This is a genomic window from Gemella sp., assembly GCF_057272915.1.
The window spans coordinates 1-57,671 of record NZ_DBHIUF010000003.1 but is presented as its reverse complement, the minus strand read 5'-3'; the positions used below and the strand labels follow the sequence as shown (position 1 = coordinate 57,671).

Genomic DNA, 57,671 nt, shown 5'->3' with positions numbered 1-57,671 from the left:
TCGCTATGACCTTGAATTAATCTATTTTTATTATAGTTTGTTTCACCATGTCTGACTAATAAAATTTTCATATCACTTACCTATTCAAAAATGAAATCCTCATCTTCAATTGATTCAACATTCATACTAACTACATATCCATCACCTTTAACACTAAAGAAGTCATGGTTCTTAGTATTTGTATTCATCGCATTTTCAATAATTGGGTTAATTTCTTTATCTTCGAAGTATCCAGGATATCCTAAGTTAGCTAAAGCACGGTTAGCATTATATTCAACATAGTCTTTTACTTCTTCATATAAACCAATTTCGCTATATATGTCTTTAGTGTATACTAATTCATTTTCATATAAATCTAATAATAGTTTATACATTTCTTTTTCAGCACGTTCTTGCTCTTCTTGAGTAAGAGTTTTAAAGATTTCTTGAGCATCAAAACCAGTAAAACTTCCATGGATAGTTTCATCTAATAAGATTTTACGAATAATTTCTCCAGATGTAGTTACCTTCCCTTGTCCTGCTAAATATAGAGGATAGAAGAATCCACTGTAGAAAATATAACTTTCTAAGAATACAGACGCTACACGAGCCATATATAAGTCATATGTTGGTACTTCTGGCTTAAATAATCTCATATAATAATCTTCGATTAATTTCGCTTTAAATTGAAGCTCTGGATTACTTGGAACCCACTCATCTAGTAAGTAGTCTGTTTCTTGTGAAGGAATTAATGATGTAAAGATAGTAGAATAACTTTTCGCGTGAATTTGCTCCATCATTCCCATAAAACTATAAACAGCTTGTTTTCTCATATCTTCAGTATGTAAAGATACAAGTGGCATACCTTTATCTCCTTGTTGAGTATCAAGACCAGTTAAACCAGCTAATACTTTTTTATAAGCTTCACGCTCTTTATCGTTTAAATCTTCATTCCAACTTTTAATATCTTTTGACACTTTAAACTCAGTATCAACCCAAAATTGTGCAATATTTTGACGCCAATACATAAAAGTTAAGTCATCTTGTTTATTCCAGTTTACAGCTTTCATAATTAGTAATTTTTCCTCTCTTTTCTATATAGAACAAGAAGTACATTCTTCTACTGAAAGTAGTTTGTTTCTTGTGTAATATAGTGATTTCAATCCTTTGTGATGTGCGTAAATATAATATCTTGCAAGTTCTCTTGTTGTTATATCAGAATTTACGAATAAAATCACAGAAATACCTTGGTCTACGTGTTCTTGAATAACCGACATTAAGTCAATAAGTTTCATTTGGTCCATAGTAAATGCAGATTTATAGAACCATTGAGTTTTTGGACTTAAGTATGGCATTGGATAGAATGTTTCAGCATTCCCGTAACTTCTACGCTCAATTTTATCAACAATTGGTAATACACTTGATGTTGAGTTTTGAACATATGAAATACTTTGAGTTGGTGCAATAGCCATTCTATATGCATGATATAACCCATTTTCTTTTACTCTATTTTTCAGACTTCTCCAGTCTTCTTTTGTTGGAATATAAATTCCTTCGAACAATGCTTTTACTTTTTCAGTTACAGGTAAGTAATCATTTTCAATATATTTAGTAAAGTAACTTCCATTATAATAATCTGATTTTTCAAAGTCTTTAAATGTTTCATTACGATCTTTAGCAATTTGCATTGAACGTTCTAATGTATAGTAGTTCATCATCATGAAGAAGACATTAGCAAAATCTTTTGCTTCTTCACTCTCATAAGCAATCAAGTTCTTAGCTAAATATCCATTAAGGTTCATCGCCCCTAATCCAACAGAGTGGAATTCATCATTGGCTTTTACTACACCAGGTGCATTTTTAATCTTAGTAGAATTACTTACAAATGTTAATGCATCCATACCCGAGTAAATAGATTCTTTAATTTTTTTGCTTTTCATTACATTAACAATATTTAATGATGCTAAGTTACAAGAAATGTCACGTTTAATAATATCTTCTTCACCATAATCTTTAATTACTGAAGTCTCTTGTAATTGGAAAATCTCTGTACATAGATTACTCATCTTAACTTGTCCAATTTCACGAAGTGCGTGATTTTTGTTCGCATTATCTTTGAACATTAGGTATGGATATCCTGATTGTAATTGTGTTTGAGCTATTAAATTAAGCATATCACGAGCATCAAATTTACGCTTTATAATATTTTCATTCGCTACAAATTCATCATAGTATTTAGCAATATCGATATCATCTAATACTAAGCCATATTCTTCATAGATTGAATGAGGTCCAAACATGTAGAAATCTTTATTCTCACGAGCTAAATCAAAGAATAACGATGGTACGATAATTCCTGTAGAAATCGTTGGAAGACGTAATTCTTCATCGGCATTAACCTTCTTAGTATCTAAGAATTCTAATACGTCATAGTGAAAAATATTTAAGTATACAGCTCCAGCTCCTGGACGTTGTCCAAGTTGATCAGCATATGCAAAACCTTGTTCTAAAGATTTAGCAACAGGAATAACACCCTTAGCTACCCCTTTAATACCTTTAATACTTTCACCACGTGCACGTAGTTTTGATAAGTTAATCGCAACTCCCCCTCCAATTTTTGAAAGTTGCTTAGCTGTTGAATCGATGTAGTTAATAGAGTTAAGCGAATCACCTACTTCTAATAAGAAACAAGATACTAACTCACCACGACGGCTTCTTCCTGAATTTAGGAATGTAGGTGTCGCAGGTTGTAATCTTTGCTCAAGCATCGCAATCATAAGCTCTTTCGCTAAAGCAACATCACCATCAGCTAAGTACATAGCTACGATAAATACGTGTTGGTTAAAGTTTTCTAAATATTGTTTTTTATCATTTGTTTTTAATGCATAGTCCTTATAGAACTTACTTGCTGCCATATAACTTTTAAATTCAAACTTGAAGTTCGCAGCTAATTCTAAACATTCTAAAATTTCATCTTCAATGTACTTATCAAAAATATTATAGTAGAAATTCTCCTCTACTAAATATCTAAGTCTCTTAATTTCAGAACTAAATTTTTTTGTGCGAAAGTCTACTTCACGAAGAAATTCTTCAATAGCTTCCACGTCTTTTTCTAATTTGAAAAATCCATTATCGCCTCTTTTTGTTACTTCATTATTTAGTTCAATATGATTAAATTTCTCCATTCTCTACACTCTCCAAATATATTTTTTTAAAATCACTTATATCTTTTTTATTGCCATGTAATTCGATTTTCATTAGTAGCGGAATATTATACTCACTGCTAATAATTTCAGCAGCATTGGCAAATCTTTCACCCCAATTTTTATTCCCACTACCAACAACACCTTTTAAATACTTATAGTTCTCTTTTAAAAACTTAGAGACCGCAACTGGTACTTCTCCAAAACCAAATGTCGGTGTTATTAAGATATAATCAAAATTAACATCGTAATCAATATCCTGTAAGTAAATTACATCTTCTTCGGGAATTTCACACATGTCTACAAATCTTTTACAATTTCCAGTCAATGAATAAACAATAATCTTCATTATTTCCTCACACCCCCATAAAAATATTTCCGAGGATTATTTCCCGGAAATTTATCGCATATACATATTATACACTCTATTTTTTATTTTTTCAATGATTAATTTCACTTTGAAAATCCATGAAAATATTTTTCAAAATTTCTATACTTATTTAATATTTCATTAGTTAATTTATTAACTTTTAGACAAAATTATAGTGAAAAATATTATAGTAAAAAAAAATACTTAAGAATTTTTCACTTGAAATTTTACAAAAAAGAACTCTGAACAAATAATATTGTTCAAAGTTCTCTTCTATAGAATAAATTAATTTATTCTATTGCATTTTCTTCTAGCAAATTCTGAAAAATGAAATTTATCCACTCTGTGACGACTCTCTGTATAGTGCAAGAAATCTGTTCCTTCTGTGTATACATCACTTCGCAATACTGCAATATGTTTGTGACCATTTAAATCGATATATGTAGAATCTTCTTCACTAATTGGCTCGATTTTAAAATCTTTATTACCATATGAAATCTTTATACCTAAATCATTTTCCAAATACTCATATAGTGATTCTTCCACACGATCTGTAGGTAATTCTCCAATTGCACTTTTTCTTATATAATCTTTATCTAATATTACTGCTTCTCCATCTACAAATCTCTGACGAACCAAGTAAATTAGTTTTTCATCACGTTTCACAAGTCCAAGGCGTACTAAAAAATCAGGAGCATCAACTTCCTCATTTACTAATACCTTAGTCGTTGCATCAACATCTTGAAATTGCCTGCGTTCTTTAAAACTTAAAAGTCCCGTTACTGGTAATCTATATCTATGAACATCAAGAACAATAGATCCCTTACCTTGAATTTTATGGATATATCCATTTTCTAATAATAATAACAATGCCTTTCTTATAGTTTCCCTAGAAACATCATATTCTCTTGCGAGTTCATTTTCACTTGGCAAAAGCGAGTTGGACCTATATTGCCTATTTTCTATTTTTTCTCTTAACTCTAAATAGATCTTAAAAAACTTATTCATGATTTCCCCCAAAATAAATAAATAACTATATGTATATATTTTAACATAAATCATATAAATATTAAATATTTTTTACTCAAAAACTTTTATAATTCTTATTTTTTTGTTAATTTCTGTAAATATGTAAACCAAAGCCAAGAAAAATCCCTTAACTTCACCACTCTTCATGTGGTATAATATTACACGGAGGTACTTTTATGAACAAATATTTGCGACAAACACTAATCGTTATTCAAAATTTTTCACTATTTATTAGTGCAATACTCGGTATAATATTTTACAATTGTTTTAATCTAAATTTTTATAAAAATTTCTATCTAAGAGAAAATTTAGCCCCTAGTATTAATACAACAGACGATGAATTAATAAATAATACAACCAATCTACTAGAATATCTTACTAACAAAGCCGAACTAAATACAACTTGGTTTTCTGAAAAAGATATCCTTCATATGAAAGATGTTAGAGTATTATATAATGTAAGTTTCAATCTTATGATATTCTTTATTATTATATTTATTCTTTCTACTATTCTAATAGCACTAGTATATAAGAATTACGCTATGTTTTATATCACAAAAACATTTAATAAAACATTATTAGCTTTTATTCTTTTAGTCATAGTATTAGCTGGTATTATTTCATACAATTTCACATCGTTTTGGATTAAATTCCATCAATTATTATTCACTAATGATCTTTGGTTATTAAGTCCAGAAGAATCCAATTTAATAAAAATGGTTCCTGAACAATTCTTTATAAGTCTAATTACAACGATAATTTTACATATACTGATTTTATTTGTATCATTTCTTGTAGTAAATAACATATTCAAGAAGAAGTTTAAAATAATTTCCACTTAAGCTGTAGTTTTAAAATTTTATTTATAAAGATTATGTGATATAATAAATTTTAGTTTAAAATAAATAAAATACGAAAGGATAAATTATGGCTCAAAATGATAAAAATGTTGTTACTGAAGATAAAGTAACATTTAGATTATGCGATGATTGTCTTGGTGTTAATCTTAAAACTTTAATCCCAAAATTGAAAAAGAAAGCACCTAATGCTGAATTTATCATAGGATGTCAGTCTTATTGTGGACCTGGAAGAACTCAAACCTTTACCCTTGTTAATAGTAGAATTTGTATTGCCGATACTGAAGTCGAACTAATGCCTTTAGTTGATGAAAAACTTAGAGATCGCATGAGTGCAGAAGATGAAGAAAAATACAGAAAACGTCTTGAGCGTCGTCTTGAGCGTACTTTTTACTTTATTATTCCTGAGAATACTACTATTAAAGTAGGAGAAAAGGTAGATTTAGGTAAAGAAGGAATAATTGCTCGTAAAGCTGGGCAATCTTATCTTGATGATCTTATTATCGAAGGCGAAGTAGATAATACTAAGCCAGGAATTTATGAACTAGTATATAGAGTAACAATAGATGATAAAGAACACAAGAGAAAAAGGCTTATCACTGTGATTGATGAAAACGTATAATCAACATTCATAAAATTAAAAAAATTAAACCTATAGGAAAATACAGAGTTGTATAGTCTTGTAGGTTTTTCTTTACTTTATTTTTAAAAATTAATACTGTTTTTATGAAAATAGCGTTTACTTTTTTTGTAAATGTGATATAATATAAGTAAAGAAATAGAAATCGGAGGTTCTGATCATGGAAAACAAATATTCTAAAATTTTAGTCGCAGTAGACGGTTCTAAACAAGCTGAGTGGGCATTTACAAATGCTGTAGCTATAGCATTAAGAAATGAGGATGCGGAATTATACATCGCTTCTGTTATTGATGCGACAATCGCAACTTCTGGTCTATCAGATCCATATATTTTTAACTCATTCTATAAACGTACTAAAGAATTAGTTGATAGTTATGTGGATTCTGCTAAAGAAGCTGGCCTAACTAAAGTATTCGGTATCGTTGAACAAGGTATTCCTAAAATTGTTCTTAGCGAAGACATCGTTGACGAAAAAGGTATTGACCTTGTAGTTTGTGGATCTTCAGGATTAACTGGATTCAAACGTATGCTTATGGGATCAGTTTCTGAAGGTATCGTTAGATATGCTAAATCTGACGTAATCGTTATTAAACAAAGTTCTATCCCTCAAGATTTTGAAGCGAAAATTGCTAAAAAATTCCAAGAAGAACAAGAAAAATAAGAATAAGTATCTCTAATATATTTAGATTAATATTTATTAATTTAAATTCATTTAAAATTTTTCCTTTTTTTTAAAGAAGTGACTCATGTTTATCATGAATCACTTCTTTCTTTTAATTACTCCTGAAATTTACAAATATGAAATAGGGAGTGACTCTACAAAACTAATTTCTGAGTCACCTCCTTATTTTTAATATATCTTTTTTACTTTTAAACTATTATAATTCAAAGCTGCAAGTTGGACAGAATTCGGTCCAAAGTACTTAGTATAATCATGAAGTTGTTGTTTGTCATCATAAATATAAACTCTATCACCTATTTGTTCTTCTTCAGCTATTTCAACAACTAAATGACTCATCATAGTTGAGTAAATATTTCTTTCTTTACCATTAATTATACAAGTTTTTCCTTTTAATCTATCTCTAAGTATCCCATCACCATAGCCAATATTAACAATTCCTACTTTTTTATTAGCATCAGCTATATAAGAATTACAATACCCTATGCATTCACCTTTATTCAAGGTTACTATATTAATTATTTCACCGTAAACAGTAATTGGATTCTTAATAACTAAATTTTTTAAAGTAACTGGATTTTCCTTCACATCATAAGGCATAGCTCCATAAAGAATAATCCCTAGTCTCTGATGTGTTGTTTTGTCGAAAGCACCATCACGTAAAAATGAAGCACTATTTTGCAAATGAACTACTTCAAAATTATAAACTTTCTGCGCCTCAGCAAGAACTGCTAGCACCAATTCTTTTTCTTTTTCATAGAAACCATCAAACTCATCCGCAAATGAAAAATGAGACCAAAATCCTTTTAATTTTAGATGATTTTCTTTACAGAAACCTATGATTTCAAGTACTTCTTCCAGATTTTTCGCTCCAGCTCGTCTCATACTTCCAGCGAATTCCAACTGCAACGTTAAATCTTTCAGTCTTTCAATATTTTCTTTTAAATATTCAAGACTCGCTATATTTATCTCGATATTGTATTCTCTTGCTAATGCAAAGTCATAAGTTGGATTTAAAAGAAAGATATTAGCATCTTTTCCTAATGTTTCTCTTATTACTTTACACTCTTCCTCTTTTGTCGTAGCAAAATAATTAATTCCTACTTCTGAGTATAATTTTACACATTCTCTTAAATCTAAATTGTACGCATTATTTTTAACTACGGCTATAATATCCTGTGCTTGTTCTTTTAAATTTATTGCATTTTGTCGTATATTATTGTAATTTAACTCAATTGTTGCCATAAAGATCCTTTCTCAATTAAACGGGAGTGACTCAAAAATCGCGATTTTTAAATCACTCCCGTTTATCTCACTAAAAAATCAAAAAATTACTTATTATAATATTTCAATATTCCAAGGTAATATTGAACCCCTACTTTTAGTATTTTTTCATCAAAGTTGAAAGTTGGTGTATGTAATCCCGAAACATAGTTTTTCTCTTCGTTTCTTAAACCTAAAAAGCTATAGTTTATAGGAGAAAGTCTACTAAAGAATGAGAAATCTTCTCCATATAGATAAGCTTCTTCTAATTCAATATAGTCAATACTTTCTTTTTCTATGACTTCTTTAATTACTTGATATGGAACCTCATCGTTAATTACCGCTGGATATCCTTCAGCAAAATCAACACGAATACTTGCTCCAGTAAGATGCTCAAGTCCTACATGCGTATTTTCAATCGCAGCTTTGATTGTCGCCAAATCTTCCATACTGTATGTTCTAATCGTTCCTTCCAAATATGCATTCTCAGCAACGACATTCATCGCATCCCCACCGTACATTTTACCGATATGAATAATATTGGTATTGCGTGCTTTAGTATGTAATGCATTAAGCTTTAACATCTCTTGGAAGAACATTGTAGCCACGTTAAGAGCATCGATTCCAGTATTTTTTAAACCAACGTGAGCTGCACGCCCTTTGATATAAATTCTATATTCATTAGCACTAGCCATAATTTCTTTTGGTTTAGAAACTATATGCCCTTCAGGATAATCCGGATTCATATGCAGGGCATAACTTGCTAAAATGTTATATGGTGTAAAATCAAAATCATTGATTAATAAATTTCCACCTCCAAAAGTTTCTTCCGCAGGTTGAAATACAAAGATACTATTTACCTTAGTATCGTTACTCTTATAATAATCAGCCGCTTCTATAACACTTCCTAAAAGCATAGTCGTGTGTCCATCATGTCCGCAAGCATGCATTACTCCATCATTTTTTGATTTAAAATCAACATCATTTTCCTCTGAAATAGGAAGTGCGTCAATATCAGCTCTAAATAATATCGTATCCTTAGTTTCTAAGCTTGCTTTAAAAATCACTACTAACCCTGTCTCAAGAGTTTCTTGATATTCTATACCGTATTCTTTTAAGATACTAGCGATAAATTCTTTAGTTTTATGCTCTTCCAATGATAACTCTGGATTTTGGTGCAGATGTCTACGCCATGATGTTAAATTCTCTTCAGTAATTACTTTCATCTTCTCTTCCTACTTTATTATAAGTTTCTTAATTCTGCAATAATGTCTACTTTTTCTTCTGCAACTTCACTACGCGTTTTAATTACTCGTGCCGGTACTCCCGCTACAACATCACCACTAGCTACATCTTTTGTTACTACACTTCCAGCTGCAACAACGGCATTATCTCCGATTTGTACACCTTCTAATACTACCGCATTAGCACCGATAAGAACATTGTTCCCTACACGTACTGGTGTTGCGTTAGCTGGTTCAATAACACCTGATAATACAGATCCAGCACCAACATGAGAATTTTCTCCAACTTCAGCACGTCCACCTAAAATAGCATTCATATCGATCATAGTATTTTTACCAATTTTAGCCCCGATATTAATAACAGCACCCATCATAATAACCGCGTTATCACCGATACTAACGTGTTCACGAATTGAACAACCTGGTTCGATACGAGCGTTAAACTGAGTTAAATCGATCATAGGTACACCACTATTGCGACGATCATTTTCTACGCGGTGATTTACTACCACAGCTTTATTAGCTTCGTAAAATTCCACCCAATCAGCGAAGTCCGCAAAAATAACTCTTGAATTCCCTTCACCATAAACTTCTAAAGTTTCTGGAAATTTTACTTCAGCATTAAAATTAACGTAAACTTTAACCGGTGTTTTCTTTTTAGATGTTGCTATAAATTTAATAATCTCTTCTGTTGATTTCATTTCTTTCTCCTATTATCTATATGATTTTTTTCTATTTTATATTTAATTTTTACATATGTCAATCTAACTTTATTATAGTATTTTTAATTTAAGTGGTATACCGACCACTCCACTTATAAATATTTTTATAAGCTTCACAGGGGCGACACAATAAAACATCTTATAGTATTCCTTGAATCGCTTCTGACTTTATTATTCTATACCTAGTACATCCTTCATAGAATATAATCTAGGTTCTTCTACACTGTTAAGCCATTGTGCTGCTGTAACAGATCCTTTGGCGAACATTTTTTTACTTAGAGCTGTATGTTTAATCTCGATTACCTCATCTTCTCCAGCAAAAATCACTTCATGTTCTCCTACTATAGTTCCACCACGAACTGCATGAATTCCAATCTCTTTTTCTTGGCGTTTCATGTCTCCATGACGACCATAGACTCTATTATAATCTTCTACGTCTTTAACCGCATCCACTAACATTTTAGCAGTTCCACTAGGTGCATCTACTTTTTTATTATGGTGTTTTTCAATAACTTCGATATCATATCCTAGTAAAAGTTCACTAGCTTTTTTTACTAATTCTACTAAGACATTTACTCCTAAGCTATAATTTCCAGCATAAACTACACCTACTTGTTTAGCTAATTCATCGATTAATTCTAATTCTTCTGCAGTATGACCAGTTGTCGCTATTACAACCTTCGTTGCAGTACGTTTAGCATACTCCACTAGTTCAGCAGTTCCAGCGTGATGAGAAAAATCAATAATCACATCAGCCACCTTTTCTAAACTTTCATATGAAGTATAAGTCGGAAATTTTTCTTCTAGTAATTCACGACCTACACCTGCAACAATTTCTAAATCAGTACTGTCTTGAATATAGTTTTTTAGAACTTGTCCCATAGTTCCATTATAACCACTTAATAAAACTCTCATTTTTACTCTCCTTGTAATGAATTAAGTCTTGCAATCTCTTGCTCTAATCTTGTCGCTAACGTTGGTGCAACATGTGTCATCGGTAGACGGTAGTGACAAGCAGATTTTCCGATTAATTCTACACATTTTTTAACTGGCATTGGATTTGGCTCAGCGAATAACATGTGGATGAAGTTTAAATATTTAAACTGAAGAGCGAAAGCTTTATCTACTTGTCTTTCTAAAGCATATTTACACATTAAGTGTGTCGCTTTTGGATAAACGTTAGCCAAAACAGAAATTGTTCCTTTACCACCCGCTAAAATAATCGGTACGTTAATATCATCATTCCCAGAGTAAATATCGATGTTATCTCCTACTAAGTTTCTAACTGCTAAAGTATGAGCAATATCCCCTACGGCATCTTTATATGCCACAATATTTTTGTGCTGAGATAAGTGTAAAATAGTCTCAGGCGCCATAACTTGCCCAGTTCTTCCTGGTACATTATAAAGTACGATTGGTAAATCAACACTATTAGCAATTGCTTCGAAGTGCTCGATTAAACCTTGTTGGCTAGTTTTGATGTAGTAAGGAGTTACTACTAATAATGCATCCGGTCCTAGTTTTTCAATTTCTTGGCTTAATCTAATTGAGTGAGCTGTATCGTTAACCCCACTACCTGCGATAACCGGTACACGTCCTGCCACTCTATCAATCGCAAATTTAATAACCGCTACTTGTTCATCATCAGGCATTGTTGAGCTTTCCCCTGTAGTTCCAGCTACGATAATCGCATCTGTACCTTCACTAATTTGGAATTCAATTAACTCTCCAAATGTCTCGTAATCTACACTTCCATCCTCGAAAAATGGTGTTACTATTGCTACTCCGCTTCCTGTATAAATTGTCATAATCTTGTTCTCCTTGTGTCTCTTTTATTTTGTTATATTTTTAATTTTATTTTGTATTTTTTGAAATTATATATCTTGTCTAATTAAATCTTCTAAAGTCTCACCTTTTACTACTAGGCGACTAGTTCCATCTTTTACAAATACTACTGGTAATTTCGGTAATCTGTTGTAGTTACTACTCATACTATAGTTATACGCCCCTGTTGATGATACTAATAATAAATCACCTTGCTCAGCTTTAGGTAAATTTGCATCCATTACTAGCATGTCTCCAGACTCACAGCATTTACCAGCTACTGTATAAGTTGTATCTGCTTCTTCATTCATCTTGTTAACTAACATCGCCTCGTATTTTGCTTTATATAATGCATAACGAGGATTATCTGCCATACCTCCATCAACGAACACATATTCACGACCAGCAAAAGTCTTCTTAACTCCACCAACGCTATATAATGTACTACCAGCGTTACATGTTAAACTCCTACCAGGTTCAATGACTACCTTAGTTAAATCTAAGCCGAAATTATCACTTTCACGTTCAACCACTTCGATATACTCTCTTAAAAACTCAGCAAGTTCAAAAGGTCTATCTTCATCAGTATAATAAACTCCGAAACCTCCACCTAGGTTAAGAACACTTATAGTTAAACCTAATCTTTCTTGAACTTTTTTCGTAAATTCCATAACCACTTTTACAGCTTCGAAAAATGAAGTTTTTTCAAAAATTTGTGATCCGATGTGTGAGTGGAATCCTACGAAGTTAAGATTACTTTGATTATTAATATCTGCGATTAAATCATAAATTGTTTCATCATATACTGAATAACCGAATTTCGAATCATCTTTTGCAGTTTTGATGTATTCGTGAGTATGCGCATCGATACCTGTATTAATTCTTAGAAGTACATCTACAGTATTCCCACTCTCTCTTACGATTTCATTAATCATTTCATATTCATAGTCATTATCTATGACGATAGTTCCTACACCAACTTCTAATGCATATTGTAGTTCCTCACGAGTTTTATTATTTCCGTGGAAATAAGCTCGTCTCATATCATATCCAGCTTTATATGCTGTGTGAATTTCACCAAGTGAAACCACATCTACACCTAAACCTTCTCTACTCGCAATTCTTAATACCTCTAAACAGCTAAAAGCTTTCGATGCGTAAAGAACTTCTGTATTGAACTTTGAACTTCTAAAATTATTAATAAAAGTTCTACATTGGTTCACTAACATATTTTCATCATAAACATAAAGCGGTGTACCGTATTGAGCTTTTAATTCACTTACTCCAACACCCGAAATATTCAGTTCACCATTTTCTATCGTCATACCATCAAATAATCTCATTATCTTCTCCTTCAAATAAGTTATAAAAAATAGACTACAAGAACAAAAGGTCCTTGTAGTCTAGCTTATAATTCTATCCTATTCCTCTTGCCCTTATTATAAAAAGCTCACCATGAAGAAAATGGGCATTTTCTAATGACAGTGTTATGCCTATTCGACATAACCCCAGTGAATTTAATCACTTCGGCGATGCTACCTTTTAAATTAGTCATCGCGGCCTCTTTTTATAATACTTATCTATTTGCATTGTATAAATAATATCACGGTTTAAACTTATTGTCAATAGTTTTCAGAAAATTTTTATAATACCCTATTTTTGAACCATGTATATGCACAATTAATAATAGTTGTAATTAACTTTTAAAACAACTATAATATACACATATTAAAAAAACAGCAAACTTCACTGCTTCTTGCTAAAATAACAAAAGGAAGATAAAATATGATTGACTTCACAAAAAACGACGACTTAAATAAAATTATTAGTGACAATGACATAGCGATTATTCAATACGGAACAACCACATGTATGCCATGTCACTCAATAAAAAACAGAATTACTACGTGGCAAGAAGATCACAAAGATATTCTAGCATACTATATTTCACTAGAAGAAAATATGGAAATCGCTGCTCAACGAGGTATTCTCTCAGCACCAACTGTAGAAGTATATATCGAAGGAAGACTATCTATTCAAAAAAGTGGCTACTTCAGCCTAGATGAAATCCTAGAAAAAGTAAGTAATGTGAGTGAACAGATGAAATAAAAAAAGAAAGATAAAAAATCACCGAGCTCCTACGGAATGCGGGACTGCTTATCTGTTATCATTGTACTATGAGTCAAATAAAATAGTAACACAAAAAAGAGATGTCGACCCTCCTCCAAAAAATAACAACGGGGGAGGAGGATAGACATCTCTTATTACTTTCATTATATTATAAAAATCTATAATGTACAATATTATAAGATATAGTAAAATTATTACTGTTAATTCCCAAAGTAAATTCCAGTTCAAATAAAAAATAAAAAACTAGAATTTAACCTGAAACTAGTTTTTAAATGGAAGGGAGTGACTCAAAAATCGGGATTTCGGAGAAACAAGACTTTGTCGAGTCGCTTTCCGCAGTGATTTATTAGATATCTAAAAAGCTTTTATAAAACGAATTTAAGTATCAATAAGCCTCTGCATCTATGAACTCTAATATGAACTTTATTAAATTTTAAAATTTTGGCTTCCGTCTCATATTTATTATAGAGCATATTTATTTCAAAAAGGAATTACGAGTTTAAAACCCATAATTCCTTTTATTTCTCTCAAATCCAAGATTCCTTATATTCTTATATACTTATAAATCTTTAAAATTAAACTGATTTAATTTTTCAATTTCAGCTTGATTTTTCTGATTGTAAATATTAACAAATTCATGATAATGCTCGAAAAGACTATCGGCATATATACGTTTAGCACTGATGCCCCTACTTCTTGACCTTCTATTAATTTATAATATATCCCTATGAATAATACTCCTAATGCAAGTGCATTTATTAATAGTGGTGAAAGCCATAATCTCTTGAATGCTATATTTAAAATATGTGTGATAAACCACGATCCTAATATATACCATTTACTATAGGTATACCAATATGCCAATAAAACTATTATACTCATTATCTCAACTCACTTAAAAATCTTGTCGCAATTTCTTGCGGTCTAGTTATTGCTCCACCTACTACTATGCAATGCGCTCCCGCTTCAAACGCTTGTTTTGCTTGTTGTGGAGTATGGATTTTCCCTTCTGCAATAACTGGAACTTTTACATTTTCTACGATTTCTTTTACTAAACCTGGATTGAATTGTTTTGAATCTGCTGTGTACGGCGTATAACCATTCATAGTAGTTCCTACAAAATCAACTCCTGCTTTTTCAGCTTCAATCGCTTCTTCTAAATTAGAAATATCTGCCATCAATAATACATTTGGATATTTTTCTTTAATTTCTCTTACGAATTCGCTTGGAGTTTTACCGTCTCCACGTTCTCTATTCGTACAATCCAATGCTATTATATCAGATCCAGCTTTAACTAATTTATCAACTTCATCCATTGTTGCAGTTATATATGAAGCATATCCTTCATATGATTTTTTTATTATACCAATTACTGGTAAATTCGTTTGTTCTTTAATCTGTTTAATATCTAAAACACCTTGAGCTCTAATAGCCCTTACTCCTGCATTCTTAACGGCTTGGGCCATTAGACACATTACTCCACCTTCTTCTTTATATAAGGCTTCTCCTGGTAATGCTTGACAAGAAACTATCATTTCTCCTTTTAGATATTCTATTAATTGTTGTTTATCCATAAGATTATCCTTTCACCGCTCCTAAAGTAACACCTTGAGTAAAGTAATTTTGGAAACAAATGAACACGATTATCATCGGTAATGATGCTAATGATGCCCCTGCCATTAGTAATCCATAGTCATTAGAGAACTCCTGCCCTTGTGCCAACGCTGCTAACCCTAAAGGTAATGTAGACATGTCTGGTGTATTAGAGAAGATTAATTGTGAGAAATAATCGTTCCAACTTGCGATAAATGTAAAGATCGCTAATGCACCGATACCAGGTTTAATGATTGGTAACGCGATATTCATAAATGTTCTTACTTCACCACAACCATCAATTCTTGCTGATTCAAGTAATTCTGTTGGAATTGCTTGCGAGAACTGTCTCATTAAGAATACTCCAAACGGCCAACCTACTGCTGGTAGAATTAACGCATAGTATGTATTCATTAAGTTAAATTCAGTAATTAAGTTTAATAAAGGTATTAAAATTACTTGTTTTGGTAATGCCATTGCTGCCACAAACACCATAAATATTATCTTAACACCTGGGAAATTTTTCTTAGCTAATGCATACCCTGCTAATGCTGATGTTGCACAAACTAAAAATGTTGTCATTACCGAAATAAATACTGAGTTAAAGAACCATCTTAAAGTGTTCGATGTGAATAACTTCTCGTAGTTTTCCAATGTTGGAGTCGATGGCCACCACTCTGGTGGAATTGTTATCGCTACATCTTGTAATTTAAATGATCCTGATGCAATCCAATAAAATGGAAAAATAAAGAATATAGTTAACCCAAGTAATATTATCATTGATACTATTTTAAAAATACTTATATTTTTCATTCTAAATCCTCCTAATCATTATCTGTAGATAGGAACTTGAATTGTAAGATCGAAATTATTCCGATAATTACAGCAAGGATAATACCCATCGCACTAGCTACACCATGATTTCCGTTTTTAATTGCTGCTTCATAAACTAGATACATAATTGTACTTGTTCCGTAGTTCGGTCCCCCTGCAGTTAATAACTGGATTAGAGCAAAAATTTGGAACGAGTTGATTGTTGTCACAACTACAATATATAATGTTGTTGGTTTAATCAGCGGCCAAGTAATTTTTGTGAATACTTGCCATTTGGTTGCTCCATCTATCTCTGAAGCTTCTAATAATTCTTTTGGCACGTTACCTAAAGCAGCAACATAAAGAATTATCGGTTGACCTAATGAAGTAGTAATCAAAATCGTAATAATAGCATATAATGCTGTACTTGGATTTCCTAACCAGTCAACATTTTCACTAATTAAGTGCATTGACTTAAATACATAATTCAAAATTCCATATTCTGGATGATAAATCCAAGCCCAAACTACAGTAACAGACACTACAGAAGAAATCGCTGGAATGTAGAATACACCACGGAAGAATGATCTTACTACTGCACTCTTATTGTAAATCGTTACTGCAACAAATATAGATACTAATACTACTATAGGTACTGCAACCACTGTCACAATAATCGTATTAATAAGTGATTTCATGAATGGTTCGTGAATTGTTGCTCCACTTCCACTGAACATTAAATCAGAATAGTGTTTAAGCCCGACGAATACTGGATTCTTTTTAGCAAAACTATATAATGATAACTGCAGTCCACGTAACATTGGGACTAAAACAAATGTTATGAAAAATAAACTAACTGGCAAAATAAATAGATATGCACTAAAGTCTATTTTTCTTCTTTTCTTAGTAGTTTTCATAGAACCTCCTAAAAAGTTTATTTTTTATCTAAAAAAGGGAGTGACTCAAAAATCATGATTTCGGAGAAACAAGATTTTGTCGAGTCACCCCCGCACAGTTTATTAGATAACTAAAAAACTTTTATAAAGCGAATTTAGCTATCAATAAACCACTGCGTCTATGAGTTCTCATATGAACTTTGTTAAATTTCAGGACTTTTGGGTCAGCCCCTTCATACGTCAAATTACAATGCTTCTTTTATTGTTTTATTTGCATCTTCAACAAATTTATCTAATCCTTCTTTAGGTGTAGTTTTTCCATTTAATACACCTTGAACCATGTTGAACCATAGCGGTCTCATTTTTGCAAATCCTGGAATTGTGTTATAGTATGGAGCGTATTGTCCAGTTAATCCTTCAGCAAATTTAAGTTCTTCTGAATCATATAATCCTGTTTCACCTTTTTTAGCTGAGAAGTTACCAGATGCTAATAGAGTACGTTTACCCCAATCTTTATCATTAACCATAAAGTCAACGAATTTTTTAGCTGCTGCTGCTTTATCTGCATCACCATTATCAAAGATGGCTGGTCCTGCAACTAGATAATCGTATTTAGCTTTTCCTCCATTGTTAGGGAATGGTAAGAATTTGTAGTTAAATCCAGATGCGTGTGAAGCTGCGATACCAGGAGAGAATAAGATTGTAGTTGCTGCACGTCCTGATTTGAATGCTTCAAGAGCATCTTTAGCTTCTAAAGCTACACCTTGTCCTAATAAACCATCATCGTAAGCTTTTTTAACCCACTCTAATCCTTTAACACCATTTGCATCATTAATAGTGTATTTGCTGATTGCATCATCTGTAATCCAAGAATTGTATAAGTTTGCTACAAATGCTCTTGGTCCTTGGTCTCCTGCTTGTGATTTAGTGTAGAATAAAGCTGGAGTAATACTTGAGTCTTTTTGTTTAACTGCTTTTAAGAATTTTTCATATTCTTCAACAGTCCAGCTTCTATCTTGTTTATTAAGCGGTAGAAGGTCTGTTACACCTAATTTATCAGTTAAGTCTTTGTTAACTCCCATTAAGAATGGTGCTACCCCTTGTGGATACATATAAAGTTTATCTTTGTAACTAGACGCCTTAACTGCTGCATCAGTTAATTTTGATTTATCAACATCATCTAATGGAACCAATAAATCTTTAGCTGCCCAAGCAATTACACGTCCTGGTGCATCATAAATTACATCTGGAGCTGTTTTCGATTGAATAGCTGTTTCAATTTTAGCTGGTCCATCTGTAAATTCTATTTTTTGGTAGTTAACTTTGATATTTGGATTCTTTGCTTCAAACGCTTTGATTAACGCTGCATCAAAATCCTCAGTTTTTTTGAATTCTTTATCTTTTGTAAATTGTGGGAAATCCCAATAAGTAATTTCTACTTTTTTATTCGGGTCTGCTTGTTTTTGTTCTTTTTTACCACCCACACATCCTGTAAGCACAAGTGCTGTAGTTGCTGCTACAGCAAGCAGTTTATTTAATTTTCTCATAATATGAGCCTCCTTATTTTGTTATGTTTTTTAAAAATTTGACGTCTTATTTAAATTATTCCAAGATACTAAGTTCTGTATCTACATCGAAGAAATGAGCTCTATTCATATCTAAAGCAAATGTTAACTCATCTCCCATTTTAATATTTTGTCTTGAGTGTACAATAGCTTTGATATTTTCACCGTTTAAATCTGTGTGTACTATATACTCAGAACCTAATAACTCTGCAACAATTACTTTCGAAGTGATTTTAGCATGTGAATATGTCTCTAGTACAAGTGGATCATTAGATATATTCTCCGGTCTAATTCCTAGAACTACTTCTTTACCTTCATATCCTAGTTCTTTCAATTTATCATAGTAACCTACCGGAATTTCTATTTCTCCTCCATCTTTAGTTACAAAATTACCTTCGGCAACTCTACCTCTCATGAAGTTCATTGTAGGCGCTCCGATAAATCCTGCTACGAATAGATTTTCTGGATGATCATAAATCTCTTTAGGACTTCCAACTTGTTGAACAACACCTTTTTTCATTACTACAATTCTATCAGCCATTGTCATTGCCTCAGTTTGGTCATGCGTTACATAAATCGTAGTAGCTCCTAATGTATTATGAATTTTAATAATTTCCGCCCTCATGTTACTTCTTAACTTAGCGTCTAAATTAGATAACGGTTCATCCATAAGGAATACCTTAGGACTCCTTACGATAGCTCTTCCTAGCGCAACCCTCTGACGTTGTCCTCCAGAAAGTGCTTTTGGTTTTCGATCTAAAAGCTCTTCTAATCCAAGAATTTTCGCAGCTTCCTCTACTTTTGCTTTAATCTCTTCTTTAGGAACTTTTCTTAATTTTAGAGCAAATGCCATGTTATCAAAAACTGTCATATGTGGGTATAAAGCATAACTTTGGAATACCATAGCGATATCTCTATCTTTAGGTTCAACATCGTTAACTAATTTATCCCCAATATAAAACTCACCCTCTGTTATATCCTCTAAACCTGCAATCATCCTAAGAGTAGTAGATTTCCCGCATCCAGATGGTCCAACAAACACAACGAATTCCTTGTCGGCTACTTCTAAATTAAAATCTGTTACCGCACAAAAGCCATTATCATATTTTTTATAAATATTTTTTAATGATAAACTTGCCATATTAGCCTCCTATAAACTTAATATTTATCTTTTCATCAAAATAGTATCATATATGAAACCGTTTGTAAAGATATATATTTTATAATTTAATGTTGCAACTGTATCTGAATACCATTATTTTTATATTTAATTTAAACAATAACCAAACGTTTATGTATAATTTTCAGTCTATATATCAACAAAAAAAACATTTTATATATAAAATCGAACATTATTTTCTGTATAAATATATTTTATTTAATCCTTCATTCTCATAATAAATTCAACACATTAACTCTTTTATAATTTTTATTACCTATTTAAAGTATTTACATTTACCTATTTTCATACTAAAATTACCTTTTACTTTAATAATATGTAGTGTAATCGTTTTACATATTTAGAATTGAATATTGATTCTATGTTTAAATAACTCCGGCCCATTAATTCTAATGTTTAAAAACATTAATATTTTAATCAATTTTCTCTAGTATAAGTATAATTTTTCAAGACAAAAAAGAGGCAAGAGCCTTTGACTCTTACCTCTTTTATAAATATTCTAATTAGCGTTTGATGTTGTAGAATGCAAGTTCACCTGGATATACAGCTGTTGCATCTAATTCATCTTCAATACGTAATAATTGGTTGTATTTAGCAATACGGTCTGTACGGCTAAGAGAACCTGTTTTGATTTGTCCAGCGTTAGTAGCAACTGCGATGTCTGAGATTGTTGAATCTTCAGTTTCTCCAGAACGGTGAGAAATAACAGCTGTGTAACGAGCACGTTTAGCCATTTCAATAGCGTTTAGAGTTTCAGTTAAAGTACCGATTTGGTTAACTTTAATTAGGATTGAGTTACCTACACCTTGAGCGATACCTTGTGATAATTTCTTAGTATTTGTTACGAATAAATCGTCCCCTACTAATTGTACACGGTCACCGATACGGTCTGTAAGTAATTTCCATCCTTCCCAGTCGTTTTCATCCATACCATCTTCGATAGTGATGATTGGGTATTTGTTTACTAATTCTTCTAAGTAATCAACTTGTTGTTCTGAAGTACGAACTGCTCCACCTTCACCTTCGAATTTAGCGTAGTTGTACACTCCATTTTCGTAGAATTCAGATGATGCACAGTCGAATCCTAAGAATACATCTTTACCTGGCTCTAATCCAGCAGCTTTGATTGCAGCTAAGATAGTTTCAACTGCATCTTCAGTTCCTTCGAATGTTGGAGCGAATCCACCTTCGTCACCTACTGCAGTAGATAAACCACGGTTGTGTAATAATTTAGCTAAGTTGTGGAATACTTCAGCTCCCCAACGTAAAGCTTCTTTAAATGTAGGTGCTCCTACTGGTAGGATCATGAACTCTTGGAATGCGATTGGAGCATCTGAGTGAGATCCACCGTTTACGATGTTCATCATTGGAGTTGGTAATTCTTTAGAGTTTGTTCCTCCTAAGTATCTGTATAGAGGTACTCCTAAAGAATCAGCTGCAGCATGTGCTACTGCTAAAGATACACCTAAAATAGCGTTAGCTCCTAGACGTCCTTTGTTTTCAGTTCCATCTAATTCAATCATAGCGTAGTCAATTCCAACTTGATCAAATACGTCGAATTTACCTTCTAATAATGGTGCAATTTCTTCATTAACGTTAGTTACAGCTTTAGTTACACCTTTACCTAAGTAACGACCTTTGTCTCCATCACGTAATTCAACTGCTTCATATTGTCCAGTTGATGCTCCTGATGGTACTAGTGCGCGTCCAAACGCTCCTGATTCAGTTGTTACTTCAACTTCTACAGTTGGGTTACCACGTGAATCTAAAACTTCTCTTGCATATACTTCTGCGATAATATCAAATGTTTTTGCTAACATTAATTTTCTCCTTGTTGTTTAATTTATATTTCTATTATACTACAATTTTAAAAAAATTGCTAAATCTAATCTAATTTTCCGCCTTCTAAAAGAGCTAAGAATGATTCTGGTTGTAAAGCAGCTCCACCTACTAATGCTCCATCTACGTCTGGGCATGATAAGTATTCTTTTACGTTTTCAGGTTTAACTGAACCACCGTATTGAATACGAACTTTTTCAGCAACTTCTTTACCATATAGTCCTTCAACTACATCACGAACAGCTTTACACATTTTTTGTGCATCTTCTTTAGTAGCTGATTTCCCTGTTCCGATAGCCCAAATTGGTTCATAAGCGATAACTGATGATGCTACTTGTTCAGCTGTTAAATCAGCTAAAGCTCCTTTCACTTGAGCCCCTACGAACTCAGCAGCTTTTCCTGCTTCGTATGTTTCAAGTGTTTCACCACAGCAGATGATTGGTAATAATCCATTCGCAAAAATAGCTTTTGCTTTTTTGTTAATATCTTCATCTGTTTCGTGGAAATATTCACGGCGCTCTGAGTGACCGATTACTACATAATTAACTCCCATTTCAGCTAATACTTTTGGTGAAGTTTCACCAGTATAAGCTCCTGAATTTTCAAAGTAACAGTTTTGAGCTGCAACTTTTAATCCTGTTCCTTCAGCAGCGCTAAGTAATGCACTTAAGTCCACAGCTGGAGCTGCAATACCTGCTTCAACTTTATCTGCTGATGGTAATTTCCCAGCGATTGCTTCAACGAATGCTTTTGTTTCTTCTGGGTTTTTGTTCATTTTCCAGTTTCCTGCGATAAATGGTAATCTTGACATAATGTTACTCTCCTTGAGTTTTAAAATTATTTATTTGATAATGAATCAATTCCTGGTAATACTTTTCCTTCTAGGTATTCTAGAGAAGCTCCCCCACCTGTAGAGATGTGTGAGAATTTTTCTGCATATCCTAAAGAAATAGCTGCTGTCGCACTATCTCCACCACCGATAATAGTAGTAGCACCTTCTAAGTGAGCGATAGCTTCACATACACCAATTGTACCTTTTGCAAAGTTTGGCATTTCGAACACACCCATTGGCCCGTTCCAAATTACAGTTTTTGCTCCCTCAAGAGTATTTTTGAATAATTCAACAGTTTTAGGACCGATATCTAATCCTTCTTCATCAGGTTGAATATCACCTTCAGCAACACGGCTAGGTGCATCATTTGAGAACTCTTTAGCTACAACTGTATCAATTGGTAATACTAATTTATCACCAGCTTTTGCCATAAGTTCACGAGCGTATTCAACTTTATCATCTTCACAAAGTGAAATTCCGATTTCTTTACCTTGTGCTTTCATGAAAGTATAAGCCATACCTCCACCGATGATTACTTTATCAGCTTTATCTAATAAGTTTTCAATTACTGCAATTTTATCAGAAACTTTTGCTCCACCTAAGATTGCAACAAGTGGTCTTTCTGGGTTATCAACTGCTCCACCAATAAATTTAATTTCTTTATCTACTAGGAATCCAGAAGCAGAGTTTCCTTCACCAATGTTAGATGCAATACCTACGTTTGAAGCATGAGCACGGTGAGCTGTACCGAATGCATCGTTTACATATACATCACCTAAAGAAGCCCAATATTTAGCAAGTTCTGGATCATTTTTAGATTCTTTTTTACCATCTACATCTTCGAAACGAGTGTTTTCGAACATTAAGATTTCACCTTCATTTAATCCTTTAACCGCTGCTTCTAATTCAGCTCCGCGAGTTTCAGCTACGAATTTCACTTCTTTACCTAATAATTCTGATAATCTTTTAGCAACTGGTGCTAAACTTTTTGAAGCTTTATCAGCTTCTTCTTTAACACGTCCTAAGTGAGAGAACGCCACTACTTTAGCTCCTTGATTTAAAGCATACTCAATAGTTGGTAATGCTGCAGTAATACGATTATCGTTTGTAATTACACCATCTTTTAAAGGCACGTTGAAGTCAACACGCATTAAGACAGTTTTTCCTTGTAAGTTACCTAAGTCTTTAATAGATTTCTTCATGGAAAGCTCCTTTTAAATATTTTTGGAATATATGAGACAAGATATAAGTCAAAATCAACTTATATCTTATCTACTCTTATTTATTACCTAATTAGATTATTTGATTAATCCTGCAAAGTATTTTAATGTTCTTACTAATTGAGCAGTGTAAGACATTTCGTTGTCGTACCAAGATACAACTTTAACTAATTGTTTGTCACCAACTGTGATAACTTTTGTTTGAGTTGCATCGAATAATGATCCGTAAGAAATTCCTACGATATCAGAAGATACGATTGGGTCTACGTTGTAACCGAATGATTCGTTAGCAGCAGCTTCCATAGCAGCGTTAACTTCTTCAGCTGTAACAGTTTTTTCTACAACTGCTACTAATTCAGTTAATGATCCTGTTGGTACAGGTACACGTTGAGCAGCTCCATCTAATTTACCGCTTAATTCTGGAATTACTAATCCGATTGCTTTAGCAGCACCAGTTGTGTTAGGTACGATATTAGCAGCTGCAGCACGAGCACGACGTAAGTCTCCTTTAGGGTGTGGAGCGTCTAGTGTATTTTGGTCCCCAGTGTATCCGTGGATAGTTGTCATTAATCCTTCTACAACTGTGAATTTGTCGTTTAACACTTTAGCCATTGGAGCTAAACAGTTAGTAGTACATGAAGCACCAGAGATAACTGTTTCAGATCCATCTAAGATTTCGTGGTTTACGTTGTAAACTACAGTTTTAACGTCGTTTCCACCTGGAGCAGAAATTACAACTTTTTTAGCTCCTGCTTTAACGTGAGCTTCTGCTTTTTCTTTAGAAGTGAAGAAACCAGTACATTCTAATACTACATCTACTCCTAATTCTCCCCATGGTAATTCAGCTGGATTTGGATTAGCGAAAGCTTTGATTTCTTTACCGTTTACTACGATGCTTCCTTCTGCTGCTGATACTTCTCCGTCAAAACGACCTTGAGTTGTATCATATTTTAATAAGTGAACTAGTTGAGCAACTGGTGTTAAATCGTTAATTGCTACTACTTCAATCCCTTCTACGCTTTGGATTTTTCTTAATGCAAGACGTCCAATACGTCCAAATCCGTTAATTGCTACTTTTACTGTCATTTTTTAGTTCCTCCTAAAAATTTTTATTAACTTTTTTTATAATTTTTTTGCAAATAGCCTCGTCAATAATTAGTGTGGCATTAGCAGGTCTAGTATTTAAATAACTAAATACCGCATCAGCTTTTGCAGCACCACCAACTATCGTAAAGACATTATCAATGCCATTAACATCTTTAAAACTCATACCTATAGTAGAGGTTTTAAATATCTCGCTGCCGTTCTCATCAAAATAACTTCCGAATGATTCACTCACAGCATTCTTTTCTTCTAGTACTTCTAAAACTTCTTTAGACGATTTTCGTCTTTCTGCCATTTCAAAAGCATTTCCTATACTATGGATAATTATGGATGTTTTTTCTATAATATCAAGCGCATTTTTTACAACAGGCTCTTTCACAAGCTCTTCTAATGCCTTTTCCCCTATGTTATCCGGTGCATGTAACAATTGATATGCATGTCCTGAATTTTTAGCCATTTTAGAAGCTATATCATTCGCTTGATACTCCGTATCCACCACAGATAGACCACCTCTTATCGGTGTTATAGTAACATTTTTCCCATAACCAAATGTTGCATTAGCTTTGCCGGCTATGTAGTACATTGTACTTCCACCACTGACTCCAATTACGCAATCTTTAGTTATTTTAGCATTAACTTTATCCAAAAGTAGGCTTGTCATTTCTTCTCTAGTTGCTTCATTATTAATAAAGTCACCTGCCACTATATGAACTTGCTTTATAGAAAAATGATTCTTTATAAAACTTCTCTCTTTAGCAAAGACATCGTTTATAACCGCTTCTTTTATTTCTAAAAGAAGTATTTCTCCTTTTTCAGTAACGCTCATCCCTGTAGCATTTTTAGTAATCAATCCTAACTTGGATAAAACTTCACATTCCGTACGTAATTGCCTTTCTGTCATATTAATAAAATTCAACAATGTTTTTCGACCAACAGGTTGATTAACCTTTATTGTAACCAACAGTTCGTATCTATTGTTAAATTTCATAAACATTTCTGGAACGAGTCTACTTTGCATATGTAACAAATGTAAAATATCCATTTTAAGTTTCCTCTATAATATTGAAAATTTATTTATGGACATCTTTTGTCCGGTTAGGTCATTTACCGACCAACGTATTTTAAAAAAATAAACTTTCTGATTAAAATTATAGCAAAGACTTAACAAAAAATCAAGTCCTTTCAGAAAGATTTTAATCAAAAAATTCATTTTTATTTTAAAATTGTCAATAATTCTATTTGTATTATGAAATAGAACACAAAAATCATTTCATATTCTTTATAATCAATTGGTAGTTCAGAGATGTATTGACTAGGATAATTTACTTCAATATCTTTTTTAAACTCAGCAACATTAATATTATCAAAATTATATCTAGAAAGTAAATTCTCTAATTCACTATCGCTATAATAGAAGATTTTCTTAACCTTCGAAGAAAATAGACTGTCTGCAAATGTAATATTTTCTATTACAGATAAAACTGATTGTAAATCAAGTGCAGCTCTTTCCGAATTCTCCAAAATAATACTGTATAATTTTTTCAAAAGAAGTCTTGGAATTTTATATTTCAGTTCTAAAACCTCAAAATCTATATCCTCTATTTTTTTCTTACTATTTTTCTTTTTCTCTGTTTTTTCCTTTATAGGTTGTTCAGCATCTTTTTCGACAAAAATTACTAAATTATCCTCGATGTCTAAGATTTCATTTTTATCAAACTCAGTTTCTTCACCTAAATTTTTTAACGTTTTCTCTTGATCTAGTTTTTGATAAGGTCGTTTAAATTTATTTTCATCTAATAGATAAAAACCTCGGTACGACTTGTGATATTTAAATTTCAATTTTGCACCTCTATCCTAATTTTAATCTTTTAATATACTACCATAATTACAAAAAATATTCAACCTTCTTTGCACATTGATAACATTTCAAATAATTATTAAAACAATTCTCGTAACCTTTCAAATGGAATACCCGCCTCTAATAAAATCATTAATTTAATTCTAGCTTTTTGACCACTTAATCCTGTTGTAAAGATAACCCCATCTTGTTGAAATCTTTTCCCTCCACCTTCATAGTCATAAACATCCTGGGTAACTCCATTAAATGCACGTGAAACAAAGACTACAGGTATATTTTTTTCAATACAACTTTTAACAGCAGGCACAGTTTTTGGAGGTAAGTTACCTGCTCCTAATGCTTCTATAACTAATCCATCTGCTCCTAGTTCAACTACAGCATCAATCAACTTCCCATCCATACCAGCATAGGCTTTTAATAGATACACTCTCTTATCAGTAGTAGCCACATTATAATGTTCTTCTTTTATCAACTTTTGGAAATATATAACCTTATTTTTTGATACTAGCCCTATAGGTCCGAAGGTTGGTGTTTGAAATGTAGCTACATTAGTTGTGTGCGTTTTTGTAACATACGTTGCAGTATGGACTTCATCATTCATTACTACTAAAACACCTTTATCACTACTTTCATCATCAGTAGCAACTACTAACGAACTTCTTAGATTAGCTAATCCATCTGCACCTATTTCATTACTTGAACGCATAGCTCCAGTTACAACAACTGGAATATTTACATCTAAAGTTAACTCTAAATAATACGCCGTTTCTTCAAGAGTATCTGTCCCGTGAGTTACTACTACACCTTCATAACCTTCTTGAATAGCCTTTTCTATTCTATTTTTAATACCTAGCATTTCATTTTGCGTTATTTGGGGTGAGGCTAGATGATATAAGTCTTCAACATGTAAATCTCCAATATAAGAGAATATATTACCTCCGACACCTATAGGATTACTATCAGTAGGAGCAACTTTACCCGTTTTTTGATCTTCACTCATAGAAATAGTGCCACCTGTATTTAATATTAGTATTTTTTTCAACTTAGGCACCCCTTCCTATTCCTTAAATTATTATAGCCATTAACTACTAATTCTACTTTCCCATTTTCGGGATTAATAACTAACCCGTGAACAGGTACATCTTTTGGAATCAATGGATGTTTCGTTATCATATTTACGTCATGAGCTACACTTTCATTAACATCATCAAAACCATGTAACCACGAACTCAAATCAAGTCCTGAATACTGCAAAATATCTAAAGTTTCCTTACCTACACCCCTACTCTGCATTTTTTCCATAATTAAATTAGTATCAATATTTTGCATACCACAATCATGATGTCCCATGACGATAATCTCATCTGCTTTAAGCATATAAACAGCTATTATCAAACTTCTCATTATAGAACCAAATGGATGAGTTAAGATTGCTCCAGCATTTTTTACTACTTTCACATCTCCAGAAGACAAGTTTAGTGATTTTGTCGCTAATTCCACTAATCTTGTATCCATACACGTAAACATCACTACTCTCTTTGCAGGATATTTATCTTCGGTTTTATATTTTTGATATTCCTCAAACCTCACGAAATACTCATTATACTCTAACATTGAATCTAAAAGTCTCATTTCATTGCTCCTTTTCAAACTCTCTATTTTTATTCACCTTTTAATTATACTACACTTATCTTTTATCGTAAACTTTACAATTCTGACGCCCAAACTTTCAAATTATAAAAATTAAATGTATTGCATGATTTTACTCACACAATACATTTAATTATCTATTTAACCCAATTAACAAGTTCATCAGCTTCTTTAGGACCTTTTGAGCCTTGTTCATAAGTATATAATGGAGAACCTTGTTCTTCATACTTAGCTATTAATTCATTAACAAATGTCCATGAAGCTACAATTTGATTCCATTGCGAGAATAATGCTCTATCTTCTCTGAAACAAGCATCTAATAGTCTTTCATAAGCCTCCGGAGTATTTATTATATTTTCTAAAATACAACTTTGACAGAAGTCTAAAGAGATAGGTTGCAATTCTTGTTCAGTTCCTGGTTTTTTAGCATTAAATTGGAAATACACACCTTCTTCAGGTTGAATTTTTATTATTAATACATTACCTGGAGAAGATCCAACAGCTTTAAATTGAACTACTACTTGAGTTTCTCTTTTTTCTAGTTTTTTACCTGTTCTTATAAAGAATGGTACACCTTCCCAACGCTCATTATCTACAAATAATTTTAGTGCTGCATAAGTCTCTGTCTTAGAATCTGCTGGAATATTCTCCTCTTGAAGATACCCTTCATATTGTCCCATTACTAAACTTTCGTGAACATCCTCAATCGGTTTAAGTGAAGCAAGAAGGTTATATTGACTTTCATGAATACCACGGCTTCCTGGTTCTTTAGGTTCTTCCATCGCTACTAGCGACAACACTTGTAATAAATGGTTTTGAACCATATCTTTTAAAGCACCACTTTTATCGTAGTAACTAGCTCTTGTTCCAACACCAACTGTTTCTGCAGCTGTTATTTGAACATTTTCGATAAAATCTTTATTCCAAATACCTTTGAAGATTATATTTTCAAAACGTAAAGAAAGAATATTTTGAATCATCTCTTTACCTAAATAATGGTCGATATGATAAATTTCATTTTCATCGAAGAATTTTGCTAGCTCATCATTTAATAATCCAGCTTTTTCTAAATCTTCTCCGAATGGTTTCTCAATAATAACCTTCGCATTATTTTGAGAGCAATGTTTTTGAAGTCCATTTGTAATAGTTATGAAGAACGAAGGTGCTACTGCAAAGTAGTATACATGATTTTGAATATCTTGTTCAGCATAGAACTTTTGTAACATTTCATAATCATCTTCATTTGTCATATCCATTTTGAAATAAATAATTCTTTTAGCATATGCATCAAATTGCTCATCATCAAATTTTGTACGAGCATATTCTTTAACCCACGTACGAGCGATATCGATATAATCTGATTGCGTATATGCCCTACGCCCTATCACGACAACCTTAAAATCATCGGCTAATTTCCCTAATGAATTTAAATTATATAATGCAGGTAACAGTTTTCTATAAGTAAGATCCCCTGTCCCTCCAAATAAAGTTATTGCTGTTTTATTTTCCATTATTTCCAACCCAGTCATAGTGATAACTTCCTTCTTTATCAGTTCTCTCAAAAGTATGTGCTCCAAAATAGTCACGTTGTGCTTGAATTAAGTTAGCTCCACTATTAGCTGTAGTGTAGATATCTAAGTATGAAATTGCAGATGTCATAGCACTTAGTGGTAATCTGTTAGCAATTGCTAATGCAGCAACTTCACGTAAACTATCTTGTCTTGTTTCGATTACTTCTTTGAAGAATGGATCAAAAATTAAGTTTTCTAATTTTGGATTATTTTGATATGCTTCGATAATGTTTTGTAAAATTTTCGCTTGAATAATACATCCCCCACGGAAAATTTTAGCAATTTGTGAATAATCAAATGTCCACTCATATTCTTTTTCAGCAGCTTGTAGTAATTTAAATCCTTGTGCATAAGATACAATTTTCGAAATAAATAATGCATCTTTCACAATATTTTTTAATCTTTCTTTATCTTCTACAACCGCATAAGGTTTACGAGTGAATTCTTGTTCAGCACGAACACGTTCTTCTTTAAGATTAGACATATATCTTCCATTTAAGGCAGCTGTAATAACTGACACATCAATTCCTAAATCAATAGCTTGTTCGTTAGTCCATTTACCTGTACCTTTTTGTTGAGATTTATCTAAGATTTTATCCACTAAGTAACTTCCATCTTCTTCTTTAACTTTGAAGATATTTGCAGTAATTTCAATTAGATAAGATTCTAATTCACCTTTATTCCACTCTTCAAAAGTTTCTTGTAATTCTTCATTAGTAAATCCACCTAAGTGTTTAAGAACTTTGTAAGCTTCAGAAATTAATTGCATATCTCCATACTCAATACCATTGTGGACCATTTTCACATAGTGACCTGCTCCACCAGTTGAAGTGTAGCTACAGCAAGGAACATCGTTCACTTTAGCAGCAATAGCTTCTAAAATCGGACGAATTTCTTCATATGCTTTTTCATCTCCACCAGGCATTAAAGCAGGACCAAATCTTGCGCCTTCTTCTCCTCCTGATACACCAACACCGAAGTAGTTGATTCCTTTTTCTAATAATAAGTCGTATCTTCTTTGAGTATCTTTGAAGAATGAGTTTCCTCCATCGATAATAATATCACCTTTTTCTAGTAGAGGTGTTAATTGTTCTATTAAACTGTCAACAGCAAACCCAGCTTTAACCATTAAAACTACTTTTCTAGGTTTTTCTAGACCGTCAATTAGCTCTTGTAGAGAGTATCTTCCTACTACATTTTTGTGTGGGTGCTCCTCTAGCATTTTGTCAACAACTGTTGTTGTTCTATTAAATACCGCAACTTTAAATCCATTGTCCGCGATATTTAAAGCTAAGTTGCTTCCCATTACTGATAAACCAATAACTCCTATGTTCTGTTTCATTAATGAACCTCCTAATTATTTCTTATGCTAAGATTATACCACTAAACATGTTGAATATGGAAATAATTTTGCTCGGAAAAATTTTTTACTATTATTTACTTTAATTACTTAATGCATTAAATATACTATTTAATGCTAATCTGTAATAAATATAAAAACTTTTTCTACTGAGTTAATCATCAATAATCTTTAATGTATGCGTTTTATTTGCTATATTACAGAAACTTATAATTTCTTTATTTTTAAAAAGTTATCACAATTGTTACTTTATATTGAAATTATATATACATAACTTTTTTTACAAAACTAGATAATGTGATATTTAAATATACAAATATATATCAAAAACATAAACAAACTACTTGATTTACTTTTATTAATAATATATAATGATAAAAAAGTAATGATAGCGTTTACTTTAGAAAAACAGAAAAAGGAGTTTTACACTATGAGTGAAGTTAAAGTATTAAAAAATTTTATCAATGGAGAATTTGAAAATATTTCGAATTATGATTATCTTGACGTGCTAAATCCTTCAACAGAAGAGGTTCTTGCAAAAGTTCCTTCTTCAACTAGAGAAGATGTAGACCGTGCAATTGATATTGCAGAAGTAGCACAACGTGACTGGGAAAAATTACCAGCAGTTGAAAGAGGCGCATACCTAAGAAAAATTGCAGAACGCATTCGTGAACGTGAACCAGAAATTACACAAACAATCGTTAATGAAGGTGGTAAAACTTTCGATTTAGCAAAAGTTGAAGTATTATTCACAGCTGACTACTTAGATTATATGGCTGAATGGGCTAGAAGATACGAAGGAGAAATTATTCAAAGTGATAGAAAAGATGAACACATCTTCCTATTCAAACGCCCTCACGGAGTAACTACTGGTATCCTACCTTGGAACTTCCCATTCTTCTTAATCGCTAGAAAAGCTGCACCAGCTTTATTAACAGGTAATACAATCGTTATTAAACCTAGCCAATTAACACCAATTAACGCAGATATTTTCGCTGAAATTTGTGTAGAAGTAGGACTTCCTAAAGGCGTTCTTCACATTGTTCACGGTCGTGGATCTGTAGTTGGAAATAGATTAGCTTCTAACCCTAAAGTTGGATTAGTAAGCTTAACAGGTAGCTTAACAGCTGGACAAGAAGTTATGAAAGCTGCCGCTGAAAACATTACTAATGTTTCTCTAGAACTTGGAGGAAAAGCACCAGCTATCGTCTTCAAAGATGCAGACCTAAATCTTGCTGCTAAAGCAATCGTAGCTTCACGTGTAATTAACTCAGGGCAAGTATGTAACTGTGCAGAAAGAGTATATGTACACGAAGATGTTAAAGTTGAATTCGAAAAATTATTATTCGCTGAACTTGATAAAGTTAAATTCGGTGACCCTAATAAAGAAGGTGGCGTAGATTACGGACCACTTATCGAAAAACGCGCTGTAGACGCTGTTGCTGAAAAAGTTGCTTATGCAGTAAAACAAGGTGCAACTCTATCTTATGGTGGAACTCGCGATGAAAACCAAGTTGGATATTTCTATGGACCAACTGTATTAACTGACGTAACTAACGAAATGAACATCATGAAAGAAGAAACATTCGGACCTGTAATCCCAATCGCTACATTCAAAACTTTAGAAGAAGTATTAGAATACGCTAACGATTCAGAATATGGATTAACTTCATCAGTTTACACTACTAACCTAAACACTGCATTCAAAGCGGTTAATGGTCTAAAATTTGGTGAAACATACATCAACCGTGAAAACTTCGAAGCAATGCAAGGATTCCACGCTGGACGTCGTAAATCTGGTATCGGTGGAGCAGACGGTAAACATGGTTTAGAAGAATACTTAACAACTCAAGTTGTTTACATGCAATTAGATAACGAATAAAAAGAAAACCCAGATTCTAGAAATTCTAGAGTCTGGGTTTATACTTTTTATATTGAAAGAAAGATTCTAAATAATTAGAATCTTTCACATCTTATATATTAATTAAGATAATTCTGGAAAAAATCCTGGGGGTGGTGTAACTGGATCCGTATCACCACTTAGTTTACCATCACTTTTATTCCCAGATTTCCCTGGTGCTGGTTGTGGTGCTGGCGTTGGTTTCGGAGTTAAGTCTCCTGGTTTATCACTTGGAGCTGGTGTTGTATTTCCTGGTTCAGTTGGTTTATCAGCTGGTGTTCCTGGAGCTGGAGCCGGAGTTGGTTTCGGTTCTGGCGTTGGTTGTGGTGCTGGTGTTGCATTTCCTGGTTTTCCTGGTTCAGTTGGTTTACCATCTTCGTATTTGTAAGAAACTGTTGCTCTTACTAAGTGAGCGTTGATAGTTTTTGAGATTGTTACGTGCTCAGTTACTGCAGCAGTTTTTGGTAATGCTTTTGGAGCAAATCCATTTCCTACTTTAGCATCTACGTTGAAAGGTACTAATTTAGTTTCACCTTTTTTAAGATCTCCAACGTTTACTGTGTATTGACCTTTTCCATCAACAGAGATTGTAACTTTTGCAGCTTGTACATCTTGAGTTGCAGTAACTTGTACGAAGTTACCTTTCTCATTTTGTACGAATTTAGCTGAAACGTGTTTTGATTGAGCTTGCTCAGCAGCTTGTGCTACTGGTGCAGTTGTTTGAGCTGCTACTGGTGCTACTGCTAATCCAGCAACTACTGTAGCTGCTACTACTTTTTTAATATTTTTGTTCATTATTAAACTTCCTCCTATTTATTATATAAATACATTAATTTATGCATTAAATTCATATAGTTACAATACTAACATATATTAAAATTCAATGCAACACTTTACGTGAATTTTTAAAGATTTTATAGGATTTTTTTTAAAACTGTTTATAGCAGAAAATCAAATAACCGTCCCTTTCCCATTTATATTAGCCCTTCTGTAACTTTTTTAAACAAAATAATTAATCATATTAATTATTTAACTTATCCCCTATTCGATATTTTTTATCAATTAAAACAATTTTCATAAATTAGCATTAACTCAAACGCAGACTTTTTTTATTAAAATCGAAAATTTAATGTCTTTTCTATTTTTTCATAAAGATTACAAAAAAACAATTGACAAATTTTCAGATAAATGTTAAGATTTTAACAACAATTATAAAAAGGAGCTACTCAATAATGAAAAACACTATTTTAACTAGTAAAAGAGAATACTTTTTTGTGCCATTTTAGCAGCACTTATATCTCATAGCATTGTAGATATAAGTGCAACGATGTCTACAATGGCTAGTTAAGTTTGTTTTTCGGCCATTGGTAAAATACTAAATGGTCTTTGAGTATAATAATATATATTTCTAAAAAGCTATTTAGTATTTTCTAAATAGCTTTTACTTATTTTTAAAATCAAATTTAGGAGGAAAATTTTATGTCAGATAATTCAAAATGGAGTTCTAAAATAGGATTCATACTTGCTTCTGCTGGTTCTGCAATAGGACTAGGTGCAGTATGGAAGTTCCCGTATATGACTGCAGCTAATGGTGGAGGTGGATTCTTACTTGTTTTCCTTATATTCACATTATTAATTGGTTTACCACTTCTTCTAGCTGAATTTGTACTAGGTCGTGGCGCTGGTGTTTCAGCGATTAGAACTTTCGGTAAATTAGGAAAAAATAAAAAATACAATGTTATTGGTTATATCGGTGGATTCGCCCTATTCATCTTACTATCATTCTACAGTGTTATCGGCGGATGGATTTTAGTATATCTTGGTATTTCAATTGCAGATGCTATTGGAGTACACTCTACTACTGATCATGCGGCACTTTTCGTTAGTATTATTTCTAACACTTGGATCGCATTAGGAGCACAAGCATTATTCATCTTATTGAATATTTATATTGTATCTCGTGGTGTACAAAAAGGTATTGAAAAAGCATCAAAAATCATGATGCCTCTATTATTCATTATCTTCCTAGTAATTATCGCAAGATCACTAACATTACCTAACGCGATGAGCGGTGTTACTTATTTCTTAAAACCAGATTTCACTAAAATCACTAGTTCTGGAATTTTATTCGCACTAGGACAATCATTCTTCGCACTATCAATCGGGGTTACAGCTATGCTTACATATGCTTCTTACCTTGATAGAAGAACTAATCTTGTTCAATCTGGTATTTCAGTTGTGTTAATGAACATTGCAGTTTCTGTAATGGCTGGATTAGCAATCTTCCCTGCGATGAGTTCATTCGGTATGGAGTCTGAAGGTGGACCAAGTCTATTATTCATAGTATTACCACAGCTATTCAACAATATGGCATTCGGTAAAATTTTCTACATCTTATTCTTAATATTATTCTTATTCGCTACTATTACCTCATCAGTAGTTATGTTAGAAATTAATGTAGGAAACATTACTAATCAAAGAAACACTAACCGTACTAAATTTAGTGTAATTATCGGAATCTTAACTTTCATAGTTGGAATTCCTTCTGCCTTATCTTACGGATCGCTGTCTAATACATTAATATTTGGAAAAACAGTATTCGATTTAATGGATTTCTTAGTATCTAATATTCTAATGCCACTTGGTTGTCTTGCTTTATCAATATTCACAGGATATGTACTTGATAAAAAAGTAGCTCTAGAACAATTACACATAGATGAAAATAAAAAATCTAGCCTAGTATTATTTAAAGTATGGTTATTCTTACTAAGATATGTACTTCCAGTTATTATCCTTATCGTTTGTTTAGCACAATTCTTATAATAAATTAAACAAAACTATCACATTGTATATTTTATATTTTGTGATAGTTTTTATTTTTTATCATTGACAATCGTTTTCATTAGTGTTAATATTAATTCATGAATTAAATATTTCTTCGGGGTCGGGTGAAAGTCCCAACCGGCGGTGACTAGTTTACTAGAAGTCCGTGAGCGCAAGCTGATCTGGTGAGATTCCAGAACCGACAGTAAAGTCTGGATGGGAGAAGAAATTAGTAACATTAGGATAAAAACACCTAATGCTTTATTGAGAATATTTTTATAGCCTATAGTGTATCTAAGAGCACTAAGGTCTATTAACCGAATATAAAACTAACCATCAATCCCGATTAAATTTGAACTTCAAATGTAATTGGGATTTTTATTATTTAGAAAGGAGTTGATAATATGCATGAATATTTTATGAAACTTGCACTTCTTGAAGCTAAGCGTGGTGCTAAATACACACATACTAACCCTTTGGTAGGAGCAATTATTGTGAAAGATAATGAAATTATAGCACGGGGTTCGCATCTTCGCTATGGGTGTGAACACGCTGAAAAAAATGCAATTTCTACTTGCGAAACTCCTGAAAAATTATTTAATTCAACACTTTACGTCACTTTAGAACCTTGTAATCATAAAGGTAAACAACCACCTTGTACAGATGCTATCGTAGAAATGGGTATCTCTAAGGTAGTTGTTGCTCAATTAGATCCTAATCCTATTGTTAGCGGAAAAGGAATTAAATATTTGCAAGATAATGGTATAGAAGTAATAACCGGTATCCTTGAAAAAGAGGCTTACAATTTAAACTACGCTTATAATCTATTTCATAGTAAAAAAAGACCTTATATAGTTTTAAAACAAGCCACTAGTCTCGATGGAAAACTAGCCTTTACCAACGAAAGAACTCAAATTACCGGTAAAGAAGTCTATGATTTTGTCAGAAGTGAAAGAGATAATTATCAAGTAATTCTCGTAGGCGCAAAAACTGTGTTAATAGACAATCCTACATTACTTGGTGCTAATACATCCCTTTTCCCACCAAAAAGAATTGTACTAGATGCTGAGGGGTCTATCTTTGAAAAGAGTAATCTTAATTTATTTAATAATAGTTCATCTGAAGTTATAATTTTTACAAAAGTTAAACACGAAAACTTACCCTCACATGTGACTCTCATTAAACCTAAAGAATTCAGCATAAAAGAAATTTTATCAGAAATCGGAAAACTCGGTATTCAATCAGTTTATGTTGAAGGTGGACCGAGCATTCATGATCAATTTTTAGCTAGCGGTTATTGGGATGAAGTCATAACCTATGTCTCCCCTACTCTTTTGGGTGGAAATAACATTTCATCATTCACTAGCAATAGGATAACAAATGAAAAAATACAACTTCACGATACTAAGATTACTAAACTTGGTGAAGATATACGTATCTCAGGAAGGAGAGTTTCTCAATGTTTACAGGATTAATAAAAGAGCAAGGTAAAATAGTAAAAATTATTAAATCTAGTCATAGTATAAAACTGACTATTCAAGCAAGTAAGAATTTACTAGAAACATACAAAATTGGTGATAGTATGGCGGTAAACGGCGTATGTCTAACATGTGTTCAAAAAAGTTCATCGCAGTTCACTGTAGATATTATGCCAGAGACTTATAAAAGAACCACATTTAAAGATTTAAAAATAAATGATGCTGTGAACTTAGAACCTGCAATGGGACATTCAGACAGATTTGAAGGTCATATTGTTTCGGGACATAGTGATGGTTTAGCACAGTTAGCAGCAAGGCAAAAAGATGAAAATGCCATTCTACTTACTTTTTCTTATCCAGGTAAATTCCAAGGTGAAATTATAAACCAAGGTTCGATTACTATTAATGGGATAAGTTTAACAGTAGTAACTTGTGATAACAACAAATTTACAGTGTCGCTAATTCCACATACAGCTAAGCATACAAACTTAGAAAAATTAAAAATTGGTGATAGTGTAAATATAGAAACAGATATACTAGCGAAATATATTAAAGCTCAATTAAAACTATTTGGAGGAAAGTTTAATGATTAATAACGTAAGACAAGCAATAGAAGATTTAAAAGCTGGAAAATTAATCGTTCTTATTGATGATGATGACAGAGAAGCTGAAGGAGATTTAGTAGGAATAGCTGAACTAGTTACTGGTGAAACTGTTAACTTTATGGCAAAACATGCACGTGGTTTAATTTGCGCACCAGTTTCAACTGAGATTGCAAAAAGATTAAATCTACACTCTATGTTAGATAAAAATACAGATCCACACCAGACTGCGTTTACAGTTAGCGTTGACCATAAAACATCAACTACGGGAATATCAGCTTTTGAAAGAGCAACAACCATAAAAGAATTAGCAAATCCGAATTCTAAACCAGAGGATTTCAATAGACCTGGTCATATGTTCCCACTTATCGGTCGTGATGGTGGAATTAAAGTTCGTCGCGGACACACAGAAGCAAGTTTAGATTTAGCAAGATTAGCTAATAGTACAGAAGCTACATATATCTGTGAAATTATGAATGAAGATGGAACTATGGCTAGAAGAGATGACTTGTATGAATTCGCTAAAAAATGGAATTTAACAGTCGTGGATTTAGATGAGTTAACACGTTTTTTGTCATTTAACGACAGCGTGAAAGTAAAGTTACCAACAGAATTTGGAGATTTTGATTTACAGCTGTTCGAAGACGAATTTAATAAAGAACACCTAATTATTAGCAAAGGTGATTTAACTTCTGAAGAACCATTATTAATACGAGTTCACTCAGAGTGTTTAACTGGAGATGTCTTCACTTCTCATAGATGTGACTGCGGTGAACAACTACATGCAGCACTTCAAAAAATTTCCGACTTAGGTCGTGGGGCTGTTCTCTATCTACGACAAGAAGGACGTGGAATAGGATTAAGAAATAAACTTCTTGCCTATCAACTGCAAGAGCAAGGGGTTGATACTTACGAAGCTAATGTACAGCTAGGATTCGCTCCCGATGAAAGGGATTATACTATAGCCGTGGACATACTTGATTACTTAGGTATTAAATCGGTAAAACTTCTTACAAATAATCCTGATAAAGTAGAACAACTAAGTTCTTTAGGAATAAATGTAGTAGACCGTGTTCCAATAAATATAAAACCACAAAAAGAAAATAAATACTATTTACAAACAAAAAAAATTAAATTTAATCATTTATTAGATATATAAGGAGAATATTATTATGACAACATTTGAAGGAAAATTTATAGGAAAAGATATTAAAGTAGCGATTGTAGTAGCTCGCTTTAACGAATTTATTACTTCTAAATTATTAGGTGGAGCTAAAGACACACTTATTAGAAACGAAGTAAAAGAAGAAAATATCGATGTTTACTGGGTTCCAGGAGCTTTTGAAATTCCATTTATCACTAAAAAATTAGTAGCTACAAATAAATACGATGGCGTTATTACATTAGGAAGTGTTATTCGTGGAAGTACTAGTCACTATGACCTAGTTTGTAATGAAGTTGCAAAAGGTGTTGGTCACATTAGTCTTAATAGTGATATCCCTGTTATGTTCGGAGTAATAACTACTGAAGACATCGATCAAGCTATTGAAAGAGCGGGATCAAAAGCAGGAAACAAAGGTAGCGATTGCGCCCAAGGTCTTCTTGAGATGATAGATTTAACTAAACAGATTTAAGAGATTAAACTTAATTACTATACTGAAGTCAAATCAGAGAGCGTAAATAAAACTCTGTACATTCTTTATGTTAATCAAAATTTGATAATTTATATCTTTACGAAATTTGTTAATATAACAAACTCGAGGCATGAAAAAATTTTCTCCATACCTCGAGTTTTTATTTGTTTATAATAACATTAGTCATATCATTAGGCAAATCTACTCTAACATTTATCATCTCGTCAGTTATAGGATGGATAAATGCTAAGTTGCTACAATGAAGCGATTGACGGGGTATTAATCTCATATCTCCACCATACAATCCATCGCCAAGGAGTGAATAGCCTCTATATTTCATATGTACCCTTATCTGGTGCGTTCTACCTGTGTAAAGTTTTAGTTTGACAACACTGATATCTTTGTCTGAAATATACTCTTCTAACCAGTATTCAGTCTTAGCGAATTCTCCACCTTCACCTACTTCTCGTTCTATAATGCTAGAACTTACTCGTCGGATAGGCGCTTCAATAATTTCGTTATTTTTTACTTTTCCATTTACCAAGGCAGTATAATACTTATCTATCTCCATATTACTAAACAATGCATGAACATGTCTGTGTTTGGCAATTAATACCAATCCCGAAGTGTTTTTATCTAGACGTGTAACAATATGAGGAATTGTATTAATCTTTTTCTTTTTAAAATAATAATTTACTCTCTCAAGAAGTGACTCATCCTCAAGATTTCTAGATGGTATTGAGGGTAAATTAATCTCTTTATTTACAATTAAGAAGTAAGGATCCTCATAAACAATATCAATAGGCTTATCTATAAATCTAACAACTTCACTAAAATTTTCACTAGGTAAAGTAATCTCTATAATGTCATTTATCTTCAAAAGATATCTAACATTCTCTTCTCTACCATTTACCTTTATACTCCCATCACTATCAAACTTTATTCTTGTTAAAGTTTTTCTGGAAATATTATTCGCTAATAGAAACTCCCTTAAAACTTGTTCTTCTCGAATTGTATATTTTAAAATAATATTAGTCATTTTTTATAAATGATCTCTTCACTCGTTGCCAAAAGCTATCTTCATTATAACGAATAAAAGAAACCTTTTTATCCTTTGCTAAAGTTATTTTTATTTTGGCTACACTATCATAATTATAATGCATGTGATCTACTGTAATACGATGATTTTCCGGTCTCATAGGTTTAATCATAAGCTCATCATTTTGAGATAAGATTAATGGATTCCCTAGTGTTCTATAAACAAGATTATTTAAAGCTGCAATTTCTGTTACCTGATACAATGGTAATTGCGGATGAATTACAGCACCACCTAAGCTCTTATTATAAGCTGTAGAACCTGTCGGCGTACTTATACATAAACCATCCCCTCTAAAACTTTCAAAGTGAACACCATTAATATAAACTTTCGCCGCATAAGTTACTCCTGTATGATTGTTTACAGTCACTTCATTTAAAGAATAATAATCAGAAACCAAATCTCCATTAGAGCAATATGCTTTTACTCTTAACAATGGATATTCTTCAATCTTTGGAGTTAACGCTAACATATCAAAGAATATTTTTTCATAGTTTTGTGCAGAATAATCTGTATAAAACCCTAAATGCCCTGTATGAATTGATAAAAATTTTACCGTATCTAACTTATCCATATATTTATTAAAAGTACGAAGTACAGTCCCATCTCCACCAATCGCAAAAACATAATCAGGATTTTCCTTATCTTCTATCATTTTACTCGATAATAGAAAGTCCTTCAGTTGTAATCCTATTTTTTCTGAAATCTCGTCATGTCTTACTTCTACACTAAATTTTCCTTGTAACATTTTGATCTTCACCCATTATTTTTTCATAATTTTCTAACCACACATCTGCAAAATCTGGTGCAAGCGCTCCTTGATTTTTATCAATCCATTCTTGAAGTTTATTCACGTTATATTTCAAAATTTTATCTATTTTTTCTCCATATTTATAGCGAACTTTATTCTGATTATATTCGTCTTCATCAAGTAAGAAATACTTTCCATCAGGATATTTCTTTATATCTAAATCATAATCTATGTATTTCACTCCATCTACATCATATGCAAATGGACTACTTAAATTAGAATAATAATGTACCCCATCTTCCCTAAACATACAAATTATGTTAAACCAGCATTCATTATGAAAATATACTAAAGCTACTTCTTTAGTGACCCAGGTTCTTCCATCATTTTCTGTGACAAGTGTTCTATTGTTAGCTAAAATTAGAACTTGTTCATCCGCTTCTAGCACAACATTTTTATGCCAAATTCTATGTATTGAACCATCATGTTTATATGCTATTATTTTTACTACATCGCCCTTTTTAGGTCTTTCTCCTCTGTACATAGTTCCTCCTTTCATACTCTTTTTTAATGTCTTTTTAATTATAACATATTTAATATATTTCATTCTACTCTAATAACAATTTTTTTATAAATTTCTCTATCCATTTTCTATAAATAATATTAAAAAAGCAACTTCAAAATTTTTCTTAGATTCAATTTTGAAATTGCTTTTTATATTTATATTCTATTCGTAATCTATTACTCCAAGAGCAATCTTAGCATAACGTGACATTCTATCTTTTGTCCAAGCCGGTTCCCATACTATGTTGACGTCTACTGATTCTATCTCATCAACACCTAACATCGCTGTCTCAACTTGTTCGATGATAATCGGTGCTAGAGGGCATCCCATTGATGTTAGCGTCATATCAACGATTGCATGCTTATTATCGTCACTCATCTTAACATCATACACTAATCCTAAATTCATAATATCGATACCAAGCTCAGGGTCTATTACATTTTCTAATGCTTCTATCACTCTATCTTTTAATGTTTCCATTTCTTACACCTCTTCCTTATTCTTAAAAATCATATTCTACTTCTTTTCCGTATTTCTCTTTTAATGTTTTTCCTAATTCAGTAATATCTGCTATTGCACCATTATAATGTGAACACATTCTTATTACTTCATTTGATTCAAAATATCTATGAATCATCGCTGTATAGCCAACAATTATATTTTTCGAATCTCTCACATCGCTAAAAGTAATCTTCGAAAATCCTGATAATAGTTCAAAATTAAAGACCCCATCATAGAATATTAATGCATCTTTATATATCAAAACTTTTAAATTTTTATTTATATATTTTGCTTCTCTCAATAAAATATCTATATCATACTCTGTCTCTAGATATTCAATAAATAACTCTTCATATTCAATTCTAGACTTTCTAATACCTTTTATTATAGATCTAATTAAAAATAATGTAGCCAAAACTACAACTACAGTCAAGCCATAAATGCTTAAATAATATAAATTACCAGGTACTTTTATATAAACATTAAAAATAAAAGGTTTTTCTTGTAATCTACTTTTAAAATTAGCTGTTGCTCTGTTTGTTTCAAATTCTTTAACTACATCTGATATTCTATCGTTAATCAAAGAACTATGTTTTTCAACAGCCTGAAATTTGTATAACAATTCAGAAGAAATATTAGTTCTTCCTTTACTTCCTTTTTCTCCTATTACATCAATACGAGAATAAATATTTTTATCTTTCAGATTTATTATTTTACCCTCTGGAACATCACTACTTTGAATTAATTTCTTAATATCTTCTTGTGTAGCCTTTAATATTACAAAACCATGTTCGTGTTGAACCATATAAAATTTTTCATCGTTAGCTAGTTTTTCGTCTACTATATCCAGTTCTTCAAGAGCCTCTAATTTAATATAAGTAAATCCAGAATAATTCCCTGTGAATTGATCACCTTCAGTATATAACGTTTCAGCAGATTTTGTGTAGCTATTATACGAAGCTCTAATGGCGATTAAACTAACAAAAACCAAGATTATAGCCAAGAATATTTTTAACCTTGTCCCTCTTAAATAACTCTTCCTCATAACTTTCCTTCACACCCTTAATTATTTGGATTTTCTATAATTACAGCTCCCTGTTCTGTTCCTTTAATACATAGTTTGCACATGTTTAAAAATAAACCATGCTCTACTACTCCAACTATACTTTCTAGTTTTTCTTTTACAGCTTTAATATCAAATCCGTAACCTAAGTGTAAATCTACAATATAATTATTGTTGTCAGTTATAAGAGTAGCTCCATCTTTTAATCTTAACACTGGTTTTAGTCCCACTTCTTCCATTTTTCTTATAGTATGACTATAACCAAATGGCAATATCTCTACAGGTAGGTTGAAGTTACCAAGTTTTTCTACATCTTTACTCTCATCATAAATCCAGATTACTTCACGAGCAATATCGGCAACTATTTTTTCTCTAAATAACGCTGCTCCTCCACCTTTTATCGCATTGAAGTTCTTATCGATTTCATCTACACCATCAACAGCAAGGTCAATATGATCAATTTCTTCTAGTTCTTTGATTGTAAGACCAAGACTTTTAGCTAATTCCACAGTTTGAATAGAAGTTGATACCATTTCAACATTCAAACCTTCTTTTACTTTATCAGCTAGCGCATGAACAAAATAGAATACAGTCGAACCTGTCCCTAAACCAACGATCGTACCATCTTTTACATATTCTACAGCCTTTTTACCAACAACTTCTTTTAGATTCATTTCGGTTCCCCTCTTTATGTATATGTTACTTTTAAATTATTTATATTCTACTAATAGATATTTCTTCTTACCACGTCTAAGTACTGTAAATCCATCTTCTAATCTGTCTTTAGTATCTACAACATAGTCTAAATCTGTAATTTTATCCCCGTTCACATAAACAGCTCCATTATTTACATCTTCACGAGCTTGACGTTTTGATTGAACTAAATTACTTTCAACTAGGAAATCTACGATATTGTATTCTTTTTTCTCTAATTCAGATTTCGGCATTCCTTTAACAGCTGCTTTTAATTCATCGTGAGTTAGTTCTTTAATGTTTCCTGAGAATAATGCTTTTGTAATGTTTAATGCACTTTCTAATGCTTTTTCACCATGAACAATTTTCACCATTTCTTCAGCTAATGCTTTTTGAGCAAGACGTAAGTGTGGTTCTTTTTCTGAGCTTTCTTTTAACGCTTCAATTTGATCTTTTTCTAAGAATGTGAATTTCTTAAGAGCTGGTACTACTTCTGTATCCGCAGTGTTGAACCAGAATTGGTAGAATTCATAAGGTGTCGTTTGTTCTGGGTCTAACCATACTGCTCCACCTGTAGATTTACCAAATTTAGTTCCATCAGATTTAAGCATCAATGGAATAGTAAATCCGTATGCTTCAACATCCCCACGAAGTTTTCTCATGATTTCTAGACCAGTAGTAATGTTACCCCATTGGTCTGAACCACCAATTTGTAATTTAACATTGTGGTATTCATTTAAGTATGCATAGTCAATACCTTGTAGTATAGTATAACTAAATTCTGTAAATGATAATCCGTTATCTAGACGGCTTGAAATTGAATCCTTCGCTAGTAAATAGTTGATGTTTACTAATTTTCCATAGTCACGTAAAAATTCGATCATAGAAAGTTTTCCTAACCAGTCACGGTTATTTACGAATTCGATATTGTCATCTCCACGGAAAATATTACGAAGTTGTGCTTCAAGACGACGAGCATTATCTTCAATTACTTCAAGGCTTTGTAATTGACGCTCTTCGCTTCTTCCTGATGGGTCTCCGATAATACCAGTTCCTCCACCTACTAAAATAACAGGTTTATGCCCATGCTGTTGAAATCTTTTTAATGTTAAAAATGGTAGTAAGTGCCCTATGTGTAATGAATTACCAGTTGGATCTGTGCCACAGTAGATTGATACACTTTCTTTTTCTAATAATTCTTTAATTCCTTCTTCATCTGTTTGTTGATAAACTAAATCTCTATATTTTAAATCTTCTAATAATTTACTCATTAAAATACCTCCATAACAATTTTAATACACTTATCTCAATTATATCATATTTTTATTTTTTGTTTTATATTTTTCTTATATTTTAAAAACAAACTAATAAATTCTTAGGGAAATTTCTATAGAAAAAACTAGAATCTATCATTAAAAACAAACAACTCCCCTAACCTAACTTCTAATTAAAAATATGGGAATGACTCAAAAATCGAAATTTTGGATAAATCGATTTGTCGAGTCACCTTCCGCAGTGATTTATTATATATATAAGGAGCTTTTATGAAGCGAATTTAGATATCAATAAGCCTCTGCGTCTATGAGTTCTTATACAAACTTTTTCTGAAATTTGGAATTTTTGGGCACGCTCCTTACTCTAAAAATTAACTATATATCCTCCACACCCCTAGCATATAATTTAGTTTTTCCTGTAAAATTATGATATAATAAAGGTTATAGTATGCAATCTAAGGAGATTTCAATGAAAAACAAGAAGATACTAACTTCTATAACGCAATCCCTCCTTCTTTCAACTGGACTTCTACTTAGTCTAAGTGCGGGGCTTGCTATTGGTTATGTGGGTGGCTTAGTTAAAGATCAACCTGTCTTAACTCAAAAAGAAATGAAAGATCAAATTAATAATATTAGTAAAAACAGTGAGGTTTACTTCGGAAGTGGAGAGAAATTAGGTACTATTAATTCCGAACTAATTAGAAGAACTGTTTCTTATGATGAATTAGGTGATAATGTAAAAAATGCGATAATTGCAAGTGAAGATTCAAACTTTTATTCAAACAATGGGGTTGACATCTTCGCTATTATGCGTGCCTCTCTTAGTGAAGTAACAGGAGCAAAAACAACAGGTGGTAGTACTATAACTCAGCAATTAGTAAAAAACCAACTTCTTGATAATTCAAGATCTTATGAAAGAAAAGCAAAAGAAATATTACTGGCACTTCGTGTAGATAGTCATTTTTCTAAAAATGAAATCCTTGAAAATTACCTAAATGTTGCACCATTTGGAAAAAATAGTTTAGGGCAAAACATCAGTGGAATCGAAACTGCAGCACAGGGAGTTTTTGGTGTTCACTCTAAAGATTTAAACATAGCTCAAGCTGCATATCTTGTAGGTTTTGTCCAATCACCATACAAGTACACACCATTTGATTCAGCTGGAAATATTAGATCAAATGAAGAACTTCAAGCTGGATTTGAACGACAACAATATGTATTAGAGCGTATGCTTTCAAATAATTTTATAACTAAAGCGCAACTCGAAGAAGCAAAAAAATTCGATATTAAAGGTGCATTCACAAAACAAAAATATTCTGAATACACAGATTATCCTTTTATTCGTGACGAAGTTACTAGTTCAGTTGCAGAAATATTAGCCGAGCAAACCGCTGCTAAAAATCATAAAGAAGAAACATTCAAAAACAATGCAGAATATAGAAATGATTTAATTGAAAAAAGCAGAATTAAATTCATAACTGGTGGTTATAAAGTAAAAACTACACTTGATAAAAAACTTTACGATACTCTTCAAGAAACGAAAAAACAATTCGCTTCTTATCCAACGTACACTCAGGGTGGTGTTGTTTATCCATTAGAAATTGGAGCATCGGTCATTGAAAACAGTACTGGTAAAGTATTAGCGTTTATCGGTGGTATGGACTACAAAAAACAACAACTTAACCACGCTACAAGAACTCGTCGTTCACCAGGTTCTACAATCAAACCACTATTAGTTTATGGACCAGCTATCGATAAAGGTTACATTACTCCTAACTCAACAGTTTTAGATAAGAGATTTAACCACTATGGTTGGAAACCTGAGAACTATGACATGTCTGAGCGTGGATATCTACCTGCTAGAGAAGCTTTAGCTAGATCTCTTAACTTACCTACCGTAAGGCTATACTCTGCATTTTATAAAGAGGATCCTGTCACAAATTACCTAGAGAAAATGGGTGTTGAAGGCCTTACAGAAAGTGATAAAACTTACTTAGCTACTGCCATTGGTGGTATGACATATGGTCTATCTGTTACTGAGAATACTAGTGCCTTTTCTACTTTTGCAAATAAAGGTGAACATAAAAAAGCACATATTATCGAAGAAATAGAAAATAACGATGGAGAACTAGTTTATAAAGCTGATTTCTCTCCAGTTAAAGTATTTGAAGAATCTACAAGTTATCTAATCGTCAATATGCTTGGGGACGTAATCAATAAGAGCTACGGTTTATCTCATGATATGCCAAGTAAACTTAAATTCAATTCTAAAAACTTATTTGTAAAAACAGGGACTTCTGAGTATTATAATGACCTATGGGTTGTTGGTGGTTCTACAAAAATAACTGTTGGTCTATGGAATGGATACGATAGTCCAGCAAAAGTACCAAGTTATGACTATGCTCAAAGAAGCTGGGTTGCAGTTATGAATGCCATTTACGCACTTGATAAAAACTTAATCGCACCAGATACTGCCTTTAGCCGACCTAGCTCAGTTGTTGATGCAAGTATCAACGGTTATAACAATGCAAAAGGTGGTACAAAAGATATAGTTCCAAATGGCTTTAAAGAACTTTCTAAAGAAAAAACATTAGCGAAGTTTGGTTATAATATCGATAAGGGTATTTCATTTAGCGATCCTTCAAAAGTCGTTGTAACAAAACCTGTTCAAAAAGAAGAGAAGAAAGACGACAAAGACAAAAAGGATAAAAAAGAAGAGAAAGAAGAGAAAGAAGAGCGTACAGTAACAATTACTGAAACTCCTCCTCCAATCTTAAAACCAACTGTTATTACAGAGGAAGACGAAGAATAACAAAAAAAGAGGATTGAACATATAAAGTTCAATCCTCTTTTTTATTTATTTTTATTATTTAAGCGGGTCTTACTCTCCTAACGCATCGTATAAAGCTGGAAGATCGTGCGCTTTTGCTATTTTTCCCCAATTTCCTACATCATCTAAACCATTTGCATGAGTTACAGTATAAATAACTTTAGTTAATGTATAAAACTCCTGTAATGGTTTTAATAAATTCTTAAGATTTGATTTATTTACATCACTCATTAACTTCTCATAAAGAGTTGTAGCTTTTTTACTATCAGTACAATTTATTACATCATCAGGTATAATACCTGCATGCGCCAAGTACAATAAGTAATTATAAACAGCCTTAAATGTCCTATATGAATCTGTAATTCCTACTTCACTAGATGCTTTTATTCCTTTCTTATAAGAGAAATTACTGATTTGTTGTTGAATTGGATTTTTAATTTTTTCAATCAATAATCCTATAAATTCATCTGTTACCTGTTTTTGATTCTCTACAACATTATCGGGAGTAATATTTTTCTCCAATAATCTATTATAAAAATCACAGAAAATTTTATCTAATTCATACGTATCTTCTTCTGTCAGATACTCTTCAGGTGCTACAAAATTCTTAATTAGCGCGGGAAATTCTATAGTTTTTCCTACATGAAATGTCCCTACCGTCATATTTAATGATTGAATAAAATCATTTTTTCTTACAAAATTATATATATGATGAGCATTTTTTGCATAATAATTAGAAGTGAATTCTTGGAGTTTATTAGTCGCTTCTAAATCTTTTTCTAAAAAATACTCTTCTAATTTTTTATTATATTTTTTATCATATTTTCTTAATTGTTTCAACTGTGGTAATGCTGTATTGAATGTATAAACTCGCTGGTATATTTTCTTAAGTAGTTCTACGGTGATAGCTAAATGACCACCAAGAGAATGGCCAGCTGCAACTTTATAGCACACATCAAAGTCTAGAATCTTTCTTTTTAAAAATTTATTAAAGTGACAGGCTGAATCAATCTGGCTAGTGTTTTCACCAGAGACTATTCCTGTATAATTATAAAACCAATCGCTAATGTCTTCACTCTCACTACCTCTATAAATAACAAGAAGTTCTTTAAGTTCTGGTATATAGATTGCTGTCGCTTGAAATCCATTTTTCGTAATCTTTGGAATTGATATTCCACTATTATATACTTCAATATCTTCAAATGTTTTCCCAGTTATATCTTTTATAATTCTTTTTATTTTATATTCTACTGTACTCTGTTTCTTATTTCCTTTAATTAAATAATCATACTCCGCTAATTTCGCTATAAGCAGAGGATTATGGAAAAATCTTAACATCGTCAAATCACCTCTTTTATATAAAAATAATTATATCATATTTTATAGAGAATATAAAAATTCTATATCTTCCCATGTAATGAGAAAATATAGAATTTTATTAAATATTATACATTGAATCTGAATAACATGATGTCGCCGTCTTTTACTTCGTATTCTTTACCTTCAAGACGTACACGACCAGCTTCTTTAGCTTTTGGCATACTTCCGTATTCAACTAAGTCATCATAGCTTACAGTTTCAGCACGGATAAATCCTCGTTCGAAATCAGAGTGGATAATTCCGGCACATTCAGGAGCTAACATACCTTTTTTGAATGTCCATGCACGTACTTCTTGGACACCAGCTGTGAAGTATGTTGCTAATCCTAGAAGACTGTAACTTGCTTTGATTAATTTATCTAATCCACTTTCATCGATTCCTAACTCTTCAAGGAACATTGCTTTTTCTTCATCTTCTAACGAAGCCATTTCTTCTTCGATTTTTGCACAAACTACGATTACTTGGCTTCCTTCACTTGCAGCAAATTCACGCACGCTTGCTACGTGTTTGTTAGAATCAACGTCTAGTAAATCATCTTCACTTACGTTAGCAACATAAAGCATAGGTTTCATCGTTAATAAATGTAATCCTTTTGCGATTTTTTGCTCTTCTTTATCTAATTCTAAAAGTCTAGCTGGTTTTTCTTCTTTAAGAATATCACGTACTTTAGAAAGTACTGCAAATTCTGCAACAGCATCTTTATCTTTTTGTTTTGCTTGTTTTTCAACACGTCCGATACGTTTTTCAACGCTTTCTAAGTCTGCTAAGATTAACTCTAAGTTAATAACTTCGATATCGTATAATGGATCTACTCCACCAGCAACGTGGGTAATGTTTTCATCTTCAAAACATCTAACAACTTGACAAATTGCATCTACTTCACGAATGTGACTTAAGAATTTATTTCCTAGTCCTTCTCCTTTAGATGCACCTTTTACGATACCAGCAATGTCTGTAAATTCGAATGATGTTGGTACTGTTTTTTTAGGTTCTACTAATTCTGTTAATTTATTTAATCTGTGGTCTGGTACCTCTACAATTCCTACGTTTGGATCAATTGTTGCGAAAGGATAGTTCGCCGCTAATGCTCCTGCTTTTGTAATTGCGTTAAAAAGTGTACTTTTTCCTACGTTTGGTAATCCTACTATTCCGGCTGTTAATGCCATAGTATTAATCACTCCTTTTCTTCATTAATTTCTTATATTACTTAGGCCTTGCCTACTCAACTTAACTATTATAACATAAAACACGAAACTTATCATTTAATATTATGCTATTTGAAAATATTTTGTTAATAATCATTAATTTTATCTATTGGTATATAAAAAGATACTAACTATTAAAAAAGTACGTACTTTACAAAAAATATTTTGATATGTAAAATATATTACGAGGATTGACCTAAAAGTCCTAAATTTTAAAAAAGTGTATACGATAACTCATAGACGCAGTGATTTATTGATATCTAAATTTACTTTTTAAAAGCTTTTTAGGTATCTAATAAACTGTGCGGGGGAGACTCGACAAAATCTTGTTTCTCTTAAGAAATCACGATTTTTGAGTCACTCTCTTTTAGTTTTTATTCGCTTATTTCCCTAGCTTTATGATATAATAAGAATATTATTTTATCAGAAGGAGGAACTATGCAAGATTTTATAGCACAATTTGGTAGCTTTGCACCTATAGTCTTTTTAATACTAGCATCTGTATTACCAATATTTTTATTCCCACCAGGGATATTCTCTGCAATTGGTGGTTATTTATTTGGTTTTACTCATGGTTTTATCCTTTCGATAATTTCATCGATAATCTATACTAGTGTGATGTTTCTTATCTCAAGATACTTCGCAAGTGACTACGTTGAAAAATACTTAGCTAAAAAACTATCGAAAAAACAATATGATACAATTTTCAATATAAGTGAAAATAAACTAACAATATTTCTAATAATCTATAGATTAATTCCTGTTCTTCCAAACAGTGTTATCTGTTACTCATATGGTCTAACTAGAATATCATTTAAAAAATATTTCATCGGTAATATTATAGGACTGATTCCTGGAAAAATGATTTGGCTACACTTTGGTACAACTCTAAACAATATCGGAAGCGTGGAATTCTTATACGGAATAATTATTGTTTTAGCTTTTGTCTTTATCAGTTCTAAAGTAGCAAAGCGATTTAATAAATAAACATAAAAGCTAGTGATTCTATTTAAAGATTCACTAGCTTTTTCATATTATGAATTTTTTTCAACTATTTTTTTAATTTTTTTGTTAAACTCACGTCTTGGCATCATTATGTTATTATCACACTTTAGGCATTTTATCTTTATATCTGCCCCCATACGTGTAATTTGCCATCTATTTGTGCCACAAGGGTGTTGTTTTTTCATTTCAACTATGTCATTTAATTCATATTCCATAATCCAACCTCCTATTTTTCTTCATTTGATGTTAATGAAGATTTAAACTCTTTATAGAAATCACGTCTTAATCTCGTTTCAATATCATTTTTCTTTCCGACTTTAGCTTTTCCAATAACATGTATCGTAACAACATTATCTGCGATTTTTTCTATATAATCGATGTGTAATTTATCATTTTTATATAATAAATCATGATATTCTTTAGAGTTATTAGCATTGCCTATTACTTTATTAACTCTCTCTTCAATTTTTTCAATAGACTCATCAATCTTAATTGGTAGTTCTACTAATGCTAAATTGTACATTAACGAATAATTTACAACCTGATTAATCGTTCCATTCGGAATGAAGTATACTTCACCATCTTTAGAACGAATTTTCGTAGAACGTAATCCAAGTGACATTACATAACCTCCAGCGATAAATGCAGCTTGATTATAAATCTTGACATTATCACCTACATCAAATTGACCTTCAAGGATGATAAAAAAGCCAGATATAATATCTTTAACTAAACTCTGTGCACCAAATCCAATCGCAACTGATGCAATACCAGCACTAGCCACAATACTCGTAGTATTAACTCCTAAGATTGATAAAACTTGGAAAAATGCAATAAAGTATATTGTATAACGAACTGCACTTTTAACAAGTTTGTTCAATGTTTCTGATCTTTTCTCATTAAACTTGATATTAAATTTTTTATTAGTATTATCTCTCGGTGTCATTATGTAATCAGTAATTCCACTAAATATACGAACAACTATTGAAGCAACAACAAAAATACATAAAATTAATAATATTTTCTCTAAAACTGTAATTAATAAATCAGTATTCTTAATTATAGCGTGTATTTTTTCAACAAAATTCATAATTATTCTTCCTTGAATAATGAAATAATACGTTCAAATTCATCATTATCTTTGAACTCAATTTCAATCTTACCTTTTTTATTACGACCTTGTTTAATCGTTACCGCTGTTCCAAGACGTTTTTTAAGAATATTTTCTTGTTCTTCTATAAAAATATCCTTAACCTTAGGTTTCTTAACCTCTTTTGGTTTCAATAACTTCGTTACATATTCTTCTAACTCACGAACAGACATCTTTCTTTCAATTACTAAAGTACAGACATCTTCCATAGCTTTTTTAGTTTTTAATGCAAGTAACGTTCTCGCATGAGCCGTACTTATAACCCCTTGCTCAAGTTTATTTTTAATTTCTGTTGGTAACTTTAATAGTCGTAAACTATTTGCTATATACGGTCTACTTTTCCCAAGTTTCTTAGCCAATTCTTCTTGGGTTAATGACATTTTGTCCATCAGATTTTTATAGCTTTCTGACTCTTCTAAAGCAGATAAATCTTCACGTTGTAAGTTTTCTAACACTGCAAAGACCATCATTTCTTCATCTGTCATCTCTTTAACAATAGAAGGGATCTCTTTTCTGCCTAATAGTTCAAAAGCTCTATAACGACGCTCACCTGCTATAATATAATAACCTTTTACAGCTTTTTTTACGATAATAGGTTGTAATAAACCATTTTTTTCGATAGATTCTTTTAATTCATTTAATTTTTCTTCATTAAAATAAGTACGTGGTTGATATGGATTCTTTTTAATCTCATCAAGTGCAATTCCCACTATTTTATCATTATCTGTAACTAACTCAACATTTTCTGTAGCAAAAATAGCATCAAGTCCACGTCCTAAACCTTTACCTAATTTCTTAACCACGTTCAATCACCTCTTTAGCTAGAGATAAATATTGTTTTGCTCCGTTAGAATTTTTTGCATATTCAATAATTGGTTCACCAAAACTTGGCGCTTCGCTTAGACGTACAGTTCTTGAAATAACTGTTTCGAATGCTTTGTCTTTGAAATGCTCTCTTACTTGTTCTGCTACTTGATTAGATATATTTGTTCTGCTATCAGTCATAGTAAGTAATACCCCAAAAATATCCAATTTAGAATTAAGATGTTTTCTTACTATATTAAATGTATTCATAAGCTGACTAAGGCCTTCTAAGGCATAATATTCCGTCTGTACGGGGATTACTACTCCATCAGCTGCAGTTAGTGAATTTAACGTAATAAGACCTAAAGATGGAGGACAATCGATTACTACATAATCATACTCTTCTTTAATTTCAGATATTGCATTTTTCATGCGTTGCTCACGACTAATTGCTGAAACAAGCTCAACTTCTGCACCTGCTAATGCAATACTAGAAGGCACAATATCAAGATTTTCATAAGCTGTTTTAATTATTACATCATTAATATTAACTTCATCTACAAGGATATTATAGATTGACTGACTTATAGCTGCTTTATCTACACCAACACCACTTGTGGCATTCGCCTGTGGATCTGTATCAATTAATAGTACTTTCTTTTTAAGATGAGCTAAAGAAGCTGCTAAATTTATTGAAGTAGTCGTTTTTCCTACTCCACCTTTTTGATTACATATCGCTAATATTTTCATCTTTTACCTCATTTTTGGCAAAGCGTGGAACAGTAACTTTAATAACCACACTATCCATATTTTCTTCTTCTTCTTTATTAAGACTAACATTATATTTTTCTTCTAATTTTGCTATTTCTTTTGTAAGTTTAGCAATAACTTTCTGACCATCATAATTAACTCCAGTATTGAAAACTTTTATATCTTTTTTTATTTTTAGATACGTATCAATCTTTTCTTCAGTTTGAGAAACATTCAAATTCTGTGATAAAATCTGAACTAATAATTTCTCTTGAGCAGAAGCATCTAATTTTACCATAGCACGACCATGACGTTCAGTAATTTTCTTAGTATTAATAGCATCTATAACCTTTTTACTGAGCTTTAATAAACGAAGTTTATTTGCTACAGTTGCTTGTGTTTTCCCTAAGGATTTAGCTAGCTCATCTTGTGTAAGTTTATTTATTTGCAGTAATTCCTGATAAGCATACGCCTCTTCAATTGGTGTTAATTCTTCCCTCTGAATATTTTCAATTAATGCAAGGGTAGCCATTTGCTCGTCCGTTAACTCTTTGACTATGGCTTTTGTTTTTACATACTGCAAATATTTGATAGCTCTAAGACGACGTTCTCCTGCGATAAGCTCATAGAAGCCATCTCCTATATCACGTACAGTAATAGATTGAAGTAACCCATTTTGTTTAATTGATTCAGCTAGTTCTTGTATCTTCTCTTCTGTAAACTCTCTTCGTGGTTGATATTTATTCGGTACAATCTTCTCAACTAAAATCTCTCTGAGTACATCATCATCTGAAATCCCCACTTTCTCTGCTCTTTGTGTTAAATCATATAGCTTACTAAATGGTTTTACACTTTCTGTCATATTTTACCTCCTAGAACCTTTTCTACACTTATACAATATCATATTTAAAAACTTTTGTCAAAAATATTTCCCGATATATACTATCTCATAAGGCTATTAAATTAGTACTTTGAAAGAATATTTCCGGAACAAAGTAGATATTATATTAAAGACAATAAAAAAAGTGTAACCATAAATGATTACACCTTGTACAGGGACGGCAGGAATCGAACCCACACCAAAGGTTTTGGAGACCTTTGTTCTACCGTTAAACTACGTCCCTAAGAATGGTGGGAAGAAGTGGATTCGAACCACTGAACCCGAAGGAGCGGATTTACAGTCCGCCGCGTTTAGCCTCTTCGCTATCTTCCCTAAATATAAAAAAATGCCGGCCAGAGGACTTGAACCCCCGACCTACTGATTACAAGTCAGTTGCTCTACCAACTGAGCTAGGCCGGCAACATGGTGCCTCGAGACAGAGTCGAACTGCCGACACATGGAGCTTCAATCCATTGCTCTACCAACTGAGCTATCGAGGCATTATTTAATTTTTACATAAAAAAATGGCGGTCCCGACGGGAATCGAACCCGCGATCTCCTGCGTGACAGGCAGGCGTGATAACCGCTACACCACGGGACCTAGTATTAAAAATTGCGGGAGATGGATTTGAACCATCGACCTTTGGGTTATGAGCCCAACGAGCTGCCAGACTGCTCCATCCCGCGATAATAAAAATGGAGGAGGAAAGGGGATTCGAACCCCTGCGAGCTTTTACACTCCTGTCGGTTTTCAAGACCGATCCCTTCAGCCGGACTTGGGTATTCCTCCTTAATTAATGGTGGACTCTGCAGGACTCGAACCTGCGACCGATCGGTTATGAGCCGATAGCTCTAACCAACTGAGCTAAGAGTCCGTGTTCCTGTGAATTCACTAACTATTATTGGTGGCGGCAGAGGGGATCGAACCCCCGACCTTACGGGTATGAACCGTACGCTCTAGCCAGCTGAGCTACGCCGCCAATAAAGGCTAAATTCATTATTTAAAATGGTGGAGCCTAGCGGGATCGAACCGCTGACCTCCTGCGTGCAAAGCAGGCGCTCTCCCAGCTGAGCTAAGGCCCCATATTAATAATGTTTATATACTTTTTCAATGGTCGGGAAGACAGGATTCGAACCTGCGACCCCTTGGTCCCAAACCAAGTGCTCTACCAAGCTGAGCTACTTCCCGTGATTTTAAATGGCGCGCCCAAGAGGAGTCGAACCCCTAACCTTTTGATCCGTAGTCAAACGCTCTATCCAATTGAGCTATGGGCGCTAATATAATGGTGCCGAGGACCGGAATCGAACCGGTACGGTATTGCTACCGCAGGATTTTAAGTCCTGTGCGTCTGCCAGTTCCGCCACCCCGGCACTATATTAACTATTGGAGCGAAAGACGGGATTTGAACCCGCGACCCTCACCTTGGCAAGGTGATGTTCTACCCCTGAACTACTTTCGCGAATATCTAGAAATGGTGCGGGTGAAGGGAGTCGAACCCCCACGCCGTGAGGCGCTAGATCCTAAGTCTAGTGCGTCTGCCAATTCCGCCACACCCGCAAAAGAATGGTGAGCCATGAAGGACTCGAACCTTCGACCCTTTGATTAAAAGTCAAATGCTCTACCAACTGAGCTAATGGCTCTAAATTTAAATGGTGCCGGCCAGAGGACTTGAACCCCCGACCTACTGATTACAAGTCAGTTGCTCTACCAACTGAGCTAGGCCGGCATAAATGGTGGAGGTTAACGGGATCGAACCGCTGACCCCTTGCTTGTAAGGCAAGTGCTCTCCCAGCTGAGCTAAACCTCCATATCAAAAGCCTGGCAACGTTCTAGTCTCACAGGGCGTAAGCCCAACTACATTCGAC

General features: G+C 32.6%; 54 protein-coding genes, 18 tRNA genes, 1 pseudogene and 2 riboswitches (1 of these 75 running past the window's edge). Of the genes and pseudogenes, 13 read left to right on the top strand and 60 right to left on the bottom strand.

Annotated elements, in window-relative coordinates:
* The 5 genes from ACO6OL_RS02100 to treR form a co-directional block, all read right to left on the bottom strand.
* Positions 1–71: the 5' end (the start) of a histidine phosphatase family protein gene (locus ACO6OL_RS02100; protein ID WP_314160847.1), read on the bottom strand. Its footprint begins 496 nt before the window's first position; only the first 71 of its 567 coding nucleotides appear in the window; the start codon lies at positions 69–71; the stop codon falls past the left edge of the window.
* A gap of 9 nt (positions 72–80) precedes the next feature.
* Positions 81–1,049, bottom strand: a complete 969-nt coding sequence (gene nrdF, locus ACO6OL_RS02095) for a class 1b ribonucleoside-diphosphate reductase subunit beta (protein WP_060913496.1) — start codon at positions 1,047–1,049, stop codon at positions 81–83.
* A gap of 24 nt (positions 1,050–1,073) precedes the next feature.
* Complete coding sequence (gene nrdE, locus ACO6OL_RS02090) at positions 1,074–3,164, bottom strand: class 1b ribonucleoside-diphosphate reductase subunit alpha (RefSeq protein ID WP_485501953.1); 2,091 nt, start codon at positions 3,162–3,164, stop codon at positions 1,074–1,076.
* Positions 3,151–3,531, bottom strand: a complete 381-nt coding sequence (gene nrdI / locus ACO6OL_RS02085) for a class Ib ribonucleoside-diphosphate reductase assembly flavoprotein NrdI (protein WP_304095092.1) — start codon at positions 3,529–3,531, stop codon at positions 3,151–3,153. Before nrdI ends, nrdE begins: the two co-directional genes overlap by 14 nt.
* Before the next feature lie 306 nt (positions 3,532–3,837).
* Complete coding sequence (treR, locus tag ACO6OL_RS02080; protein WP_485501952.1) at positions 3,838–4,560, bottom strand: trehalose operon repressor; 723 nt, start codon at positions 4,558–4,560, stop codon at positions 3,838–3,840.
* A gap of 197 nt (positions 4,561–4,757) precedes the next feature.
* Here treR and ACO6OL_RS02075 point away from each other — a divergent pair, with 197 nt between their 5' ends.
* The 4 genes and pseudogenes from ACO6OL_RS02075 to ACO6OL_RS02060 all read left to right on the top strand — a co-directional run bounded on the left by ACO6OL_RS02075 (position 4,758) and on the right by ACO6OL_RS02060 (position 6,739).
* The gene (locus tag ACO6OL_RS02075) at positions 4,758–5,423 is read left to right on the top strand and encodes a TIGR01906 family membrane protein (RefSeq protein ID WP_314160851.1); all 666 of its coding nucleotides are present in this window, start codon (positions 4,758–4,760) and stop codon (positions 5,421–5,423) included.
* Positions 5,424–5,508: 85 nt separating this feature from the next.
* Positions 5,509–5,823 (top strand): annotated as a pseudogene (locus ACO6OL_RS02070) (YuzB family protein); the annotation flags it as partial.
* Positions 5,824–5,835: 12 nt separating this feature from the next.
* Positions 5,836–6,060: an immunoglobulin-like domain-containing protein gene (locus tag ACO6OL_RS02065; protein ID WP_399536206.1), complete on the top strand. Its 225-nt coding sequence runs from the start codon at positions 5,836–5,838 to the stop codon at positions 6,058–6,060.
* 178 nt (positions 6,061–6,238) lie between these two features.
* Complete coding sequence (locus ACO6OL_RS02060; RefSeq protein WP_314161105.1) at positions 6,239–6,739, top strand: universal stress protein; 501 nt, start codon at positions 6,239–6,241, stop codon at positions 6,737–6,739.
* Between the two features lie 189 nt (positions 6,740–6,928).
* Here ACO6OL_RS02060 and ACO6OL_RS02055 read toward each other — a convergent pair whose 3' ends face one another.
* The 6 genes from ACO6OL_RS02055 to lysA all read right to left on the bottom strand — a co-directional run bounded on the left by ACO6OL_RS02055 (position 6,929) and on the right by lysA (position 13,153).
* Entirely contained in the window at positions 6,929–8,002 is a 1,074-nt protein-coding gene (locus ACO6OL_RS02055) for an alanine racemase (protein ID WP_314161104.1), read from the bottom strand.
* Between the two features lie 86 nt (positions 8,003–8,088).
* Positions 8,089–9,246 carry a M20 metallopeptidase family protein gene (locus ACO6OL_RS02050; RefSeq protein ID WP_485501951.1) on the bottom strand — a complete coding sequence of 386 codons (1,158 nt, stop codon included), beginning with the start codon at positions 9,244–9,246 and terminating at the stop codon, positions 8,089–8,091.
* Between the two features lie 17 nt (positions 9,247–9,263).
* Positions 9,264–9,965 carry a 2,3,4,5-tetrahydropyridine-2,6-dicarboxylate N-acetyltransferase gene (gene dapD / locus ACO6OL_RS02045; RefSeq protein ID WP_485501950.1) on the bottom strand — a complete coding sequence of 234 codons (702 nt, stop codon included), beginning with the start codon at positions 9,963–9,965 and terminating at the stop codon, positions 9,264–9,266.
* A 192-nt stretch (positions 9,966–10,157) separates the two neighbouring features.
* Positions 10,158–10,901 (bottom strand): 4-hydroxy-tetrahydrodipicolinate reductase, encoded by a 744-nt coding sequence (dapB, locus tag ACO6OL_RS02040; RefSeq protein WP_485501949.1) that lies wholly within the window; start codon positions 10,899–10,901, stop codon positions 10,158–10,160.
* A gap of 2 nt (positions 10,902–10,903) precedes the next feature.
* On the bottom strand, positions 10,904–11,794 hold the full coding sequence (gene dapA, locus ACO6OL_RS02035; protein ID WP_485501948.1) for a 4-hydroxy-tetrahydrodipicolinate synthase: 891 nt from the start codon (positions 11,792–11,794) through the stop codon (positions 10,904–10,906).
* Positions 11,795–11,860: 66 nt separating this feature from the next.
* Positions 11,861–13,153, bottom strand: coding sequence for a diaminopimelate decarboxylase (gene lysA, locus ACO6OL_RS02030; RefSeq protein ID WP_485501947.1), 1,293 nt, complete (start codon positions 13,151–13,153; stop codon positions 11,861–11,863).
* A 95-nt stretch (positions 13,154–13,248) separates the two neighbouring features.
* Positions 13,249–13,384: riboswitch (Lysine riboswitch) on the bottom strand.
* 211 nt (positions 13,385–13,595) lie between these two features.
* Here lysA and ACO6OL_RS02025 point away from each other — a divergent pair.
* Positions 13,596–13,919, top strand: coding sequence for a thioredoxin family protein (locus ACO6OL_RS02025; protein WP_485501946.1), 324 nt, complete (start codon positions 13,596–13,598; stop codon positions 13,917–13,919).
* A gap of 606 nt (positions 13,920–14,525) precedes the next feature.
* On the opposite strand, the gene ACO6OL_RS02020 is transcribed toward ACO6OL_RS02025, so the two are convergent.
* From ACO6OL_RS02020 to gnd, 16 genes are all read right to left on the bottom strand, one after another.
* The gene (locus tag ACO6OL_RS02020; RefSeq protein WP_485501945.1) at positions 14,526–14,822 is read right to left on the bottom strand and encodes a hypothetical protein; all 297 of its coding nucleotides are present in this window, start codon (positions 14,820–14,822) and stop codon (positions 14,526–14,528) included.
* Complete coding sequence (locus ACO6OL_RS02015; protein WP_485501944.1) at positions 14,822–15,514, bottom strand: N-acetylmannosamine-6-phosphate 2-epimerase; 693 nt, start codon at positions 15,512–15,514, stop codon at positions 14,822–14,824. Before ACO6OL_RS02015 ends, ACO6OL_RS02020 begins: the two co-directional genes overlap by 1 nt.
* Before the next feature lie 4 nt (positions 15,515–15,518).
* Entirely contained in the window at positions 15,519–16,346 is an 828-nt protein-coding gene (locus ACO6OL_RS02010) for a carbohydrate ABC transporter permease (RefSeq protein WP_314396310.1), read from the bottom strand.
* An 11-nt stretch (positions 16,347–16,357) separates the two neighbouring features.
* On the bottom strand, positions 16,358–17,263 hold the full coding sequence (locus tag ACO6OL_RS02005) for a carbohydrate ABC transporter permease (RefSeq protein WP_485501943.1): 906 nt from the start codon (positions 17,261–17,263) through the stop codon (positions 16,358–16,360).
* A gap of 224 nt (positions 17,264–17,487) precedes the next feature.
* Complete coding sequence (locus ACO6OL_RS02000; protein ID WP_485501942.1) at positions 17,488–18,789, bottom strand: ABC transporter substrate-binding protein; 1,302 nt, start codon at positions 18,787–18,789, stop codon at positions 17,488–17,490.
* Positions 18,790–18,844: 55 nt separating this feature from the next.
* Entirely contained in the window at positions 18,845–19,948 is a 1,104-nt protein-coding gene (locus ACO6OL_RS01995; RefSeq protein WP_485501941.1) for an ABC transporter ATP-binding protein, read from the bottom strand.
* 542 nt (positions 19,949–20,490) lie between these two features.
* Positions 20,491–21,807, bottom strand: a complete 1,317-nt coding sequence (gene eno, locus ACO6OL_RS01990) for a phosphopyruvate hydratase (RefSeq protein ID WP_060913575.1) — start codon at positions 21,805–21,807, stop codon at positions 20,491–20,493.
* A 65-nt stretch (positions 21,808–21,872) separates the two neighbouring features.
* Complete coding sequence (gene tpiA / locus ACO6OL_RS01985) at positions 21,873–22,637, bottom strand: triose-phosphate isomerase (RefSeq protein WP_060913576.1); 765 nt, start codon at positions 22,635–22,637, stop codon at positions 21,873–21,875.
* A 26-nt stretch (positions 22,638–22,663) separates the two neighbouring features.
* Entirely contained in the window at positions 22,664–23,860 is a 1,197-nt protein-coding gene (locus ACO6OL_RS01980; protein ID WP_485501940.1) for a phosphoglycerate kinase, read from the bottom strand.
* 96 nt (positions 23,861–23,956) lie between these two features.
* Positions 23,957–24,964, bottom strand: a complete 1,008-nt coding sequence (gene gap, locus ACO6OL_RS01975) for a type I glyceraldehyde-3-phosphate dehydrogenase (protein WP_485501939.1) — start codon at positions 24,962–24,964, stop codon at positions 23,957–23,959.
* A gap of 13 nt (positions 24,965–24,977) precedes the next feature.
* Positions 24,978–26,000, bottom strand: coding sequence for a sugar-binding transcriptional regulator (locus ACO6OL_RS01970; protein ID WP_314160489.1), 1,023 nt, complete (start codon positions 25,998–26,000; stop codon positions 24,978–24,980).
* A gap of 194 nt (positions 26,001–26,194) precedes the next feature.
* Positions 26,195–26,821 carry an exonuclease SbcC gene (locus ACO6OL_RS01965; RefSeq protein ID WP_485501938.1) on the bottom strand — a complete coding sequence of 209 codons (627 nt, stop codon included), beginning with the start codon at positions 26,819–26,821 and terminating at the stop codon, positions 26,195–26,197.
* A gap of 98 nt (positions 26,822–26,919) precedes the next feature.
* On the bottom strand, positions 26,920–27,882 hold the full coding sequence (locus ACO6OL_RS01960; RefSeq protein ID WP_485501937.1) for an asparaginase: 963 nt from the start codon (positions 27,880–27,882) through the stop codon (positions 26,920–26,922).
* A complete protein-coding gene (locus ACO6OL_RS01955; protein ID WP_485501936.1) occupies positions 27,879–28,472 on the bottom strand; it encodes a beta-class carbonic anhydrase in 594 nt (197 codons plus the stop codon). The genes ACO6OL_RS01960 and ACO6OL_RS01955 overlap by 4 nt, the downstream gene beginning before the upstream one ends.
* 155 nt (positions 28,473–28,627) lie before the next feature.
* Positions 28,628–30,019, bottom strand: a complete 1,392-nt coding sequence (zwf, locus tag ACO6OL_RS01950; RefSeq protein WP_485501935.1) for a glucose-6-phosphate dehydrogenase — start codon at positions 30,017–30,019, stop codon at positions 28,628–28,630.
* Positions 29,991–31,403: a decarboxylating NADP(+)-dependent phosphogluconate dehydrogenase gene (gene gnd, locus ACO6OL_RS01945; protein WP_485501934.1), complete on the bottom strand. Its 1,413-nt coding sequence runs from the start codon at positions 31,401–31,403 to the stop codon at positions 29,991–29,993. The genes zwf and gnd overlap by 29 nt, the downstream gene beginning before the upstream one ends.
* Before the next feature lie 448 nt (positions 31,404–31,851).
* Here gnd and aldA point away from each other — a divergent pair, with 448 nt between their 5' ends.
* Positions 31,852–33,303, top strand: coding sequence for an aldehyde dehydrogenase (aldA, locus tag ACO6OL_RS01940; RefSeq protein ID WP_485501933.1), 1,452 nt, complete (start codon positions 31,852–31,854; stop codon positions 33,301–33,303).
* A gap of 102 nt (positions 33,304–33,405) precedes the next feature.
* On the opposite strand, the gene ACO6OL_RS01935 is transcribed toward aldA, so the two are convergent.
* Entirely contained in the window at positions 33,406–34,116 is a 711-nt protein-coding gene (locus ACO6OL_RS01935) for a hypothetical protein (RefSeq protein ID WP_485501932.1), read from the bottom strand.
* Positions 34,117–34,800: 684 nt separating this feature from the next.
* Here ACO6OL_RS01935 and ACO6OL_RS01930 point away from each other — a divergent pair.
* From ACO6OL_RS01930 to ribH, 5 genes are all read left to right on the top strand, one after another.
* Positions 34,801–36,144, top strand: a complete 1,344-nt coding sequence (locus ACO6OL_RS01930) for a sodium-dependent transporter (RefSeq protein WP_485501931.1) — start codon at positions 34,801–34,803, stop codon at positions 36,142–36,144.
* 107 nt (positions 36,145–36,251) lie between these two features.
* Positions 36,252–36,376, top strand: a riboswitch (FMN riboswitch).
* Between the two features lie 172 nt (positions 36,377–36,548).
* Positions 36,549–37,619, top strand: coding sequence for a bifunctional diaminohydroxyphosphoribosylaminopyrimidine deaminase/5-amino-6-(5-phosphoribosylamino)uracil reductase RibD (gene ribD / locus ACO6OL_RS01925; protein WP_485501930.1), 1,071 nt, complete (start codon positions 36,549–36,551; stop codon positions 37,617–37,619).
* Positions 37,604–38,215 (top strand): riboflavin synthase, encoded by a 612-nt coding sequence (locus tag ACO6OL_RS01920; RefSeq protein ID WP_314160479.1) that lies wholly within the window; start codon positions 37,604–37,606, stop codon positions 38,213–38,215. Before ribD ends, ACO6OL_RS01920 begins: the two co-directional genes overlap by 16 nt.
* The gene (gene ribA / locus ACO6OL_RS01915) at positions 38,208–39,383 is read left to right on the top strand and encodes a GTP cyclohydrolase II (RefSeq protein WP_314160478.1); all 1,176 of its coding nucleotides are present in this window, start codon (positions 38,208–38,210) and stop codon (positions 39,381–39,383) included. Before ACO6OL_RS01920 ends, ribA begins: the two co-directional genes overlap by 8 nt.
* Positions 39,384–39,396: 13 nt before the next feature.
* A complete protein-coding gene (gene ribH / locus ACO6OL_RS01910) occupies positions 39,397–39,858 on the top strand; it encodes a 6,7-dimethyl-8-ribityllumazine synthase (protein WP_004263049.1) in 462 nt (153 codons plus the stop codon).
* A gap of 160 nt (positions 39,859–40,018) precedes the next feature.
* Here the strand turns inward: ribH and ACO6OL_RS01905 are convergent, their stop codons facing one another.
* From ACO6OL_RS01905 to tyrS, 7 genes are all read right to left on the bottom strand, one after another.
* Entirely contained in the window at positions 40,019–40,897 is an 879-nt protein-coding gene (locus tag ACO6OL_RS01905; RefSeq protein WP_314160476.1) for an RluA family pseudouridine synthase, read from the bottom strand.
* Positions 40,890–41,702: an NAD kinase gene (locus ACO6OL_RS01900; RefSeq protein WP_314160475.1), complete on the bottom strand. Its 813-nt coding sequence runs from the start codon at positions 41,700–41,702 to the stop codon at positions 40,890–40,892. The genes ACO6OL_RS01905 and ACO6OL_RS01900 overlap by 8 nt, the downstream gene beginning before the upstream one ends.
* Positions 41,683–42,249 (bottom strand): DUF402 domain-containing protein, encoded by a 567-nt coding sequence (locus tag ACO6OL_RS01895; protein ID WP_314396044.1) that lies wholly within the window; start codon positions 42,247–42,249, stop codon positions 41,683–41,685. The genes ACO6OL_RS01900 and ACO6OL_RS01895 overlap by 20 nt, the downstream gene beginning before the upstream one ends.
* 183 nt (positions 42,250–42,432) lie before the next feature.
* Positions 42,433–42,750: a metal-sulfur cluster assembly factor gene (locus ACO6OL_RS01890; protein ID WP_314396046.1), complete on the bottom strand. Its 318-nt coding sequence runs from the start codon at positions 42,748–42,750 to the stop codon at positions 42,433–42,435.
* 22 nt (positions 42,751–42,772) lie between these two features.
* Entirely contained in the window at positions 42,773–43,816 is a 1,044-nt protein-coding gene (locus tag ACO6OL_RS01885) for a hypothetical protein (RefSeq protein ID WP_485501929.1), read from the bottom strand.
* A 17-nt stretch (positions 43,817–43,833) separates the two neighbouring features.
* Positions 43,834–44,508 carry a ribose-5-phosphate isomerase RpiA gene (rpiA, locus tag ACO6OL_RS01880; protein WP_485501928.1) on the bottom strand — a complete coding sequence of 225 codons (675 nt, stop codon included), beginning with the start codon at positions 44,506–44,508 and terminating at the stop codon, positions 43,834–43,836.
* Positions 44,509–44,544: 36 nt separating this feature from the next.
* Positions 44,545–45,798, bottom strand: coding sequence for a tyrosine--tRNA ligase (gene tyrS / locus ACO6OL_RS01875; RefSeq protein WP_485501927.1), 1,254 nt, complete (start codon positions 45,796–45,798; stop codon positions 44,545–44,547).
* Between the two features lie 472 nt (positions 45,799–46,270).
* Between tyrS and ACO6OL_RS01870 the strand changes: the two genes are divergently transcribed.
* Entirely contained in the window at positions 46,271–48,613 is a 2,343-nt protein-coding gene (locus ACO6OL_RS01870) for a transglycosylase domain-containing protein (protein WP_485501926.1), read from the top strand.
* 69 nt (positions 48,614–48,682) lie between these two features.
* Here the strand turns inward: ACO6OL_RS01870 and ACO6OL_RS01865 are convergent, their stop codons facing one another.
* Positions 48,683–49,969 carry a DUF6792 domain-containing protein gene (locus ACO6OL_RS01865; RefSeq protein WP_485501925.1) on the bottom strand — a complete coding sequence of 429 codons (1,287 nt, stop codon included), beginning with the start codon at positions 49,967–49,969 and terminating at the stop codon, positions 48,683–48,685.
* A 107-nt stretch (positions 49,970–50,076) separates the two neighbouring features.
* Positions 50,077–51,177: a redox-regulated ATPase YchF gene (gene ychF / locus ACO6OL_RS01860; protein ID WP_314086613.1), complete on the bottom strand. Its 1,101-nt coding sequence runs from the start codon at positions 51,175–51,177 to the stop codon at positions 50,077–50,079.
* Between the two features lie 477 nt (positions 51,178–51,654).
* On the opposite strand from ychF, the gene ACO6OL_RS01855 reads away from it, so the two are divergent.
* A complete protein-coding gene (locus ACO6OL_RS01855) occupies positions 51,655–52,203 on the top strand; it encodes a TVP38/TMEM64 family protein (RefSeq protein ID WP_485501924.1) in 549 nt (182 codons plus the stop codon).
* A 47-nt stretch (positions 52,204–52,250) separates the two neighbouring features.
* Here ACO6OL_RS01855 and ACO6OL_RS01850 read toward each other — a convergent pair whose 3' ends face one another.
* The 23 genes from ACO6OL_RS01850 to ACO6OL_RS01740 form a co-directional block, all read right to left on the bottom strand.
* Positions 52,251–52,436, bottom strand: a complete 186-nt coding sequence (locus ACO6OL_RS01850; protein WP_003143961.1) for a DUF951 domain-containing protein — start codon at positions 52,434–52,436, stop codon at positions 52,251–52,253.
* Between the two features lie 11 nt (positions 52,437–52,447).
* Positions 52,448–53,311: a mechanosensitive ion channel family protein gene (locus ACO6OL_RS01845; protein ID WP_485501923.1), complete on the bottom strand. Its 864-nt coding sequence runs from the start codon at positions 53,309–53,311 to the stop codon at positions 52,448–52,450.
* 2 nt (positions 53,312–53,313) lie between these two features.
* Entirely contained in the window at positions 53,314–54,174 is an 861-nt protein-coding gene (locus tag ACO6OL_RS01840) for a ParB/RepB/Spo0J family partition protein (RefSeq protein WP_314161095.1), read from the bottom strand.
* Positions 54,167–54,925, bottom strand: coding sequence for a ParA family protein (locus ACO6OL_RS01835; protein ID WP_314161094.1), 759 nt, complete (start codon positions 54,923–54,925; stop codon positions 54,167–54,169). The genes ACO6OL_RS01840 and ACO6OL_RS01835 overlap by 8 nt, the downstream gene beginning before the upstream one ends.
* On the bottom strand, positions 54,903–55,787 hold the full coding sequence (locus ACO6OL_RS01830) for a ParB/RepB/Spo0J family partition protein (RefSeq protein ID WP_314161093.1): 885 nt from the start codon (positions 55,785–55,787) through the stop codon (positions 54,903–54,905). Before ACO6OL_RS01830 ends, ACO6OL_RS01835 begins: the two co-directional genes overlap by 23 nt.
* A gap of 191 nt (positions 55,788–55,978) precedes the next feature.
* Positions 55,979–56,049: transfer RNA gene (locus ACO6OL_RS01825), tRNA-Trp, on the bottom strand.
* Positions 56,050–56,054: 5 nt separating this feature from the next.
* Positions 56,055–56,138, bottom strand: a tRNA-Tyr gene (locus tag ACO6OL_RS01820).
* A gap of 14 nt (positions 56,139–56,152) precedes the next feature.
* Positions 56,153–56,225: transfer RNA gene (locus ACO6OL_RS01815), tRNA-Thr, on the bottom strand.
* Between the two features lie 4 nt (positions 56,226–56,229).
* Positions 56,230–56,305 (bottom strand) — tRNA-Phe (locus ACO6OL_RS01810).
* A gap of 25 nt (positions 56,306–56,330) precedes the next feature.
* Positions 56,331–56,406: transfer RNA gene (locus ACO6OL_RS01805), tRNA-Asp, on the bottom strand.
* Positions 56,407–56,418: 12 nt separating this feature from the next.
* Positions 56,419–56,492: transfer RNA gene (locus ACO6OL_RS01800), tRNA-Met, on the bottom strand.
* Between the two features lie 10 nt (positions 56,493–56,502).
* Positions 56,503–56,595, bottom strand: a tRNA-Ser gene (locus ACO6OL_RS01795).
* Between the two features lie 8 nt (positions 56,596–56,603).
* Positions 56,604–56,680, bottom strand: a tRNA-Ile gene (locus ACO6OL_RS01790).
* A 28-nt stretch (positions 56,681–56,708) separates the two neighbouring features.
* Positions 56,709–56,785 (bottom strand) — tRNA-Met (locus ACO6OL_RS01785).
* Positions 56,786–56,812: 27 nt separating this feature from the next.
* A tRNA-Ala gene (locus ACO6OL_RS01780) sits at positions 56,813–56,888 on the bottom strand.
* Positions 56,889–56,917: 29 nt separating this feature from the next.
* Positions 56,918–56,994 (bottom strand) — tRNA-Pro (locus ACO6OL_RS01775).
* A 10-nt stretch (positions 56,995–57,004) separates the two neighbouring features.
* Positions 57,005–57,081 (bottom strand) — tRNA-Arg (locus ACO6OL_RS01770).
* Between the two features lie 8 nt (positions 57,082–57,089).
* A tRNA-Leu gene (locus tag ACO6OL_RS01765) sits at positions 57,090–57,176 on the bottom strand.
* Positions 57,177–57,190: 14 nt separating this feature from the next.
* A tRNA-Gly gene (locus ACO6OL_RS01760) sits at positions 57,191–57,265 on the bottom strand.
* 13 nt (positions 57,266–57,278) lie between these two features.
* Positions 57,279–57,363 (bottom strand) — tRNA-Leu (locus ACO6OL_RS01755).
* A gap of 7 nt (positions 57,364–57,370) precedes the next feature.
* A tRNA-Lys gene (locus ACO6OL_RS01750) sits at positions 57,371–57,446 on the bottom strand.
* Positions 57,447–57,456: 10 nt separating this feature from the next.
* Positions 57,457–57,532 (bottom strand) — tRNA-Thr (locus ACO6OL_RS01745).
* A 5-nt stretch (positions 57,533–57,537) separates the two neighbouring features.
* Positions 57,538–57,613: transfer RNA gene (locus ACO6OL_RS01740), tRNA-Val, on the bottom strand.
* Between the last annotated feature and the right edge of the window lie 58 nt (positions 57,614–57,671).

Excerpts from the sequence above, each read along its gene's own strand:
- ACO6OL_RS02025 (WP_485501946.1), top strand. The coding sequence starts at position 13,596 with ATGATTGACTTCACAAAAAACGACGACTTAAATAAAATTATTAGTGAC.
- ACO6OL_RS01850 (WP_003143961.1), bottom strand. The coding sequence starts at position 52,436 with ATGGAATATGAATTAAATGACATAGTTGAAATGAAAAAACAACACCCT.
- ACO6OL_RS02075 (WP_314160851.1), top strand. The coding sequence starts at position 4,758 with ATGAACAAATATTTGCGACAAACACTAATCGTTATTCAAAATTTTTCA.
- ribA (WP_314160478.1), top strand. The coding sequence starts at position 38,208 with ATGATTAATAACGTAAGACAAGCAATAGAAGATTTAAAAGCTGGAAAA.
- ribD (WP_485501930.1), top strand. The coding sequence starts at position 36,549 with ATGCATGAATATTTTATGAAACTTGCACTTCTTGAAGCTAAGCGTGGT.
- ACO6OL_RS01845 (WP_485501923.1), bottom strand. The coding sequence starts at position 53,311 with ATGAATTTTGTTGAAAAAATACACGCTATAATTAAGAATACTGATTTA.
- gap (WP_485501939.1), bottom strand. The coding sequence starts at position 24,964 with ATGACAGTAAAAGTAGCAATTAACGGATTTGGACGTATTGGACGTCTT.
- ACO6OL_RS01865 (WP_485501925.1), bottom strand. The coding sequence starts at position 49,969 with ATGTTAAGATTTTTCCATAATCCTCTGCTTATAGCGAAATTAGCGGAG.
- ACO6OL_RS01835 (WP_314161094.1), bottom strand. The coding sequence starts at position 54,925 with ATGAAAATATTAGCGATATGTAATCAAAAAGGTGGAGTAGGAAAAACG.
- dapB (WP_485501949.1), bottom strand. The coding sequence starts at position 10,901 with ATGAGAGTTTTATTAAGTGGTTATAATGGAACTATGGGACAAGTTCTA.
- ACO6OL_RS01930 (WP_485501931.1), top strand. The coding sequence starts at position 34,801 with ATGTCAGATAATTCAAAATGGAGTTCTAAAATAGGATTCATACTTGCT.
- ACO6OL_RS01935 (WP_485501932.1), bottom strand. The coding sequence starts at position 34,116 with ATGAACAAAAATATTAAAAAAGTAGTAGCAGCTACAGTAGTTGCTGGA.
- ACO6OL_RS01970 (WP_314160489.1), bottom strand. The coding sequence starts at position 26,000 with ATGCAAAGTAGACTCGTTCCAGAAATGTTTATGAAATTTAACAATAGA.
- ACO6OL_RS01905 (WP_314160476.1), bottom strand. The coding sequence starts at position 40,897 with ATGACTAATATTATTTTAAAATATACAATTCGAGAAGAACAAGTTTTA.
- ACO6OL_RS01855 (WP_485501924.1), top strand. The coding sequence starts at position 51,655 with ATGCAAGATTTTATAGCACAATTTGGTAGCTTTGCACCTATAGTCTTT.
- ACO6OL_RS02055 (WP_314161104.1), bottom strand. The coding sequence starts at position 8,002 with ATGGCAACAATTGAGTTAAATTACAATAATATACGACAAAATGCAATA.
- tpiA (WP_060913576.1), bottom strand. The coding sequence starts at position 22,637 with ATGTCAAGATTACCATTTATCGCAGGAAACTGGAAAATGAACAAAAAC.
- nrdE (WP_485501953.1), bottom strand. The coding sequence starts at position 3,164 with ATGGAGAAATTTAATCATATTGAACTAAATAATGAAGTAACAAAAAGA.
- gnd (WP_485501934.1), bottom strand. The coding sequence starts at position 31,403 with ATGAAACAGAACATAGGAGTTATTGGTTTATCAGTAATGGGAAGCAAC.
- eno (WP_060913575.1), bottom strand. The coding sequence starts at position 21,807 with ATGTTAGCAAAAACATTTGATATTATCGCAGAAGTATATGCAAGAGAA.
- tyrS (WP_485501927.1), bottom strand. The coding sequence starts at position 45,798 with ATGAGTAAATTATTAGAAGATTTAAAATATAGAGATTTAGTTTATCAA.
- zwf (WP_485501935.1), bottom strand. The coding sequence starts at position 30,019 with ATGACTGGGTTGGAAATAATGGAAAATAAAACAGCAATAACTTTATTT.
- ACO6OL_RS01980 (WP_485501940.1), bottom strand. The coding sequence starts at position 23,860 with ATGAAGAAATCTATTAAAGACTTAGGTAACTTACAAGGAAAAACTGTC.
- ACO6OL_RS02050 (WP_485501951.1), bottom strand. The coding sequence starts at position 9,246 with ATGAAAGTAATTACTGAAGAGAATTTAACATCATGGCGTAGACATCTG.
- ACO6OL_RS01995 (WP_485501941.1), bottom strand. The coding sequence starts at position 19,948 with ATGGCAAGTTTATCATTAAAAAATATTTATAAAAAATATGATAATGGC.
- aldA (WP_485501933.1), top strand. The coding sequence starts at position 31,852 with ATGAGTGAAGTTAAAGTATTAAAAAATTTTATCAATGGAGAATTTGAA.
- ACO6OL_RS02010 (WP_314396310.1), bottom strand. The coding sequence starts at position 16,346 with ATGAAAAATATAAGTATTTTTAAAATAGTATCAATGATAATATTACTT.
- ACO6OL_RS01900 (WP_314160475.1), bottom strand. The coding sequence starts at position 41,702 with ATGTTACAAGGAAAATTTAGTGTAGAAGTAAGACATGACGAGATTTCA.
- ACO6OL_RS01870 (WP_485501926.1), top strand. The coding sequence starts at position 46,271 with ATGAAAAACAAGAAGATACTAACTTCTATAACGCAATCCCTCCTTCTT.
- ACO6OL_RS01895 (WP_314396044.1), bottom strand. The coding sequence starts at position 42,249 with ATGTACAGAGGAGAAAGACCTAAAAAGGGCGATGTAGTAAAAATAATA.
- dapA (WP_485501948.1), bottom strand. The coding sequence starts at position 11,794 with ATGACAATTTATACAGGAAGCGGAGTAGCAATAGTAACACCATTTTTC.
- ACO6OL_RS01830 (WP_314161093.1), bottom strand. The coding sequence starts at position 55,787 with ATGACAGAAAGTGTAAAACCATTTAGTAAGCTATATGATTTAACACAA.
- ribH (WP_004263049.1), top strand. The coding sequence starts at position 39,397 with ATGACAACATTTGAAGGAAAATTTATAGGAAAAGATATTAAAGTAGCG.
- rpiA (WP_485501928.1), bottom strand. The coding sequence starts at position 44,508 with ATGAATCTAAAAGAAGTTGTTGGTAAAAAGGCTGTAGAATATGTAAAA.
- ACO6OL_RS02015 (WP_485501944.1), bottom strand. The coding sequence starts at position 15,514 with ATGGATAAACAACAATTAATAGAATATCTAAAAGGAGAAATGATAGTT.
- dapD (WP_485501950.1), bottom strand. The coding sequence starts at position 9,965 with ATGAAATCAACAGAAGAGATTATTAAATTTATAGCAACATCTAAAAAG.
- ACO6OL_RS01890 (WP_314396046.1), bottom strand. The coding sequence starts at position 42,750 with ATGGAAACATTAAAAGATAGAGTGATAGAAGCATTAGAAAATGTAATA.
- nrdF (WP_060913496.1), bottom strand. The coding sequence starts at position 1,049 with ATGAAAGCTGTAAACTGGAATAAACAAGATGACTTAACTTTTATGTAT.
- ACO6OL_RS01920 (WP_314160479.1), top strand. The coding sequence starts at position 37,604 with ATGTTTACAGGATTAATAAAAGAGCAAGGTAAAATAGTAAAAATTATT.
- ACO6OL_RS02020 (WP_485501945.1), bottom strand. The coding sequence starts at position 14,822 with ATGAGTATAATAGTTTTATTGGCATATTGGTATACCTATAGTAAATGG.
- lysA (WP_485501947.1), bottom strand. The coding sequence starts at position 13,153 with ATGAGATTATTTGATGGTATGACGATAGAAAATGGTGAACTGAATATT.
- ACO6OL_RS02000 (WP_485501942.1), bottom strand. The coding sequence starts at position 18,789 with ATGAGAAAATTAAATAAACTGCTTGCTGTAGCAGCAACTACAGCACTT.
- ACO6OL_RS01955 (WP_485501936.1), bottom strand. The coding sequence starts at position 28,472 with ATGAGACTTTTAGATTCAATGTTAGAGTATAATGAGTATTTCGTGAGG.
- treR (WP_485501952.1), bottom strand. The coding sequence starts at position 4,560 with ATGAATAAGTTTTTTAAGATCTATTTAGAGTTAAGAGAAAAAATAGAA.
- ACO6OL_RS02005 (WP_485501943.1), bottom strand. The coding sequence starts at position 17,263 with ATGAAAACTACTAAGAAAAGAAGAAAAATAGACTTTAGTGCATATCTA.
- nrdI (WP_304095092.1), bottom strand. The coding sequence starts at position 3,531 with ATGAAGATTATTGTTTATTCATTGACTGGAAATTGTAAAAGATTTGTA.
- ACO6OL_RS01885 (WP_485501929.1), bottom strand. The coding sequence starts at position 43,816 with ATGAGGAAGAGTTATTTAAGAGGGACAAGGTTAAAAATATTCTTGGCT.
- ACO6OL_RS02060 (WP_314161105.1), top strand. The coding sequence starts at position 6,239 with ATGGAAAACAAATATTCTAAAATTTTAGTCGCAGTAGACGGTTCTAAA.
- ychF (WP_314086613.1), bottom strand. The coding sequence starts at position 51,177 with ATGGCATTAACAGCCGGAATAGTAGGATTACCAAACGTAGGAAAAAGT.